This window comes from Bradyrhizobium sp. UFLA06-06 (assembly GCF_054820065.1).
In genome coordinates this window covers 1-54220 of record NZ_JADFUD010000028.1, presented here as the reverse complement: position 1 = coordinate 54220, position 54220 = coordinate 1, and the positions used below count along the sequence as shown (strand labels likewise).

At 59.0% G+C, this 54220-nt stretch carries 64 protein-coding genes, 1 tRNA gene and 3 pseudogenes (1 of these 68 cut by a window edge); 45 read left to right on the top strand and 23 right to left on the bottom strand.

Annotation, left to right across the window (positions count from 1 at the left end; genetic code table 11):
* Nucleotides 1-203: the end of a lytic transglycosylase domain-containing protein gene (locus IF803_RS23620; RefSeq protein ID WP_210262968.1), read on the top strand. 529 nt of this gene lie to the left of the window's left edge; 203 of the gene's 732 nt are visible here — the last part of the coding sequence; its start codon lies off the left edge, out of view; its stop codon occupies nt 201-203.
* A gap of 163 nt (nt 204-366) precedes the next feature.
* Here the strand turns inward: IF803_RS23620 and IF803_RS23615 are convergent, their stop codons facing one another.
* Together IF803_RS23615 and IF803_RS23610 are read right to left on the bottom strand one after the other, a co-directional pair.
* Nucleotides 367-621: a hypothetical protein gene (locus tag IF803_RS23615; protein WP_016845865.1), complete on the bottom strand. Its 255-nt coding sequence runs from the start codon at nt 619-621 to the stop codon at nt 367-369.
* A 43-nt stretch (nt 622-664) separates the two neighbouring features.
* Nucleotides 665-1393: pseudogene (locus IF803_RS23610) on the bottom strand (IS66 family transposase).
* Nucleotides 1394-1621: 228 nt separating this feature from the next.
* Here IF803_RS23610 and IF803_RS23605 point away from each other — a divergent pair.
* The 15 genes from IF803_RS23605 (at nt 1622) to IF803_RS23535 (ending at nt 17065) form a co-directional block, all read left to right on the top strand.
* On the top strand, nt 1622-3385 hold the full coding sequence (locus IF803_RS23605; RefSeq protein ID WP_028343870.1) for a relaxase/mobilization nuclease domain-containing protein: 1764 nt from the start codon (nt 1622-1624) through the stop codon (nt 3383-3385).
* Nucleotides 3386-3421: 36 nt separating this feature from the next.
* Complete coding sequence (locus IF803_RS23600; RefSeq protein WP_028343871.1) at nt 3422-5404, top strand: conjugal transfer protein TraG; 1983 nt, start codon at nt 3422-3424, stop codon at nt 5402-5404.
* Nucleotides 5405-5410: 6 nt separating this feature from the next.
* Nucleotides 5411-5827 carry a CopG family transcriptional regulator gene (locus IF803_RS23595; RefSeq protein ID WP_018270307.1) on the top strand — a complete coding sequence of 139 codons (417 nt, stop codon included), beginning with the start codon at nt 5411-5413 and terminating at the stop codon, nt 5825-5827.
* A gap of 141 nt (nt 5828-5968) precedes the next feature.
* Nucleotides 5969-7297 carry an MFS transporter gene (locus IF803_RS23590; RefSeq protein ID WP_026192414.1) on the top strand — a complete coding sequence of 443 codons (1329 nt, stop codon included), beginning with the start codon at nt 5969-5971 and terminating at the stop codon, nt 7295-7297.
* 232 nt (nt 7298-7529) lie between these two features.
* Nucleotides 7530-8444 carry a P-type conjugative transfer ATPase TrbB gene (gene trbB, locus IF803_RS23585; RefSeq protein WP_016845878.1) on the top strand — a complete coding sequence of 305 codons (915 nt, stop codon included), beginning with the start codon at nt 7530-7532 and terminating at the stop codon, nt 8442-8444.
* 55 nt (nt 8445-8499) lie between these two features.
* Nucleotides 8500-8772 (top strand): TrbC/VirB2 family type IV secretion system protein, encoded by a 273-nt coding sequence (locus tag IF803_RS23580; protein WP_240537001.1) that lies wholly within the window; start codon nt 8500-8502, stop codon nt 8770-8772.
* Nucleotides 8772-9035 carry a VirB3 family type IV secretion system protein gene (locus IF803_RS23575; protein WP_018270310.1) on the top strand — a complete coding sequence of 88 codons (264 nt, stop codon included), beginning with the start codon at nt 8772-8774 and terminating at the stop codon, nt 9033-9035. The genes IF803_RS23580 and IF803_RS23575 overlap by 1 nt, the downstream gene beginning before the upstream one ends.
* Before the next feature lie 10 nt (nt 9036-9045).
* A complete protein-coding gene (gene trbE, locus IF803_RS23570) occupies nt 9046-11487 on the top strand; it encodes a conjugal transfer protein TrbE (RefSeq protein WP_028343872.1) in 2442 nt (813 codons plus the stop codon).
* The gene (gene trbJ, locus IF803_RS23565) at nt 11484-12212 is read left to right on the top strand and encodes a P-type conjugative transfer protein TrbJ (RefSeq protein WP_026192416.1); all 729 of its coding nucleotides are present in this window, start codon (nt 11484-11486) and stop codon (nt 12210-12212) included. The genes trbE and trbJ overlap by 4 nt, the downstream gene beginning before the upstream one ends.
* On the top strand, nt 12212-12583 hold the full coding sequence (gene trbK-alt / locus IF803_RS23560) for a putative entry exclusion protein TrbK-alt (RefSeq protein WP_016845887.1): 372 nt from the start codon (nt 12212-12214) through the stop codon (nt 12581-12583). Before trbJ ends, trbK-alt begins: the two co-directional genes overlap by 1 nt.
* Nucleotides 12580-13803: a P-type conjugative transfer protein TrbL gene (trbL, locus tag IF803_RS23555; RefSeq protein WP_028343873.1), complete on the top strand. Its 1224-nt coding sequence runs from the start codon at nt 12580-12582 to the stop codon at nt 13801-13803. Before trbK-alt ends, trbL begins: the two co-directional genes overlap by 4 nt.
* A gap of 92 nt (nt 13804-13895) precedes the next feature.
* Nucleotides 13896-14579, top strand: coding sequence for a conjugal transfer protein TrbF (trbF, locus tag IF803_RS23550; RefSeq protein WP_038379344.1), 684 nt, complete (start codon nt 13896-13898; stop codon nt 14577-14579).
* Nucleotides 14576-15610 (top strand): P-type conjugative transfer protein TrbG, encoded by a 1035-nt coding sequence (gene trbG, locus IF803_RS23545; protein WP_028344502.1) that lies wholly within the window; start codon nt 14576-14578, stop codon nt 15608-15610. Before trbF ends, trbG begins: the two co-directional genes overlap by 4 nt.
* Nucleotides 15607-16818, top strand: coding sequence for a TraB/TrbI/VirB10 family type IV secretion system protein (locus IF803_RS23540; RefSeq protein WP_038379346.1), 1212 nt, complete (start codon nt 15607-15609; stop codon nt 16816-16818). Before trbG ends, IF803_RS23540 begins: the two co-directional genes overlap by 4 nt.
* Before the next feature lie 4 nt (nt 16819-16822).
* Nucleotides 16823-17065, top strand: a complete 243-nt coding sequence (locus IF803_RS23535) for a DUF2274 domain-containing protein (protein ID WP_075968962.1) — start codon at nt 16823-16825, stop codon at nt 17063-17065.
* Nucleotides 17066-17140: 75 nt separating this feature from the next.
* On the opposite strand, the gene IF803_RS23530 is transcribed toward IF803_RS23535, so the two are convergent.
* Together IF803_RS23530 and IF803_RS23525 are read right to left on the bottom strand one after the other, a co-directional pair.
* The gene (locus tag IF803_RS23530; protein WP_026192417.1) at nt 17141-18049 is read right to left on the bottom strand and encodes a TauD/TfdA dioxygenase family protein; all 909 of its coding nucleotides are present in this window, start codon (nt 18047-18049) and stop codon (nt 17141-17143) included.
* 283 nt (nt 18050-18332) lie between these two features.
* On the bottom strand, nt 18333-19013 hold the full coding sequence (locus tag IF803_RS23525) for an HAD family hydrolase (protein ID WP_016848237.1): 681 nt from the start codon (nt 19011-19013) through the stop codon (nt 18333-18335).
* An 847-nt stretch (nt 19014-19860) separates the two neighbouring features.
* Between IF803_RS23525 and IF803_RS23520 the strand changes: the two genes are divergently transcribed.
* Nucleotides 19861-19963 (top strand) — tRNA-Ser (locus tag IF803_RS23520).
* A 132-nt stretch (nt 19964-20095) separates the two neighbouring features.
* Here the strand turns inward: IF803_RS23520 and IF803_RS23515 are convergent.
* Nucleotides 20096-20530: pseudogene (locus tag IF803_RS23515) on the bottom strand (site-specific integrase); the annotation flags it as partial.
* Between the two features lie 195 nt (nt 20531-20725).
* Between IF803_RS23515 and IF803_RS23510 the strand changes: the two are divergent.
* From IF803_RS23510 to IF803_RS23490, 5 genes are all read left to right on the top strand, one after another.
* The gene (locus tag IF803_RS23510) at nt 20726-21007 is read left to right on the top strand and encodes a hypothetical protein (RefSeq protein ID WP_461193622.1); all 282 of its coding nucleotides are present in this window, start codon (nt 20726-20728) and stop codon (nt 21005-21007) included.
* Between the two features lie 1170 nt (nt 21008-22177).
* Entirely contained in the window at nt 22178-22501 is a 324-nt protein-coding gene (locus IF803_RS23505) for a DUF736 domain-containing protein (RefSeq protein ID WP_028344406.1), read from the top strand.
* A 573-nt stretch (nt 22502-23074) separates the two neighbouring features.
* Entirely contained in the window at nt 23075-23944 is an 870-nt protein-coding gene (locus tag IF803_RS23500; protein WP_461193620.1) for a class I SAM-dependent methyltransferase, read from the top strand.
* 1371 nt (nt 23945-25315) lie between these two features.
* Nucleotides 25316-25744 carry a serine hydrolase domain-containing protein gene (locus IF803_RS23495; protein ID WP_461193632.1) on the top strand — a complete coding sequence of 143 codons (429 nt, stop codon included), beginning with the start codon at nt 25316-25318 and terminating at the stop codon, nt 25742-25744.
* Nucleotides 25663-26316 (top strand): serine hydrolase, encoded by a 654-nt coding sequence (locus IF803_RS23490; RefSeq protein ID WP_461193631.1) that lies wholly within the window; start codon nt 25663-25665, stop codon nt 26314-26316. Before IF803_RS23495 ends, IF803_RS23490 begins: the two co-directional genes overlap by 82 nt.
* A 311-nt stretch (nt 26317-26627) precedes the next feature.
* On the opposite strand, the gene IF803_RS23485 is transcribed toward IF803_RS23490, so the two are convergent.
* Nucleotides 26628-27041 (bottom strand): hypothetical protein, encoded by a 414-nt coding sequence (locus IF803_RS23485; RefSeq protein WP_461193619.1) that lies wholly within the window; start codon nt 27039-27041, stop codon nt 26628-26630.
* Nucleotides 27042-27131: 90 nt separating this feature from the next.
* Here IF803_RS23485 and IF803_RS23480 point away from each other — a divergent pair, with 90 nt between their 5' ends.
* Nucleotides 27132-27362: a helix-turn-helix domain-containing protein gene (locus tag IF803_RS23480; protein ID WP_461193618.1), complete on the top strand. Its 231-nt coding sequence runs from the start codon at nt 27132-27134 to the stop codon at nt 27360-27362.
* Between the two features lie 506 nt (nt 27363-27868).
* On the opposite strand, the gene IF803_RS23475 is transcribed toward IF803_RS23480, so the two are convergent.
* Nucleotides 27869-28366, bottom strand: a complete 498-nt coding sequence (locus IF803_RS23475; protein ID WP_461193617.1) for a hypothetical protein — start codon at nt 28364-28366, stop codon at nt 27869-27871.
* A 453-nt stretch (nt 28367-28819) separates the two neighbouring features.
* Between IF803_RS23475 and IF803_RS23470 the strand changes: the two genes are divergently transcribed.
* Complete coding sequence (locus IF803_RS23470) at nt 28820-29008, top strand: hypothetical protein (protein WP_461193616.1); 189 nt, start codon at nt 28820-28822, stop codon at nt 29006-29008.
* 253 nt (nt 29009-29261) lie between these two features.
* On the opposite strand, the gene IF803_RS23465 is transcribed toward IF803_RS23470, so the two are convergent.
* Together IF803_RS23465 and IF803_RS23460 are read right to left on the bottom strand one after the other, a co-directional pair.
* Nucleotides 29262-29516: a hypothetical protein gene (locus tag IF803_RS23465; RefSeq protein ID WP_461193615.1), complete on the bottom strand. Its 255-nt coding sequence runs from the start codon at nt 29514-29516 to the stop codon at nt 29262-29264.
* 62 nt (nt 29517-29578) lie between these two features.
* Nucleotides 29579-29749 (bottom strand): annotated as a pseudogene (locus tag IF803_RS23460) (4-fold beta flower protein); the annotation flags it as partial.
* Between the two features lie 63 nt (nt 29750-29812).
* Between IF803_RS23460 and IF803_RS23455 the strand changes: the two are divergent.
* Together IF803_RS23455 and IF803_RS23450 are read left to right on the top strand one after the other, a co-directional pair.
* Nucleotides 29813-30154: a hypothetical protein gene (locus IF803_RS23455; protein ID WP_461193614.1), complete on the top strand. Its 342-nt coding sequence runs from the start codon at nt 29813-29815 to the stop codon at nt 30152-30154.
* Nucleotides 30155-30280: 126 nt separating this feature from the next.
* Nucleotides 30281-31147, top strand: a complete 867-nt coding sequence (locus IF803_RS23450) for a DUF7946 domain-containing protein (RefSeq protein WP_461193613.1) — start codon at nt 30281-30283, stop codon at nt 31145-31147.
* Between the two features lie 302 nt (nt 31148-31449).
* On the opposite strand, the gene IF803_RS23445 is transcribed toward IF803_RS23450, so the two are convergent.
* The 8 genes from IF803_RS23445 to IF803_RS23410 all read right to left on the bottom strand — a co-directional run bounded on the left by IF803_RS23445 (nt 31450) and on the right by IF803_RS23410 (nt 35765).
* Nucleotides 31450-32139, bottom strand: a complete 690-nt coding sequence (locus tag IF803_RS23445; protein WP_461193612.1) for a hypothetical protein — start codon at nt 32137-32139, stop codon at nt 31450-31452.
* Nucleotides 32140-32642: 503 nt separating this feature from the next.
* Entirely contained in the window at nt 32643-32957 is a 315-nt protein-coding gene (locus IF803_RS23440; protein ID WP_461193611.1) for a hypothetical protein, read from the bottom strand.
* On the bottom strand, nt 32941-33321 hold the full coding sequence (locus IF803_RS23435; protein WP_461193610.1) for a hypothetical protein: 381 nt from the start codon (nt 33319-33321) through the stop codon (nt 32941-32943). The genes IF803_RS23440 and IF803_RS23435 overlap by 17 nt, the downstream gene beginning before the upstream one ends.
* Before the next feature lie 14 nt (nt 33322-33335).
* Nucleotides 33336-33626 carry a hypothetical protein gene (locus IF803_RS23430; protein WP_461193609.1) on the bottom strand — a complete coding sequence of 97 codons (291 nt, stop codon included), beginning with the start codon at nt 33624-33626 and terminating at the stop codon, nt 33336-33338.
* Between the two features lie 463 nt (nt 33627-34089).
* Nucleotides 34090-34296 (bottom strand): hypothetical protein, encoded by a 207-nt coding sequence (locus IF803_RS23425; protein WP_461193608.1) that lies wholly within the window; start codon nt 34294-34296, stop codon nt 34090-34092.
* A 106-nt stretch (nt 34297-34402) separates the two neighbouring features.
* A complete protein-coding gene (locus IF803_RS23420) occupies nt 34403-34870 on the bottom strand; it encodes a hypothetical protein (protein WP_461193607.1) in 468 nt (155 codons plus the stop codon).
* A gap of 4 nt (nt 34871-34874) precedes the next feature.
* A complete protein-coding gene (locus IF803_RS23415; RefSeq protein WP_461193606.1) occupies nt 34875-35495 on the bottom strand; it encodes an OB-fold protein in 621 nt (206 codons plus the stop codon).
* 72 nt (nt 35496-35567) lie between these two features.
* Complete coding sequence (locus IF803_RS23410; RefSeq protein ID WP_461193605.1) at nt 35568-35765, bottom strand: hypothetical protein; 198 nt, start codon at nt 35763-35765, stop codon at nt 35568-35570.
* 418 nt (nt 35766-36183) lie between these two features.
* Here IF803_RS23410 and IF803_RS23405 point away from each other — a divergent pair, with 418 nt between their 5' ends.
* Both IF803_RS23405 and IF803_RS23400 read left to right on the top strand, forming a co-directional pair.
* Nucleotides 36184-36705, top strand: a complete 522-nt coding sequence (locus IF803_RS23405) for a hypothetical protein (RefSeq protein ID WP_461193604.1) — start codon at nt 36184-36186, stop codon at nt 36703-36705.
* On the top strand, nt 36665-36985 hold the full coding sequence (locus tag IF803_RS23400; protein ID WP_461193603.1) for a hypothetical protein: 321 nt from the start codon (nt 36665-36667) through the stop codon (nt 36983-36985). Before IF803_RS23405 ends, IF803_RS23400 begins: the two co-directional genes overlap by 41 nt.
* An 80-nt stretch (nt 36986-37065) precedes the next feature.
* Here IF803_RS23400 and IF803_RS23395 read toward each other — a convergent pair whose 3' ends face one another.
* The gene (locus IF803_RS23395) at nt 37066-37347 is read right to left on the bottom strand and encodes a hypothetical protein (RefSeq protein ID WP_461193602.1); all 282 of its coding nucleotides are present in this window, start codon (nt 37345-37347) and stop codon (nt 37066-37068) included.
* Between the two features lie 722 nt (nt 37348-38069).
* Here IF803_RS23395 and IF803_RS23390 point away from each other — a divergent pair.
* From IF803_RS23390 to IF803_RS23380, 3 genes are all read left to right on the top strand, one after another.
* On the top strand, nt 38070-39245 hold the full coding sequence (locus IF803_RS23390; RefSeq protein WP_461193601.1) for a hypothetical protein: 1176 nt from the start codon (nt 38070-38072) through the stop codon (nt 39243-39245).
* Nucleotides 39242-39538: a hypothetical protein gene (locus IF803_RS23385; protein ID WP_461193600.1), complete on the top strand. Its 297-nt coding sequence runs from the start codon at nt 39242-39244 to the stop codon at nt 39536-39538. The genes IF803_RS23390 and IF803_RS23385 overlap by 4 nt, the downstream gene beginning before the upstream one ends.
* 198 nt (nt 39539-39736) lie before the next feature.
* Complete coding sequence (locus tag IF803_RS23380) at nt 39737-40330, top strand: recombinase family protein (RefSeq protein ID WP_461193599.1); 594 nt, start codon at nt 39737-39739, stop codon at nt 40328-40330.
* Between the two features lie 273 nt (nt 40331-40603).
* Here IF803_RS23380 and IF803_RS23375 read toward each other — a convergent pair whose 3' ends face one another.
* Nucleotides 40604-41062 (bottom strand): hypothetical protein, encoded by a 459-nt coding sequence (locus tag IF803_RS23375; protein WP_461193598.1) that lies wholly within the window; start codon nt 41060-41062, stop codon nt 40604-40606.
* A 517-nt stretch (nt 41063-41579) separates the two neighbouring features.
* Here IF803_RS23375 and IF803_RS23370 point away from each other — a divergent pair.
* The 7 genes from IF803_RS23370 (at nt 41580) to IF803_RS23340 (ending at nt 46399) form a co-directional block, all read left to right on the top strand.
* Nucleotides 41580-42011, top strand: coding sequence for a hypothetical protein (locus tag IF803_RS23370; RefSeq protein WP_461193597.1), 432 nt, complete (start codon nt 41580-41582; stop codon nt 42009-42011).
* Complete coding sequence (locus IF803_RS23365) at nt 42008-43519, top strand: hypothetical protein (protein WP_461193596.1); 1512 nt, start codon at nt 42008-42010, stop codon at nt 43517-43519. Before IF803_RS23370 ends, IF803_RS23365 begins: the two co-directional genes overlap by 4 nt.
* Nucleotides 43520-43531: 12 nt before the next feature.
* The gene (locus IF803_RS23360) at nt 43532-44383 is read left to right on the top strand and encodes a hypothetical protein (protein WP_461193595.1); all 852 of its coding nucleotides are present in this window, start codon (nt 43532-43534) and stop codon (nt 44381-44383) included.
* Between the two features lie 16 nt (nt 44384-44399).
* Nucleotides 44400-44612, top strand: a complete 213-nt coding sequence (locus tag IF803_RS23355; protein ID WP_129965024.1) for a hypothetical protein — start codon at nt 44400-44402, stop codon at nt 44610-44612.
* Between the two features lie 17 nt (nt 44613-44629).
* Nucleotides 44630-44809 (top strand): hypothetical protein, encoded by a 180-nt coding sequence (locus IF803_RS23350; RefSeq protein WP_129965025.1) that lies wholly within the window; start codon nt 44630-44632, stop codon nt 44807-44809.
* 23 nt (nt 44810-44832) lie between these two features.
* Nucleotides 44833-45468, top strand: a complete 636-nt coding sequence (locus IF803_RS23345) for an SPRY domain-containing protein (RefSeq protein ID WP_129965090.1) — start codon at nt 44833-44835, stop codon at nt 45466-45468.
* Nucleotides 45469-45601: 133 nt separating this feature from the next.
* Nucleotides 45602-46399 carry a hypothetical protein gene (locus tag IF803_RS23340; RefSeq protein WP_129965089.1) on the top strand — a complete coding sequence of 266 codons (798 nt, stop codon included), beginning with the start codon at nt 45602-45604 and terminating at the stop codon, nt 46397-46399.
* Between the two features lie 207 nt (nt 46400-46606).
* On the opposite strand, the gene IF803_RS23335 is transcribed toward IF803_RS23340, so the two are convergent.
* Nucleotides 46607-46804 carry a hypothetical protein gene (locus IF803_RS23335; RefSeq protein WP_129965087.1) on the bottom strand — a complete coding sequence of 66 codons (198 nt, stop codon included), beginning with the start codon at nt 46802-46804 and terminating at the stop codon, nt 46607-46609.
* A gap of 670 nt (nt 46805-47474) precedes the next feature.
* Between IF803_RS23335 and IF803_RS23330 the strand changes: the two genes are divergently transcribed.
* The gene (locus tag IF803_RS23330; RefSeq protein WP_276469632.1) at nt 47475-47603 is read left to right on the top strand and encodes a hypothetical protein; all 129 of its coding nucleotides are present in this window, start codon (nt 47475-47477) and stop codon (nt 47601-47603) included.
* A gap of 573 nt (nt 47604-48176) precedes the next feature.
* Here the strand turns inward: IF803_RS23330 and IF803_RS23325 are convergent.
* Nucleotides 48177-48662: a hypothetical protein gene (locus IF803_RS23325; protein ID WP_129965085.1), complete on the bottom strand. Its 486-nt coding sequence runs from the start codon at nt 48660-48662 to the stop codon at nt 48177-48179.
* A gap of 174 nt (nt 48663-48836) precedes the next feature.
* On the opposite strand from IF803_RS23325, the gene IF803_RS23320 reads away from it, so the two are divergent.
* A complete protein-coding gene (locus tag IF803_RS23320) occupies nt 48837-49733 on the top strand; it encodes a hypothetical protein (RefSeq protein WP_461193594.1) in 897 nt (298 codons plus the stop codon).
* Nucleotides 49734-49757: 24 nt separating this feature from the next.
* Here the strand turns inward: IF803_RS23320 and IF803_RS23315 are convergent, their stop codons facing one another.
* The gene (locus tag IF803_RS23315) at nt 49758-49922 is read right to left on the bottom strand and encodes a type II toxin-antitoxin system antitoxin (RefSeq protein WP_179077652.1); all 165 of its coding nucleotides are present in this window, start codon (nt 49920-49922) and stop codon (nt 49758-49760) included.
* A 123-nt stretch (nt 49923-50045) separates the two neighbouring features.
* On the opposite strand from IF803_RS23315, the gene IF803_RS23310 reads away from it, so the two are divergent.
* From IF803_RS23310 to IF803_RS23300, 3 genes are read left to right on the top strand one after another with little or no spacing between them, the layout of a single operon-like run.
* A complete protein-coding gene (locus IF803_RS23310) occupies nt 50046-50228 on the top strand; it encodes a hypothetical protein (protein WP_129965083.1) in 183 nt (60 codons plus the stop codon).
* A gap of 11 nt (nt 50229-50239) precedes the next feature.
* Nucleotides 50240-50887 (top strand): hypothetical protein, encoded by a 648-nt coding sequence (locus tag IF803_RS23305; protein WP_129965082.1) that lies wholly within the window; start codon nt 50240-50242, stop codon nt 50885-50887.
* Nucleotides 50887-51084 carry a hypothetical protein gene (locus tag IF803_RS23300; RefSeq protein ID WP_129965081.1) on the top strand — a complete coding sequence of 66 codons (198 nt, stop codon included), beginning with the start codon at nt 50887-50889 and terminating at the stop codon, nt 51082-51084. The genes IF803_RS23305 and IF803_RS23300 overlap by 1 nt, the downstream gene beginning before the upstream one ends.
* Before the next feature lie 747 nt (nt 51085-51831).
* Here IF803_RS23300 and IF803_RS23295 read toward each other — a convergent pair.
* Nucleotides 51832-52014 (bottom strand): hypothetical protein, encoded by a 183-nt coding sequence (locus IF803_RS23295; RefSeq protein ID WP_304495460.1) that lies wholly within the window; start codon nt 52012-52014, stop codon nt 51832-51834.
* 337 nt (nt 52015-52351) lie between these two features.
* On the opposite strand from IF803_RS23295, the gene IF803_RS23290 reads away from it, so the two are divergent.
* Both IF803_RS23290 and IF803_RS23285 read left to right on the top strand, forming a co-directional pair.
* Entirely contained in the window at nt 52352-52516 is a 165-nt protein-coding gene (locus IF803_RS23290; RefSeq protein WP_264641566.1) for a DNA-binding protein, read from the top strand.
* A 181-nt stretch (nt 52517-52697) separates the two neighbouring features.
* A complete protein-coding gene (locus IF803_RS23285; protein WP_461193593.1) occupies nt 52698-53810 on the top strand; it encodes a tyrosine-type recombinase/integrase in 1113 nt (370 codons plus the stop codon).
* Nucleotides 53811-54220: the final 410 nt, after the last annotated feature.

Genomic DNA, 54220 nt, shown 5'->3' with positions numbered 1-54220 from the left:
CTTGGGCCGCGAGCCAGCAGCCGTCAGCAGCTGCGACGCTGTTCGTCGGGCGAATTGACCCAGTCAAGGCGGGCGATCGGAAGCCGGCGTTCCTGTCCTCGACCGGCGCAACGACTGCAATCTCGTCGCGAGATGTTTTGCAGATGGTCCCCACGGCCACTGACGTGTTTGTCGCCCGGTCGAACTCGGGAACAGCGCGATGATCAGCTGTGCAGCATGGGAGGCGATCGCGTGGTTCAGCGAGGAAAACAGTCTGAGAGCAGGGACTGGTTGCAACACGACGGTATGCGTCCAGGGGCCGCACATGACGTCGGGTCTTGACGTGCCTAACGGCCTTACGTGGCAACGCTCCGAGCCAGAGAACTCCTACTCTGTGCGGGACGCAGCCATGGCAGCTTCCGCCTTCGCGATCACTGCTTCAGCCCGATCTGTTGCGGCACGGAGTTCCTCGCTCTTCCAAATATCAACCGAATGGCCGTCGTCAAACGACTCGTCCGTCGCGTCTTGCGTGCGTGAAAGCAACTCACGAAGCGCCGCAATGGCCTCGCAGAGCAGCTTGATATCTTCCCCGTTTCGGGAAGACTGGGTCATCTCTATAACGCCATCATACCCCAGCGCCATCGCTCTCGCCGAAGAGATTGTTCTTGCCTCCGAACGCCACCGGTCAAATCGCGCGGTCGACGGGCTTCGTGTCAAGTTCGATGCAGTACTCATGGAGGAAGCGGGTCAATCCATCCCAGTGCGACAGTGCATAACCGATCGCTTCTCCGAGATTGCTGCGGCCGGGCAGTTGAGGAAGCTGCACCTCCAGCTAGAAGCGAAGGCTGTCAATGACCGGCTTGGCGAATGCGCGCCGCATCGCCAGCCGATGCGCCGGCGATTGACCACGCAGCTGCGCTTCGAGGGCATAGAGGCTAGCGATGCGCCGCAGGGCCTCGTGCGAGACGGGCATGTCCTCGGACTGCGCAACTTCGTAGAACTTGTGCCCGGTGTGCGCCCAACACGCGGCGAGGATGACGTTTCCGGCGTCAGTCAGCCGACCGAATCCCGCGTATCCGTCGATGTGCAGAAGGCCCTTGAAGTGCGCCAGATGCGTAGCCGGGCGCTCCGCCTTGCGGTCGGACGCGAACACATAAACTGCAGCCGGCGGCTCAGGTCCAGCCAAGCTCCGTTGATCGTGGGCATACATCCACAGCCGTCCAGGCTTGGTGCGCCCTCCGCTCGGGGACGAGAGCGTCGGACTGCTTGGATAGCCCTGTTTACCAACCTGATGGAGAGCATGCGACGGTCCAAGTGCTGAACGCGAAGGAACGCATGGACCTCGCCCGGTGAATGGGATCGCAAGCGCGGTGTAGTGACGTCTGTCCGTTGTCGATGCAGGGAGCCCTGTCATGGCTGAAGTGCGAAGAGTCGGAGAAAAGCGTAGGAATGAGTTGACTTTGAACGCCCGATTAGGAAGGCGAGATAAAAGGGGCTCGCCGGTCGAACCGCAAGCCATTGACATGGCTTGGGTTCTAGCGTGCCGGTCGGTCGCGGCGCGTGCCGCGCCTTGCATCTTTAACAATGCAATCAAGGACAATCTCGGCACTGTAGGCGCTTTCGCCCACCTGGAGGACCGCCTGTGACCGCAGCCGATAGCGACCTGCGTATTCGGCCTGGGCGCATTCGCAGCACGCGCGCGCCGAAGCCGAAGAGTTTCATCAACCAGGTGCTGCGGGCGGCGAAGAAAGCAGGGCACACCCCAGCGCAGGCTATGGCCGGCAGGCGTTCGGCGGCCTATGGGCGCTCGACGTTTGGCCGCGGGCGCCTCGCCTTCAGCCGCGCCAGATTGTTCAGCCCGACGCGGCGCGCTGTGGTGAAGGCACGCGTGGTTCGGCATAAAGGGCGCGCCTTCCGTTCAGCACCACTGACCGCCCACCTCTCATATCTGAAGCGCGACGGCGTGACTCGGGGTGGTGAGCGCGCCGAGATGTTCGATGCGGGCACCGACCGCGCCGATAGCGCGGCTTTCGCAGAGCGGTGCAAGGACGACCGGCATCATTTCAGATTCATCGTCTCACCGGAGGATGCCGGCGACATGAACGACCTGCGCGCCTTTACCCGCGATCTCGCCACGCAGATGGAGACCGATCTAGGCACGCGGCTCGATTGGGTGGCTGTCGATCATTGGAATACCGATAACCCTCACGTTCATATTCTCGTTCGGGGAGTAGATGAGGAAGGGGCGGATCTAGTGATCTCCCGCGACTACATCAGCAGGGGACTGCGTTCACGCGCCGAGGAACTGGTCGCCATCGAACTGGGGCCAAAACCGGAGCATGAGATCCGCAATTCGCTGGAGAGGGAAGTCACGGCGGAACGATGGACGCGGCTCGATCGGGAGATCCGGCTGACTGCAGACGAGACCGGCACTATCGATCTTCGCCCAGAGAAGCCCGGCAAGTCCGACCCCGAGATCCGGCGCCTGATGGTCGCTCGCCTTCAACACCTGGAGAAGATGGGCCTGGCCGCATCCGCCGCACCTGCGGAATGGATGGTAGGGCTCGAGGCCGAGCGTAGCTTGCGCGACCTCGGCCTGCGCGGCGATATCATCAAGACCATGCACCGTGCCTTTACCGAGCGCGGGGAAGCGCGCGGCGTTGCCGACTTCGTCATCGACGGTGGACAGCCGACATCCCAGATTATCGGACGACTGGTCGATCGTGGATTGCACGACGAACTGACCGGCGAGGCCTACGCCACGATCGATGGAACAGACGGACGCGCTCACCACGTGCGCTTTCGAGGGCTCGAGGCCTTCGAACATGCGCCACCGGTCGGCGGCATCGTCGAAGTCCGACGCTTCGGTCAAGCCGGCGATCCGCGTCCCACCCTGGTGCTCGCGCCCCGTTCCGATATCGATCTTGGGGCGCAGGTCACCGCCAAGGGCGCGACCTGGCTCGACCACCGGCTCGTCGAACGCGAGCCCATGCCGCTCGCCATGGGCGGATTCGGCCGCGAGACCCGTGACGCCATGGAAGCCCGAACCGAGCATCTGATCCAGGAGGGCCTGGCGCGGCGGCAGGGCCAACGCATCATTCTGCAGCGCGATCTCCTTAATACGTTGCGCCGGCGCGAGTTGGAGGACGTGGCCGCACGGGTCTCGGCCGACACCGGCTTGCCTCATGTGAACGCCGCTTCCGGGGAGCATGTGGCCGGCACGTATCGCCAGCGGCTGACACTTACCTCGGGACGATTCGCCATGATCGATAATGGGCTCGGCTTCGCGCTCGTGCCCTGGTCACGTGAACTCGAAAAGCGGCTCGGCCAGCACGTCACCGGCGTCGTGAAGGACGGCGGCGGCATCGAATGGGGCCTTGGCCGCAAGCGCGACCTCGGCCTCTAGCAATCTCTCCAATTCAGTTGCGGAAGGGCGTTCGGGATGTCCGGAACCAAAATCCTCTGGGGACAGGTAATCGTTGTCGGTCTGATCGTTTTGTTGGCCATCTGGGGAGCCACCGAGTGGACAGCCTGGCGGCTCGCTTGGCAACCGGAGCTTGGGCGACCCTGGTTCGAACTATTAGGCTTCAAGATCTATTACCCGCCGGTCTTCTTCTGGTGGTGGTTCGTCTACGACGCCTACGCGCCTCAAATCTTTGTCGAGGGAGCCTTCATCGCGGCGTCAGGAACCTTCGTTTCGATCGCGGTGGCGATCGGCATGTCGGTGTGGCGCGCGCGTGAAGCCAAGAACGTCGAAACCTATGGTTCGGCGCGCTGGGCTAATGGCGACGAGGTTCGAGCGGCCGGTCTTCTCGGTCCGGATGGCGTTGTGCTTGGCAAACTCGACCGCGACTACCTCCGCCATGACGGACCGGAGCACGTACTGTGTTTTGCACCGACCCGGTCGGGCAAAGGTGTCGGCCTCGTCGTTCCCTCATTGCTGGCATGGGCGGGCTCGGCTATCGTCCACGACATCAAGGGCGAGAACTGGCAACTGACCGCGGGCTTTCGCTCGCGGCATGGCCGCGTCCTGTTGTTCGATCCCACCAATCCAAGGTCCTCGACCTACAACCCGCTCCTCGAAGTCCGGCGCGGGGAATGGGAGGTTCGCGACGTCCAGAACGTCGCGGACGTCCTGGTCGACCCCGAAGGCTCGCTCGACAAGCGGAACCATTGGGAGAAGACCAGTCATTCGCTTCTGGTCGGCGCCATACTCCATGTCCTCTATGCCGAGGCAGACAAGACCTTGGCCGGCGTCGCAGCTTTTCTTTCCGACCCGAAGCGGCCGATCGAAGCCACTCTAAAGGCGATGATGACTGCTCGGCACCTCGGCGAGCAGGGCGCTCATCCCGTGGTCGCATCGACCGCGCGCGAACTCCTCAATAAGTCGGAAAATGAACGTTCTGGTGTCCTATCCACGGCGATGTCGTTCCTCGGGCTGTACCGTGATCCAGTGGTGGCCCAGGTGACCTGCCGTTGCGATTGGCGGATCGCCGATCTGATCGCGGATAGCCACCCTACAACGTTGTATCTCGTAGTGCCGCCATCCGATATCTCACGGACCAAGCCGTTGATTCGTCTGGTGCTGAACCAGATTGGTCGTCGCCTAACCGAGGACCTGCACGCCTGCGACCGCCGGCATCGAGTCCTGATGATGCTCGACGAGTTCCCAGCGCTGGGGCGGCTCGATTTTTTCGAGTCCGCGCTCGCCTTCATGGCGGGGTACGGCATCAAGAGCTTCTTGATCGCGCAGTCGCTCAATCAGATCGAGAAGGCCTATGGGCCTAACAACGCCATCCTAGACAACTGCCACGTCCGCGTCAGCTTCGCGACCAACGACGAGCGGACGGCCAAACGTGTGTCCGACGCCTTGGGTACGGCGACCGAGATGCGGGCCATGAAGAACTACGCCGGGCACAGGTTGAATCCTTGGCTCGGTCACCTCATGGTCTCGCGCCAGGAAACGGCAAGGCCGCTTTTGACCCCGGGCGAAGTCATGCAGCTTCCGTCGATGGACGAGATCGTCATGGTGGCGGGCACGCCGCCGATCCGGGCCAAGAAGGTCCGCTACTACGAGGATCGGCGATTCGCCGAGAGGGTTCTACTGCCGCCTGATCCGGCGAGGGCCAGCCGATCATCGCGAACGGACGGGTGGTCAGCGCTCCGAACGCTAAAGCCGGCGGGAGGTCCAACTGACAAGGCCGCGGAGACCGAGAAAGACACGGCGAACAGCGGGCTCCGTCGTGAGCCGGAACTCCCCGATCACGTCGCGATCGTCAAGGAAACGACCGAACTGACGCCGGCAGAGGAATTTGCTGCCGTTCTTGACGACGACGAGGATGCAGTCCGCCAGTCTCGACTTATGCAGATGCTTGGCGTCGCGCGTCAAGTCGCTATGGACCCGAATGACGGTATGGAGCTCTGAGGCGATATGCGCGACCGGATGAACGTCTATTTCCCGCCCGAGCTTCTGAAACAGATTTCTGATCTTGCCGATCGCAAAAAGCTTTCGCGGTCTGCAATCGTGGAAGCGGCCGTCGCTTCGTTTCTGTCACCGGATGGAGCGGACAGGCGGGAAGCAGCATTTACCCGCCGTTTGGATCGGCTTTCCCGTCAGATGCAGAGGCTGGAACGTGACGTTGGTCTGACGGCCGAGACCTTGGCCCTCTTCATTCGTTTTTGGCTGACGATCACGCCACCGTTGCCCAACGATGCGCAAGCGGCCGCTCAAGCAAAGGGAAGGGAGCGCTTTGAAGGATTTGTCGAGGCGCTCGGGCGTCGTATGCAAAAGGGGCAAAGCTTTCTGCGCGAGATTCCAGAAGATATCCGCCGTCAGGAATCGGCCTAAGAGCCTGATTGAACCTATGTCGATAGACCATTTCGCCGCTCCTTCTTTTTCTACGCCAGCCTACTACCACCGCGAGTTAGCCGAACTGACAAAAGCTGGACGCGCTATCGGCTCGGGTGAGCTGAGAGCAAAGGGGCCAGCATGCAAATTTCAACAGCATGGCGTCGAATCGCGCGCGTTTTTCTCCCTTTTGCAGCTGGGTACTACCTCTCGTATCTGTTTCGAACGATCAACGCCGTGATCGCCAGCCATCTCAGCTCGGACACCGGGCTTGGGACTGCCGACCTCGGGTTGCTTACGTCAATCTATTTTCTTGTTCTGGCGGCGGCCCAGATCCCCGTCGGTATATTGTTGGACCACTTTGGTCCGCGTCGCGTCCAGAGCGTTCTGCTCTTGCTCGCAGCCGTCGGCGGCGGACTGTTTGCGGTATCGACCGGCTTCCTGTCGCTTTTGATCGCGCGCGCAATGATCGGGCTTGGCGTGGCGGCGGCACTGACCGCAGGACTGAAGTCGATCATCCTTTGGTTCCCTAGGGAACAAGTTGCCTTACTGAACGGCTATATGATCATGCTGGGCTCGCTAGGAGCGGTGACCGCGACGGCTCCCGTCGAACACCTGCTGACGTCGATGGGCTGGCGGCAGCTCTTTGAGATTCTGGCAGTCGCGACCGGTACGACGGCCATTCTCATCTATCTTGTGGTGCCTGAACGAAGCGTAGCCCCATCAACAGCTTCCGCCACCCTGAGCTCCGTTTTCAGCGATCGGCGCTTTTGGCGAATGGCCCCGTTGTCGGCGACTTGCATTGGATCGGCTTGGTCTCTGCAGGGATTGTGGGCATCGCCATGGCTGACCGACGTAGAGGGGTTTGATCGCGCAAGTCTCATCAGACAGCTCTTCATTATGTCGATCGTACTTAGCGCTGGTGCCTGGTTGTTCGGTATGACAGTCCATTGCGTCAAACGAAGGGGAATCGGGGCGGAGACAATATTGGCGATAGCTGCGGTACTATTTATCGCAGCCGAGTGTGCCTTGATCCTGCGAGCGTCTCTGCCATCTATCTTGCTCTGGTCTGTTGTCGCAATTGTAGGAACGGCAACTGTGGTCAGCTTCGCCGTGGTGGCGGATTACTTTCCGCCAGAGCTTGCCGGTCGTGCCAACGGTGCCTTGAACGTCTTGCACTTTGGTTGGGCGTTTCTAGCACAATACGCAACAGGTCTTATCCTGGAGCAATGGTCTGCGAATGATGGCCATAGGCCCGTCCAAGCCTATCAAGCAGCGTTCGGTTTCAACGTAGCGCTGCAGATCGCGACGTTTCTCTGGTTCGCGCTGCCTTGGTTTCGGTCCTTTGCGTCATGGGTGGGTTCAATCTGTCTCGAGATGTCGGCTAGCACCTTCGAACCTGCCGAGTCAGTTGGCTTGTACCAGAATTCGGCCATCCTCCTGCCCCCGGATGACGATGCGGAGTGGTGAGCACAAACTCGCAGCGAACCGATACGATTGAGTAGGTGTCAAAAAAATCGCCTCTCAATCTTTCTTTTTCTACGCCAGTCTTCGATCACCGAAAGCGCTTGTTGCGCTAAGTCCGTTGGTGCCTTTTCTAATCGTCCCCATCTGGGCGCCCCTCTGTGGACGCCCTCATTCGGGGAGGGCAACGGTGGCAATCCATTCCTTTCAATCGGAGGCGAATTCGCGCGGTGCGCGAATGCTGCGTAGTGCTCTTGGCCCAGCGATCGCCGGATACCTCGAGGATCAATCGATCATCGAGGTAATGCTCAACCCAGATGGGCGGCTGTGGATCGACCGTTTGTCGCATGGCCTGACCGATACAGGCGAAACTCTGTCCGCAGCGGATGGCGAGCGCATTGTTCGTCTGGTTGCGCACCATGTAGGCGCCGAAGTGCATGCCGGCGCGCCACGGGTCTCGGCCGAATTGCCTGAGACCGGCGAACGCTTCGAAGGGCTCGTGCCCCCAGTCGTTGCAGCACCGGCCTTTGCTATCCGCAAGCCCGCCGTCGCCGTGTTTACGCTGGATGACTACGTCGTCAAAGAGATCATGACATCGGAACAGGCCAACATCCTGAAAAGCGCAGTCGCCTCACGCAAGAACATCCTCGTCGCCGGCGGGACATCGACCGGCAAGACAACATTGACGAATGCGCTCTTAGCCGAGGTGGCAAAGACTTCTGATCGGGTCGTGCTGATCGAAGATACCCGCGAACTTCAGTGCAAAGCGCCCAATCTCGTCGCTTTGCGTACCAAAGATGGCGTGGCCACGTTATCGGACCTCGTTCGCTCCTCGCTGCGACTGCGTCCTGACCGGATTCCAGTCGGCGAAGTTCGCGGTGCTGAAGCACTCGATCTGCTCAAGGCCTGGGGCACCGGCCACCCCGGCGGCATCGGCACTATTCATGCGGGCACTGCGCTCGGTGCCCTGCGGCGGCTCGAGCAACTCATCCAGGAAGCCGTCATCACGGTTCCGCGCGCCCTGATCGCTGAGACCATCAACCTCGTTGCTGTGCTTGCGGGGCGCGGCGCTGACCGTCGCCTCGCTGAGCTTGCTCTCGTCACCGGGCTAGGGCCCGCCGGCGACTACGACCTTTCATCAACAGGAGACTGACATGCGTCCGCAATTTCGCTTTCCTCGAGATGCCGCTTCACTGGCCATGTCCGGGATGCTTCTTTTGGCGTCGGCACCGGCCTGGGCTGCCGGATCGAACATGCCGTGGGAGCAGCCACTCAATCAGATCCTGCAGTCGGTCGAGGGGCCAGTCGCCAAGATCATTGCCGTCATCATCATCGTCGTAACCGGGCTCACGCTCGCGTTCGGAGACTCGTCGGGTGGTTTCCGCAGGCTGATCCAGATCGTGTTCGGTCTGTCGATCGCGTTTGCCGCCTCGAGTTTCTTCCTTTCGTTCTTCTCCTTCGGCGGCGGCGTGGTGATCTGATGGATGAACCAGTCACAGGCTTTGTCGTGCTCGTTCATCGCGCGCTCACTGAGCCAATCCTGATGGGCGGCGCGCCACGGTCGGTCGCGATCGTCAACGGTACGCTTGCTGCAGCCTTGGGGCTCGGGCTTCGGCTCTGGATCGCGGGCCTTGTCCTGTGGTTCATCGGCCACATGGCCGCCGTCTGGGCAGCCAAGCGCGATCCTGCGTTTGTCGACGTCGTGCGCCGACATCTTCGCATTCCCGGCCACCTCAACGCCTGAGCTCTCTACCATGATGAACCTTGCCGAATACCGCCATTCCAACGCGCGTCTTGCGGACTTCTTGCCGTGGGCCGCCATAGTCGACGAGGGAATCATCCTGAACAAGGACGGTTCGTTTCAACGGACGGCGAAATTCCGTGGCCCCGACCTCGACAGCGCGGTCCCGGCTGAGCTTGTCGCCGTCGCCGGTCGTCTGAACAACGCCCTGCGCCGCCTCGGATCAGGTTGGGCCGTATTCGTCGAGGCACAGCGCCATTTTGCCGGGGCCTATCCTCCGAGTACATTTCCGGATGTCGCATCCGCACTGGTCGACGCCGAGCGCAGAGCTCAGTTCGAAGAGGCGGGCGCCCACTATGAGTCCAGTTATTTCCTCACCTTTCTCTATCTGCCCCCCGAGGAAGGAGCCGCCAAGGCAGAACGACTGCTTTACGAGGGGCGTGATCGCACTGTTGGAGCCGACGCGCGCGAGGTGCTGCGCGGGTTTGTCGATCAAACCAACCGCGTGCTGCAACTCGTCGAAGGGTTCATGCCGGAGTGCACCTGGCTCGATGACCAGGATACTCTGACCTATCTGCACTCGACGATCTCTACCAAACGTCATCGGGTTCGAGTGCCCGAAATTCCCATGTACATCGATGCGCTCTTGGCCGACCAGCCGTTGACCGGCGGGCTAGAGCCGATGTTGGGCTCAGCCAATCTTCGGGTCCTAACAATTGTCGGCTTTCCGGGCGCCACGACGCCGGGAATCCTAGACGACCTGAATCGCCTGCCATTCTCTTATCGTTGGTCGACCCGGGCGATCATGCTCGACAAGACAGACGCCACCAAGCTGCTGACCAAGATTCGGCGGCAGTGGTTCGCCAAGCGAAAGTCGATTGGCGCCATTCTCAAGGAGGTCATGACCAACGAGGCGTCGACGCTGCTCGATACCGACGCCCACAACAAGGCGCTCGATGCTGACGCAGCGTTGCAGGAACTGGGGTCCGATCAGATCGGACAAGCCTTTGTCACCGCGACCATCACTGTCTGGGACCGCGATCCCAATGCCGCCGATGAAAAGCTGCGGCTGGTCGAGAAGGTAATCCAGGGGCGTGATTTCACCTGCATGATCGAGACGGTGAACGCCGTCGAAGCCTGGCTCGGCAGTCTGCCGGGGCATGTCTATGCGAACGTGCGTCAGCCGCCGGTTTCGACCCTCAACCTCGCCCATATGATTCCGATTTCCGCCATATGGGCCGGCGAGGCGAGGGATCTGCACTTCAAGGGGCCGCCCCTCCTGTTCGGCAAGACCGAGGGATCGACCCCGTTCCGATTTTCCCTCCACGTCGGCGACGTCGGCCATACCCTTGTGGTCGGACCGACGGGGGCCGGCAAGTCGGTACTGCTCGCTCTGATGGCACTGCAATTCCGCCGCTACCCGAACTCCCAGATCTTTGCGTTCGATTTCGGTGGTTCGATCAGGGCGGCCGCGCTCGGCATGGGCGGCGACTGGCATGATTTGGGCGGTGCTTTGTCTGACGGAAGTGATCGGCCCGTCGCGCTGCAGCCGCTGGCTTGGATCGATGATCCCTCAGAGCGCGGATGGGCCACCGAATGGATCTGCGCGATCCTGGCACGGGAAAAAATCGAGATCACCCCGGAGGTCAAGGATCATCTGTGGTCGGCGCTGACGTCTCTCGCCTCGGCGCCGATGCAGGAACGCACCCTGACCGGCCTGTCAGTCCTCCTCCAATCCAACTCCCTGAAACGTGCGCTGCAACCCTATTGCGTGGGTGGTCCCTCGGGGCGCCTGCTCGATGCCGAATTCGAGCGCCTTGGCGAAGCGTCGGTCCAGGCATTTGAGACCGAAGGCTTGATCGGAACGAGTGCTGCGCCGGCCGTGCTGGCTTACCTCTTCCATCGTATTGGGGACCGTCTCGATGGTCGGCCGACGCTCCTTATGGTCGATGAGGGTTGGCTTGCCCTCGATGATGAGGATTTCGCGGGGCAGCTCCGGGAGTGGCTGAAAACGCTTCGGAAAAAGAATGCCTCCGTCATCTTCGCTACCCAGTCGCTCTCGGATGTCGACGGCTCAGCGATCGCGCCGGCGATCATCGAAAGCTGCCCAACTCGCTTATTGCTGCCGAACGAACGGGCGATCGAACCGCAAATCACCGCCATCTACCGCCGCTTCGGCCTCAATGACCGCCAGATCGAGTTATTGAGTCGGGCAACGCCAAAACGCGACTATTACTGCCAGTCCCGTCGCGGCAACCGGATGTTCGAACTCGGGCTTGGTGAGGTTGCGCTCGCATTCACCGCGGCCTCTTCTAAGACAGACCAAGCTGCCATCGCGCAGCTCTTCGCCGAACATGGACCTGACGGCTTCGTGCCGGCCTGGCTCCAGCACCGTGGCGTCGCCTGGGCCATAGATCTAATTCCCAATCTCGTCAATCTGGAGAAATCGCCATGAGGCGTCTTGCCCTATTGGCCGCAGCCGGCGTCACTGCGCTGGCGCTTGGCGTTGCGATCCCCGCACGGGCGCTGATCGTTTTCGATCCCAACAACTACGTTCAGAATGTCCTGACCGCTGCGCGCGAGCTTCAGCAGATCAACAACCAGATCACCTCGTTGCAGAACGAGGCGCAGATGCTGATCAATCAGGCGAAGAATCTGGCGAACCTTCCGTATTCGTCGCTGCAGCAATTTCTATCCTCGATTCAGCGGACCCAACAGTTGCTGGCGCAGGCTCAGCGCATCGCCTACGACGTCCAGGAAATCGATCGCGCCTTCTCGACCAGCTACGCGCCAGCCACCAGCAACCAGTCGAACCAGCTGCTGGTCGCCAACGCTCAAGCGCGATGGCAAAATTCCTATGCCGCGACGCAAGACGCGCTTCGCGTCCAAGCCGGCATCGTTGGTAACCTCGACACCAATCGCATCCAGACATCCGCGCTCGTGACGTCAAGCCAGGGGGCCGCCGGCGCGCTGCAGGCAACGCAGGCTGGCAATCAGATCCTCGCGCTTCAAGCGCAACAACTTGCCGATCTCACGGCGGCCACGGCGGCGCAGGGCAGGGCGCAGAGCCTCGAAGCGGCGCAGCGCGCCGCGGCCCAGGATCAGGGTCGAGAGCAGCTCAAGCGCTTCCTAACACCAGGACAGGGCTATCAATCCTCCAATGTACAGATGTTCCACTGATGACCGACGTAAAGGCATTCAAGGCGCTTTCGCTGCTTACGACAATCGGCCTAGTGGCCGTCGCCGCCTGCACGATTCAGCTGCGCGGACTGGACGCGTCTCGGTCGGCACCGAAGGCGGAGCAAGGGACCGATGCAGCCAGCTCCGAGCTCGCACGCTGCCGCGGTGTCACTCCAGAGGACACAGTGGGTTATCGGCATTGCAAGCAGATTTGGGACGAAAACCGGCGTCGCTTCTTTGGCAAAAGAATCGGCCCAGCAGACCCTGGCCAGAATGATTCCTTCGCAGGGCTGGCGCCCGCCCCAAAGGATCAGAGCCGGATCCCGCAAGCATATCCGCAACCGGCGACACCCGAGGCGAGCAAGCCATGACGGGTACCGGGATCATCGACCAGTTCTTGGAAACGTTTACGCGTTATATCGATAACGGATTCGGGTTGCTGGGCAGTGACGTTGGATATCTCGCGACGACACTCGCCGCGATCGACATCACTCTCGCTGCGTTGTTCTGGAGTTGGGGAACTGACGAGGACATCATCGCGCGGCTCGTCAAGAAGACCCTCTTCGTGGGCGTCTTTGCCTACCTCATCGGCAACTGGAACAACCTGGCGCGCATCGTTTTCGAGAGCTTTGCCGGACTTGGGCTGAAAGCGTCGGGTGCAAGCCTATCCGCATCCGATTTCCTGAGGCCGGGAAAGATCGCCCAAGTCGGACTCGATGCCGGCCGACCACTGCTCGATTCGATCTCGAACCTGATGGGTTACATCAGCTTTTTCGAGAATTTCGTTCAGATCGTCGTTCTCTTATTCGCATGGGTCGTGGTGCTGCTCGCCTTCTTCATTTTGGCGATCCAACTTTTCGTCACTCTGATCGAGTTCAAGCTTACGACGCTGGCCGGCTTCGTGCTCATTCCATTTGGTCTGTTTGGCAAGACCGCCTTTGCCGCTGAGCGGGTCCTGGGCAATGTAATATCTTCGGGGATAAAGGTTCTGGTCCTAGCTGTCATCGTGGGCATCGGTTCGACCCTGTTCTCGCAGTTCACCTCTGGTTTCCGAGGTGCTCAGCCGACCATTGAAGACGCAATGACGCTAGTGCTCGCGGCGCTCTCCCTGCTGGGCCTCGGCATCTTCGGTCCGGGTATTGCAAACGGCCTGGTATCTGGCGGACCGCAGCTCGGCGCCGGTGCGGCGATTGGATCGGGTTTGGCTGCTGGCGGGCTTGTTGCGGCAGGTGCTGGTGTAGCGGCCGGTGCTGGTCTCGCTAGTGGCGCGATTGCAGGCGCCGCGCGCGGTGGCGGCGCTGTCCTAAGCGGAGCGTCAGCCGCCTATCGAAACGGCGGCCTTGCCGGCGTCGCGGAGGCTGGCGCTTCGGCTGCCATGAGTCCTTTGCGTCGCGCAGCGGCTGCCGTCGGAGGTGAGCAAGCGGGCGAACGGGCGGCGAGCACCTCGGCCGAGGGGCGGCCTGATTGGGCGCGCCGGATGAAGCGTGCCGAGACTATTCGGCATGGTGCTTCGGCTGCCGGCCACGCGGTCCGCTCGGGCGATCACGGTGGCAGCGGCTCCTCCGTCGATTTGTCCGAAGGAGAGCGCTGAGACGCACCACTGTACCTACGCCGCACAGCAGCACCTCAACCCTTCCATCGCCCGACTTGAAACCGATCACTCGATACCAGGGGCAACCATCGATGTTCAAACGAACTTCCGTTCATTACGGGCGCATGCCCGCACCGGTCACGCCGTATCAGAAAGCAGCTCAAGTTTGGGACGAACGCATTGGATCAGCGCGCGTGCAAGCCAAGAACTGGCGCCTGATGGCATTCGGCTGCTTGATGTTGTCAGCCGGTCTCGCAGGTAGCCTTGTCCGGCAGTCGAATCAAGGCTCGATCACGCCCTGGGTGGTCGAAGTCGACCATCTTGGCCAGGCCCAAAGGGTCGCGCCGGCCAACATCGACTATCAACCCACTGATGCACAGATCGCCTACCATCTGGCGCGCTTTATCGAGGATGTCAGGGGCCTTCCGGCCGACGGCATCGTTCTGCGCCAAAACTGGCTCCGGGCATACGATTTTGCAACCGATCGCGGCGCCGCTGCGCTCAACGACTACGCGCGCAACAATGACCCTTTTGCCAAACTGGGTAAGGCGCAAATCTCCGTCGACGTGTCGAGCGTCATTCGCGCGTCTTCAGAAAGCTTTCGGGTCGCATGGATCCAGCGCACCTACGATAATGGCTCGCTGAGTTCGACCGAGCGTTGGACCGCAATTCTCACCGTCGTGATCGAGATGCCGCGCGATGCCGAACGCCTGCGCAAGAATCCCCTTGGCGTCTATGTCCGCGCCATCAACTGGTCAAAGGAGTTGAGTCAGTGACCAAGACCCCGTCTTACGTTTATTCGAAGCGTCCTATCGTGTACAGTAGGTGCAATTCGACTTGGTCCGAGCTCGTGACATCGAAGCGAGCATTTCTATCCGCTCTTCTGGTTTGTTCGTCGGCGCTCGGTGGGTGCGCGACCTACATCCCGCCACAGATCAGCTATGACGCGGAAATCCCGCCGCCGCCGGCGCCGCCAGCGCCTCTGGATGACAAGTCGCGACCGCTTCACGTTCCACCGCTCTGGAAACCGGCTCTCGGCGGCAAGTCAGGAGGGAAGGAAGAGCCCGACCCTGTGAGCCGGGTTGAGACGGCAAACAGCGCAGCCCGGGTCGAACCGCGGAAGCGGGGATATTTCAACGCAGCGCAGATCTACGCCTACAGTCCCGGGGCGCTCTATCAGATCTATGCCGCGCCGGGGCAGATCACGGACGTCGCGCTCGAGGAGGGAGAGCAACTGACGGGATCAGGGCCCATCGCGGCCGGAGATACCGTACGCTGGGTCGTAGGCGATACTGAGAGCGGGAGCGGCGATACGCGACGCGTCCATATCCTGGTCAAGCCGACCCGCGCATCGATCGAGACTAACCTCGTTGTCAATACCGACCGGCGCACCTACCTCATTGAGCTCCGCTCCCGCGAGCGGCCATATATGCCGTCTGTTGCCTGGTACTATCCTGAAACAGCGCGCGAACGATCCCGTTCAGTCGCTCTGAGACCCCCTCTTCCGGATCCAGGGCAGCGTATCTCCCGCTATGCCATTGAAGGGGACAGTCCACCCTGGCGGCCGCTCGCCGCATACGACGATGGCCGCAAGGTCTACGTCGAATTCCCTAAAGGTATCGTCCAGGGAGAGATGCCACCGCTCTTTGTCATCGGCCCTGACGGGAAGACCGAGCTCGTCAACTATCGCGCCTACGGTAACGTGTTAATCGTCGATCGGCTGTTTGGAGCAGCTGAACTGAGGCTCGGCAGTGAGCGCCAGCAAAAGGTCAGGATTGTCAGGACCGACGGGAGGCCGTCGTCATGATCAGCCAGAGTGGAAACGATCACGAGCAAGCAGATCCGCCGGAGACACAAGAGGAGCAGTCCAAAAGCTTCCGACTGAGAGCGGAGCATCCGCGCGTGACACGGTTGTCGCGAAAAGTCCTGGCCGGAGGGAGTGCGCTTGCCCTCTTTGTCATTGGTGGAGCAGTCCTGTGGTCGCTGCAGAACAATCGTCCCCGAAACCAGGCGGCCGATGAACTCTACAGCACTGACCATCACAATGTTGCCGATGGCCTTACGACGCTGCCGAAGGATTATGCTGGCGTTCCGCGCCAGCCAATACCGCAGCTTGGTCCGCCACTCCCTGGCGACCTCGGTCGGCCAATCCTTGCTGCCCAAGGCCACTCGCCGGCGATCGGGGCTGATGCGGAACAGCAGCGCCGAGACCAGGAGACGGAGGCAGCCCGCATTAGCCATTTGTTCGCTCCGACCAAGGGAGGAGAAGGACGTCCGCCTGCCGCTGCGGCTGTTGAAGGCGACCGCGTCGCGTCGCCGAACTTATCGAGCACTGGCGACGACGGATTGGCGCAGAACGGTCAAGACCGAAAGCTTGCCTTCGTGAATGCTTCTGTGGACCGTCGCACGGTCAGCCCCGACCGCATCACCAAGCCGGCTTCACCATATGTCGTGCAGGCTGGGACGGTCATTCCGGCAGCCCTGATTACCGGGATCCGATCGGACCTGCCGGGCCAAATTACCGCGCAGGTCACCGAGAATGTTTTTGACACGCCGACCGGCCGCTTTCTGCTTGTGCCTCAGGGAGCGCGTCTGATCGGCACATACGATAGTCAGGTTACTTTCGGCCAGTCCCGTGTCCTACTGGTCTGGACGCGGCTGATTATGCCGAATGGACATTCTATCGTTCTCGAGCGGCAGCCTGGCGCTGATAGCGCTGGGTATGCGGGTCTGGAAGACCAAGTCGACAATCACTGGGCAGAGCTATTCAAGGCTGCGGCACTATCGACGTTTCTGGCGGTCGGGACCGAACTAGGGGCTGGTTCGGACACCAATAGCAACGACAGCGCCATCATCCAGGCGTTGCGACACGGCGCCTCCGACTCACTAAACCAAACCGGACAGCAGGTGGTTCGACGCAGTCTCAATATCCAGCCCACTTTGACCGTGCGGCCTGGTTTCCCGGTTCGTGTTCTTGTCAATCGTGACCTCATAGTTACGCCGTATAGAGGGTGACAACATGCCAAAACTCAAAATAGGAGAGCTTCCAGACGACAAGCCGGTCAAAGTGAGTACGGAGCTGCCGGCGGCCGTGCATCGTGATCTCATTGCATATGCAGAGGCCCTTTCGCTTCAAGGTGGTCAAGTCGTCGAACCGACTAAGCTTATCGCCCCCATGTTAGCGCGCTTTATGGCCACCGATCGAGGGTTTTCTAAACTGAAACGTCGAGGCGACGCACCGGTCGCCGGCGCAGGACAGTGATGCCTAAGGTTTCTCAAAGCTGTCGCGCGACGCTTAATGCGATGCATAAACCTAGGCGCCGCCGAGTTTGGGCCGCTATTCCGTTACCTTCAGGCGCGTTACACTGCTCCGGCCATCTACGCTGATGGGCACGTCACCATCGATCGTGGCCCGACGTACGACGCGATGCTGGTCACCGTAATCGTTGACTGCGTAATGCTGTGTTGCGCGATTGTCCCATATCGCGATATCGCCCTCTAGCCAGTTCCAGCGCACAGTGTTTTCGGGCGCGGTGACGTGAGACTGGAACAGATCGAACAGCTTTTGTCCGTCGTACTTAGGGACCCCAATAAAGTGCTTCACCAAGGCGCCGAGCACCAGCGCCCGCTCGCCTGTTTCGGGGTGGACGCGCACGACGGGATGCTCGGTCTCAAAAACCGTTCTGGTGAACACCTCGTCAAAGTGTCTCTTGTCGACCTCGCGGACGCGCGCGATTCCGGCGTAATCGAAAACGTTGCTGTGAACGGCCCATAGTTCCTCTGCAAGCCGCTGTAGCGGTGCCGGTAGATCAAGATAAGCAGCCGCTGTGTTCGACCACACGGTGTCGCCTCCGAACGTTGGCATTACAACGGCTCGTAGGACCAAAGTTTTGGGATAGGCTTCGGCGAAGGTCCCATCCGCATGCCAAACATCGGCGCGACCGCCGCCGCGACTGGAGTCCAGTTCGAGGAGCGACGCCATCCCCTTGGTAGGACCGAGCATCGGATGGGGAACTAGCTTTCCAAGGCGAGCGGCAAAGCGCTCATGCTCGGCGTCATTGAGATGTCCTTGATTGCGGAAGAAGATCACCTTGTGCTCGAGCAACAAGCTGTTAATAGCGTCGATCGTGTGGTCCGGTAGATCGCCCGATAGCTTGATATTTTTGACTTCGGCACCGATGCGCGCTGCACGCTTCACAACATCGGTGCCTGAAATGACGTCACCGATCACAGCCGTTCTGCTCATGTTGTTTTTCCAAGCCCCTCGCAGTGTCTTCCTCGCCTCTCGGTAGCGAATGATTCCAGCAAGCATCGTGCCATGTGACGGACTCAGACCGACCGCGTAGACTCACATGGGCGCCGAACGGATCGCGATATTTGGCGCAAGCTTTCGGACTGAACTGACTGATAGTTCGCCCGTGTGACGAAAGAACTTGATCGCCGACCACTCTCGTCGAATGGTGTGAAGACCAAGCGGACAGCAATAGCGCGCCAACCGGCAGCTTCTTCTGTTATGCTCTTGTGGTGACTCATCCGATCGGAAGAATGCAATGCTTCTGCAAAATGGGTAATAATTCGTGATGGTCATGAATCATGTAATCAGGCCCCGCGGCGCGCAAGCGTGCTTCGGAAACGAATCCCCCCATTATTGATACGTTGATAAGACCGAGATTGCGGGCAATCTCCGTCTCAACTGGCATGTCACCCACGATGACGGTTCTTTGTGGAGGTATATCATTGGCCTGCATATACAAGCGCAGACGTTCTTCCTTGTTCACGCTCTTAAACTGGGTTGCGCGGTTCTCAAATGCCAAAATGTCCGTGACGTGAGTCTTGATTCCAAGTCTTCGCACTTGTGCGCGAATTGGTTCAACAATGTGATTGCTGACAATAATGGTGTGAACGGCTCTGTGATCAGCGGCGAGCAAAACATTTCGTGCCCCTTTGCGTAAGGCAGCGTTGCGCGCCAAGAATTCGTAAGTGTCATGAAAAATGGCGCTGTCATTTCTCTCCACGACGTCGATTTCATCTTTCGACATGTCTAGGTTGCGGAAGAGAACCGAAAGAGGGAGTTCGAATTCCTCTCGAAGCCTGCGCATATCTACGGTTGCGCGACCGAATCGGCTCAAAATTGCATTGATGGTTTGAAGCACCGCATTGGCATCATCGAGCAGCGTGCCATTCCAGTCGAACACAATCGCGGATTTCATGGGCGAATGAACCTAAGGCAAGTACCGCGGCGGTAAATGCATTTGCGATCGGACAATTGCGGGTCCGTATGTCTAGTATTGCGCCCGGTCAAGTAAACGCGCGGATCGCTGTTCTGTGTAGGACGCGCGAACTAGGGAAGAAGAGCATGACCGTTTTCCTCTGTATCTTTGAAGCTGATCTTTGCTGGAGCAATGGTCGTGCCAACGCCGCAAGCGCGCAGTAAGCGGCAAACTGTGCTTTGAAAAATCTGAACCCGACGCGCAGTGTGGCGATCCTGACATGACCTTACGTCGCTGTCAGAAACGGACCAAGATTTTTACGGTGGACCAGCCACAGCATAGAGCTGGCGACGCCGACGTATCTTGTTTTCGTCATTCGGCGGTCGGATCCCTCCCGCGCCAGCAATGAAATGCATGAGTAGTGAAAAGACTTGGCTTACTGTTTTAGCTGGCTACCCAGACAAGCCCGAGGGTGGCGCTTTGGAGCAGTCGTGGAGTAACTCGTCACCGACGCAGTCAAGGAAGTTGGCGAGCGGCAGGTCCGGTCGATGGCCGGGTGCAATCGGTGCCGATCGTGGGCGCCGCCAGATCACTTTTTCCGAAGACGTCATCAGAGTCGGTCTTCTGAAAGAACTGAGCTTGTTACGTAAAAACCAGTGTTCATGCGGCAGAGTTTAGGGGCGCTCGGAAATCGCTAGGATTGCTTCTCCTTGCGATCAGATGCTGATTTTGAACTTAGTCAGGTCACATTGCAGCTCGCCGGCTCGACATCTCAGCGAGCGCCGTTCTCGTCAGGAAATGCCGCAACGAAATCGCAATGAATTGGGTGAAACGACCGTGAACAAAACGGGACGGGAGTGGCCACCACACAAGAAAAATCAATAAGTTAGAAGATGCTCACTGCGTTCGGGACGCAGGGGTCGCAGGTTCGAATCCTGCCACTCCGACCAGATTTCCTTAGGTTTTTTGTTCTCATCGGTGGCTGTTCCCGAGTCAACCACCGATTTGACCACCGAAACATACCTCGCTTTTTGGCCAATGGCTGCTGCCGCCCCGTGCAAATGATCGGGATGGTGATGGCCATAGGTATCCTGCAGGACCTCCGACGACATGCCGAGGAACCCGGCTGCCTCCCAGATCGGCACGCCGCGCTGCATCAGCCAGGTCGCCGCCGTGTGGCGCAACGTGTGCGGAGTGACTTTCCCGGGTAGCTTGGCCAGATCCACGGCAGATTTGAAGCCTTTCTTCACGGAAGCCACCGGCTTGCCGTTGAACTCGACGAAGCAGGTGCTGATCAGCTTCCGGTCTTTCCAACGACGCATATGAGCCAGTAGCCGGGGCGGAAGTGGAGCTGGCGTCTGACGCTTCTTGGTGGCTCGCTTCCCGATCGGCCTGCGGTAGAAGATACCACGCTCCAGATCAACGTACGAGTGCCCAAGCTCCTGGTATGGCGATGCCGCCGCGATCGCGCCGGCTCTGGTGCCGGTGTAGAGGCCGATCAGGATAAATCTGGCCACGTGTCGCAGTGGTCGGCGGTCTGTCCGTACCGGGGCGCCCTTTGAACTGCCGGCGTGGATCGTCTGCTTCTCGCGATAGCGCCAACATTGCCAAACCAGGGCTGACGCCTCAGTGCGTGTCAGCCACCGATCGCGCGCCTCGCCTTTCGGCGGGAGAGACACGCGAACCGTGCCCCGGTGAAAGCCCTCTTTTGCATGATGGTTGATCGCAGCGCGGAAAGTCTCGAGGTCACGGCGCGCGCCGCCCTTGCTACCGCGATGTTTGACGTAAGCTGCGCAGGATTGCGCGTTCACTGCCGACAGCTTCTTGCCGCCCCAAAAATCGTTGAGCCGGTCGATCCTCGCTTCGATTTCAAACTGGTCACCTGGCTCGCCGATATCGGTCAAATAGATCGACAGGACGTCAGCGCAATCGATGTCGTCGATATCTCTTCGGCTGCGCTCCGGTTGATATTTTTGAGCGATGTAGTCTGCTAGCGCTTGCTCTGCTTTCTGCGGTGGCTTTGTTTCAGACGCGCTCGCAATGCATCCTGTGGCGATATGCCGGTCTCCGTCCTTGATGATCCAAACGGACTGGGCGACGAGATTGCCTTCGCGATAACGGGCTTTGCGTCTGTAGAGCCGGGCTCCTTTGCTTGGACGCGGCATAATTCCCTCATTCTCTCTATATGAAAGAGTGTCGTGTAATCCTTGCCCGCAATGCGCTCGATGACGAGCCTTCCGCGAGCACTCTCTCTGCGCAACCCGGAGGCGGTCATCGAACCGTCGGGAAATGCCGCGGCCGCTGCCACGGAAAGCCGAAGTGGATCGTGCAGGCCAACAGCTTCGCGCTGCTTTGATGTGTCGATCATGTCAGTGAAATCGCGATCGGCGAAAGCACTAACGTGCGGCGTCTGCTAACGCGCCCCTTTGCGCTGGACGTCTCAAGGTCGTCAGTGCCCATCGGCACATACAATCAACCCATGGACGGCAACTCAATTGCGACGAGCCGCAGTTTGAGCCGACATGAGCGGACAGGAGCAATGCCTGAAACGGGAGCGCCAGCGTTATCCTAGGTGCGGATACTGATCACTTTTGCGAGGCCTCATTTTCGTTCTTCGTTCCGGCTGGCTTCTTGACTGGCCAATGTCCGCTGCCGTCGTTCGCGCGGGCGAAACACGCTCGGCTAAGCTGAACCCTTTGATTGGCCGTTGGTTGACTGCGATCCACACGCCAACCAATAAGCCTTGCCCATCCGGCTCAACAATATTCGGCGGTTGTCGGACGTGGCTTGTGCGATTCTATCGGGTCGGATGTTCTGCGGGTACTGGCAGATTTGACAGGTCGTGCATTGGCCCGACGCGCCGCCTGGGACGATCGGTTCGGCGTCTCCGATTGCAGTCAATGTCTGTCCTGTGGCTGCCTCGATGGACGATTTCCCTGCTTGTGGACGTGATGACCTATGGGAAGCGCCCCGCTATCTGAAACCCTCGCCAGCTCCTTTTTTCCCCGCCGGCAAGCCGGCTCCTCGCGGCCGCTCCGCTGCAAAAAAGAGCTCTCTCGGGTGCGCCGCTGCGCTTCGCCCCGATGGGTTCAATCGCGTTTCGCTCCCCATGAGGGTCTCGCCATCGCAGGGGATCGGCCCTGCGGCAGCGAAGGAGACAGACCATGACTGCAATCGGATTCGTCACCCGTACGGACAACGGCGGCTACAGGGGCGAACTCAAGACCTTGTCGATCCGTGCCCATATCGACATCGTTCCCAATAGCGGCAAGTCGACTGAGGCTCAGCCAGATTTCCGCATCATCGCCCAGGGAGTTGAGATCGGCGCCGGCTGGATCCGCCGCGGCGAGAGCAGCGGCAAGGACTACGTCAGCCTGTCACTCGCGGCACCTGAACTTGGGTCTCGCAAGCTCTATGCCAACCTTGGCCGGGCCGTCGGCTTGGGCGATGACAACGGCTTCTTTCTCATCTGGAATCCCGGAGACTAGCCCGAGTTATTGGGCTCCCGCGCTTCACGCGGGAGCCTCTTTCTTGTCTCCAGGTGTCCGGCTCTCGATTGCCATTGCCTGTAGCCTGGACGAATTTTTTTGCTTGACGAGCTTTCCGGGCGTGAGCAATCGGACGCCGAGCCGCACTCGATCTGTCTGCCTTTCAGCGGTCTACGGCCACGACAGCAAGCGCAAACTCGAGAATTTTTCTCTGGGGCATTTTGCTCAAGGAGGGGGACTTGAGGGGCGCTGCCCCTCACCCCCTGCAAGAACTTCTGTCGTCCTCCGGTGCAGCAAGTCGGTCGCACGTCGCGGCTCCGCTGCTCGGTGCAACCGCGTTGCGCACCATCGGATTCGCGCCGCTCTGCCGGCGCCGAAACAAGCTCTTGCCCCCGAAACCCCGGTCTCGCCGACGGGCAGGCGGCATGGCGAAAGCCATGCGCGCTGCGCGGTTTTCAAGCGGCCCTTCAGGGCTCCAGGAGCGAGATTTGACGATGGCTAAACTGACGAAAGTCGAGGCCAAGGCGCATGCCGAGGCCGTCGAGCTGCTCGAGAAGGAAGTCCTCACCTACGATGAACGCGCGTTCGTGCTGGACAACTGGCACGAGGGGGCAAACCACATCAACGGGGTCGGCGGGCGCATTCTTTACCCCTTCAGGCCTTGCCGGCGACTTCGCCATCGATGCCTGTGGCGGTCGGACAATCGACCTTTGTGCCGGGATTGGCGTGCTCGCATTCCATGTCTTCTGGCGAGGATATTACGCGCGCGGCCAGGGCGCCCCCGAGAGGGAAATCTTCTGTATCGAGCGCAATCCGGCCTATGTCGAGGTCGGTCGCAAGGTGCTGCCGGAGGCGAAATGGATCTGTGCCGACGTGTTCGATTTCGATCTCAGGGGGCTCGGCCATTTCGGTTGCGCGATTGCGAATCCGCCGTTTGGAGCCACTCCGAGGAGCGGAAGCGGACCGCGCTACACCGGGCGTTCGTTTGAATTTCACCTGATCGATATCGCGTCCGACATAGCCGATTATGGCGCATTTATCATCCCGCAGATGTCCGCGCCGTTCGAGTATAGCGGCGTGCAGTGCTACCGCGAGCGCAAGAGCGAGGACTATCTGAAGTTCGCAGAACAGACCGGAATCCATCTGGAAGCTGGCTGCGGCGTCGATTGCTCCTACCACCGCGACGTGTGGAAAGGCGTGGCTCCCAACGTGGAAATCGTCTGCGCCAACTTTGAAGAGTTGCCACGCAACAAGGCTCGATCGCCGACCGATCCGGAGGCCGAGCTGCGCGCTTTGTGGACCGAAAAGCGCGCGCCGCTCGATCGACAGGACGCAATCATCGCCGAGGTTGCGGCCAAGGCAAAGGCTGGAATTCGGTTCGTTGAACCGCCGGTCCAGGCGGATTTGTTCGCGGAGATTGAGCGCTCCAGCTCCAAGCGCTGACGGTTTTCTCCGCCAATCTGGGAGTATTTCTTACATCCGATCCGGGGCGGCTGCCGAGCCTGTTCTGCTCGGCGGTCGCTGATGCATCCCGAGACAAGCGCATAGGGGAAGCTGGCCGAGAGGGTACTCTCGCCCGGTACTCGCCGTTCAAATGGCTGGCACCACGGCAGCTCGCCACCGGACGTCTCCGCGGCTTGTGCCCCCCAACCCAAATCGACGCTTCGCCGGCCGAAGGAATACCACTGGCTGGATCGTGCTGGGACGCCGCGAGCCCGGCAGACCAGGCGACGTAACACGCGCTATTTCGACGCAAGAATTGCGTTCGTGGACTGCATTTTTGCCGCCGACGTGAAAGCCGCTGGACCGATTTTCGTCTGATCCAGGCGCCAATAATCAATTCATCGCCAGCAGAGTTTGCGCTGGTTGGTAGGCGCTGGAGGGCTCCATTTGGTGACTTCCGCGCACGTTGAGCGGCCGGATTTCTTTGCTTCCGTTGGGCGGCTGCGCTCCGAAAAAGCGTCGGCAAACATGGGTCTCCCATGTGCGTTTGCCTCGAATTTTTCAGCGCTGGGATTGCCTTTCACTCTGGCTAAACGGCTGCGCACGGAACGCTGGGGCGTGGATTAGCGGATCCTGTCGCGGCAAAGAGAAGCAGCGTGAAGAGGTGGGAGAGTGCAGAGGGCGGATGGCAAGATAAAAGCACTGTCGCCTAAGGGCGGCCAAGTGGTTGTCTGCACATCCAAGAATTGTCACCATTGGCGTGCGGCGTGTCACCACAACGCATTCAAGTGACTCAGTCACCGTGTGAAATTCGTCTGCATGCTCCGTTTGGATATGTCGTGGGAAGAATTCTGGAATCTCGCCGGCACGAGCGCATGCGAATTCTCGAAATGGACCTTCATGCTGAGAGCCGCCCGCGGCGGTCGTCGCCAATCCACGTCCAACTGTTCTCAGGGCTACTTCTATCGGCAGCCACCGTGCGGTACCTATCGAAGTTCCTCGGAGTTAGGATGCGCGCCTCTTCGAAAAGACGAGCGAAGTAGGACGGTAAGACGCGGACTTAAATCGATGGGTTGACCGCGCGTCCGATTCAGCCTGCAATATGCTGCTGAACGGTCCAGTTTCACTCTGATAGGTTTCGCGCATCCATGTCAGACTGGCTCTCTTCCGCGCTCAGCGGGAACTATTCGATCAACCCGGTGTTTCGCTGGCGATCGCTCACAAAGGTCAGGTGCTGCTCGAACACGCGAGCGGCATGGCCGATCTCGCAACCCGCGAACCACTCACCCCCCCCGTCATCGCTTCCGCGTCGCCTCGCACTCGAAGACGTTCACGGCGGCTGGGATCTTGTTGTAGCGCGAGCGCAATAGGATCCGGCTTGACGACCACCTGGGTGAGTATCTGCCAGATCTTACGCCGGATGTTTCCAACGCCATCATTTCGCAACTGCTTTCGCATTCGGCCGGCCTGACCCGCGACTGGCCTGACAGCGGTCAGTTCTCGGACCGCCGGCCCTTCCTCAGTGAGGCGGAGTTTCGCGCCGATCTCTCAGCGCCACAGTCTCTCGCGCCCGGCGTCACGTTCAAATACTCCAATCACGGTTTCGCGTTGCTCGGCAAAGTGATCGAGAAGGTGGCCGGTGAGCCGTATGGCCGGTGGATCCATGATCACGTTGTCGCCCCCGCCGACCTCGCAGAGACGACGCCCGATTCGATCCGATTGTTTGTCGTCCATTCGCCCGCGGCCACTCGACCCGCCAACCCTATGGTCGGCGCTTCGTCATCCCCGGGGATAACATGACGAACGATATGGCCTCGGCGACAGGCTTTACGGCAACCGCCGGCGACCTCGCGCGACTTGTCGGTCAGCTTTCTCCCGGCGCCCAATCGAGCATGTTGACCGCAGCAAGTCGCCGCGAGATGACGCGGCGCCATTGGCGCGATGGTTACTCGCAACTGGAGCGCTACTACGGCTTAGGCACGATTTCCGGTCCGCCAGGGCCGTGGAGTTGGGTCGGTCATGCCGGCGGCTTCCAGGGAACGCTGACGCGCACGGTGGTTCTGCCAGAACGAGATATAGCGATCAGCATCCTCACCAATGCCATAGACGGTCTCGCGAACGTCTGGTTCGAAAGCGTGATCCACATACTAAAGACCATCCACAATCTCGGTGCCCCGGGACTCGAGACGGCTCACTGGCGCGGCCGCTGGTGGACCCTGTGGGGTCCATTGGATTTGGTGCCCGGCAAAAAACAAGGTGTTAGTTACGACGCCGGGCCAATTGTCCCCATTCTTGGATGCGACCGAACTAAGCCCGTCCGGAATCGACGAGGCGATCGTTGTATCAGCAGAGGCATTCGGCGATCTCGGTGAGGCCTGCCGCCTCGTCCACGGGCCTGCGGGCAACATCGAGGGAGTCAGGATCGGCAGTAAGCACCTGGTAACTGAAGACGCGATCAAGTCCGAAGTACAGCATCGGTACCAACCGAGCTCGCGCGCAACTTAGACAGCGCTCTGCTGTCGTTCCAACGCCTGTAAGACCTCCTGAAGGGCGACTTGGGTCAATAGCTTGATGCCCGATCTATGGCGGGTTCTTACAATGAGAAAGTCGGCGCAAGTAAAAAGCCATTTGGTCGGGCAGGTCATCCCGCTTGACAGACTGGCCGATGGACCAGACACCCGTGTTAGTTCGTCCCAGCGAGCTTGGCCAAAGCTGTCCGCACGGCAGATACTGATCGTTCAAGGAGAGCGAGGAGCTCGTGCAATTCGGAAGCCTGAGCTTCTTCGACGCGGAGGCTATCCGATGCTGTTCCTCTAATTACCAACTGATCAATGGGAGTCGGAGCGACATGTATGTGGGCGTTACTTGTTAGATCATTCTGTATTGAAACGTCCGCAGTGACCATCCCATCGAGGGTGATCCTCGGTACGATAAGCAGATCATCTAAAACGGCGCGTTCCAAGGTTTGCGCCGGTATATCAATGTGGGCAAGAATCGCCTGTGTGGTCGAACGGCGATAGCCGACTCGGTAGTTGTCCGAGCAAATAGCAGTTCCGGGCGTCAGTAGCTTTTCGGCGAAGGGCTCGAGATCGGACATAACCTGGAAATCTCAATGAAGATCGGATCAGTATGCGTGTTGCATTATAGTACGTCGCAATAAAGTACAACAATATGGCGCAGTATCAGCATGTCGGAAGACGTGCGGCGCATGTTGGGTGAAAATGTCCGAAGGCTGAGGCTGGTGTCCGGCATCTCTCAGGCAAAATTGGCTGAGAGAATGGGCGTCGATAGGGCCTACATCAGCGGACTTGAAAAAGGGGAACGAAATCCAACGGTTGTAACCGTGTGGCACCTTTCCAAAGCGCTCGGTGTTGCGATGCGCGAGTTCTTCGACGACAAAAGTAGAAAGGAAAAATAGTTTTGCGGCGCATCATGCCGACACAAGCACGTTGTCTGTAAGGCCCGTAAAGCCCACGACGAGATGATAGAGAGTGAGCTGCGCCGCTTCGGTGCGCTTGAGCGGAAAGCCGCCGGTGTCATAAAGACCAGGGCGAAGGCGGCCGCGAAGTATCGCAGCAAGAAGGACAAGGCCCTTACGTGGTCCGGAAGGGCTTCACGCCGCGGTGGCTGCGAGCGGAAATGAAAGCAATGAAGTTGAAGCAAGACAGCTTCTTGATCGTCAGGCGAACGGGTTAGGGCCGACCAACTCATTCATTCGAGTGCAGTCAAATCCAAAGCGCTGGAACGTCACCATTCCAGGACCTTTGAAAACGAAACGAGCCATCAAAAGCGGGATCTCCCATTTTGCTTCCGTGATGAATTCTCCGCGCTGCTTTGCCAGTCCAACACCTTCACCTCGGAATATCCACGTGCTGTAATGACCGCCATGCGCGGTTTGGCAAAGGCCTGAGTAAATCCCATAGGTCACCGCTGTTGTATTTCTTCCAGCATCCCAGGAATGGGCGGCAGTCCTTGCTTCGGCGGGTGGCCTCGCTCCTCCAATAGCTTCGACACCCCCTCACAGAAGTCAGCGATCCCAGCTCGCCGCTCTTCGATGTCGGCCATGTCCAAACCCATGGCTGTTCCCTCTTTAATCTCCTTCTCCAAGTAAGCTACTTCACCGCGCAGGTGAGCTGCCCAGCGTGCCTCTTGTTCGAAGAGATCATCGGGGCGCAACATCCAGGCAGAACGCACCGACGCTTCATAGGCTGCCCTTGCAGCGACCTCGGCAGGCGGAAGCAAATGAAATCCAGCGCGGGCTAGCGCAACAACACCAGTTACGTGCCGTGCCGCCAGTTTCATCAAGTTCAGTGCCTCTTCGGGCGCCTCATATCCAAACTCTGGAAGTTCACCAATAAGAGCTTCGAACTCGGCAACCATGGCGTCCAACAATTCGCATTTGATCGCCATTTCCTCGTTCACTCGAATGCCTCCGTATGCGCCTGAGTGCTTGTTGGCCGGATTCGGCGCCAAACATAGCGTAGCTTGCAAATTAGCGGGAGGTTGTATGCCCGGAATTGTTGCTGCGTTCAAAGCTCTGACCCTGGATGAGATGATCCGGGCCTATCCAGACATCACCGCTGCCCTGGTGGCCGCTAAGGAAGAGCGGCGCTCACAGCTCGAAGCGGAGATTCGCCAGCTCGGGTTCGAGCCGGGCGAAGGCAAGCGCCACCCTCGGCCGCCATCAAGTATCGCAACCTCCGCGACCCGACCAAGACGTGGGCGGGCCGCGGTGCTGAACCAACCTAGCTGGAGGCCGAGGTGGCCGAGAGCGGCAAGGCTCTTGATGCTTATCGGGTCGTTTAGTCTCCCTTCCACAGCTTGACGATGGAGACTCCCGCGAGCGTGAACGCGGCAGCCTGCGGCGATAAGAGCATGCGTATCAGCGATGATACGCGGCAGAAATGGTCGAAGGCTTTCGGTGCCGAACTGCCGGAGGTCATGAAGCCCTTCGCCGAGACCGAACGGGACGAGCATGTCACCAATGGCGGTGTGCTCGCTCACCCTGGCGATACGGTTAGTGACATTCCGTTTCAACCAGGCTTTGGCGCTTCAGAACGCTGAATTGCCCACCCGCGTTGTTGCCGCGGTAATGGACGCCAAACCAACACGCTGCGTTTGCGGATATGCCTGAGCGCCACAGGCGACGGATTGAGGTGCTTCGCAACTATTGGCACGACGAATCGTTGAAGCGGACCGATGAAAAGGCTGCTGGTCTCGCAAAAAACGAACAGGGGACCGCGACGGAGCAGAAGACTGCCGAGCGCGTACTCAAAGAGATTTTGAAGTGAAATGGTATGCCAAGTTTGCCTTGATGTTACGACTCGACGCCGCGTGAGCGCATGTTGCGCCAGTAGTCGCGAATTTCTGCTTCGAGCCAGCCCTCAGCTTCATATCGAGGGTCGACACGCGACCGAAATCTTAAATAATGGCTGACGTGCTTGGCTTCTAGCCACGTCGTGAAAGCTCCGAAGCTCGGATAGTGGCCAGGTTGCTGCTGGTAGCCGGTTTCGTGCATCCACTCCAAGGAGAGATGCCGGATCATCCGTTCAGCATCGGCGTTTTTGTGCATTGGTTTTCCAAAAACATCTAACAAAACGTTGAACTCGCTGGAATGGCCCCGCGCGGAGTTTATCAGCCGAACAAATCTTCAATTCTTAGCCTGCTCCACGAAAGTGTCGGGAGCGCCGGCAGGGGCGGCAGTGACGGCAGCGGTCGAAGCGGAGCTAGCGAAGGAAGCGATTTGAGGGGAGGCAGGCTCGGCAAAGGTGGTAGAGGGCCGCCGCTGGCGTTGTCAGAAAATGCGACGGCGTTTAAGTAACGGCAACAGTGAACTCTCCGCTGGTCCGCTAGAGAGCTTCTGGATGGATGTTCAAAACTCGTCCGCCGGCTCCGTTCTTACGGCGACAGTCGAACTGGTTTTCTTCCTCCAGCCTCAACAACACCGATATCAAGCTTCAGCTAGAGTATCAGGGGACGTCAGGCGGCTCTTCGGTCGCGACAATCGTTGAGAGGAATGCCAATGTGCTGACAGCGTCCGCTGCGCTGACATCCTCCTCGGTGACCTGGAGTAACCCGCCCAGCACGCCGGTTTATCAGAAACTCCAGATATCGTTCACGCCTCAGAAAGCTGGCCGGCTGCGCGGTCGAGTGATGCTTGGCAAGGCTTCGATGACTGTCTGGGTCAATCCGCAGATCGGGATCACATGATCTCGCAGACGCGCCGCGCGGATGGGATCATGGCACGGGCAGGGGGTTGTACCAAGCGGCTCTCCTAAAGGTGGGCTCGTACATCCAGCGGTTGCGTAGTAGTATCCTCCATTTTAGGGGGGCACTATGTACGAATTTGAAGAGATAATATTGCGGTACGACGGCCTGGATGCTGACAGTCATGTCATTGAACTTGGCACTCTCGGCCAGTCAATCCAAGGGGCGTCCCGCCTTCTCGGCAGCGCGGGGTCCATCGTCTTAACTGGCCAGTTCGCGAAACATACGAGTGCATTGTCGGTGCGGGTGCTGGCAGGGCAACCGAGGGCGCATTGTTGGGAGTTGCCGGCGATACTCGTCAGCGTAGCACCCGTGGTGACGCCGCTGCTTCCAACTATCAAAGAGGCCGCAAAGGTCGCAGCGACCAAAGCGGTGACGGGTATAGTAAACTTCGCAATCTCGACCGTCGGGCACAAACCGAAGGAGGCGGAAATGGCTAAGGAGGTCGCAGTAAAAGCACTCGAAGAAATGGGGCACACCTCTCGCACCGCCATTGAGGCGATGGAGCGCCTTGCCATGTCGCAGCGGCCTGCTGTCCGTCTCTTCGTATCTCCAGTCGGGGAAAGCTGCAGCATCGCAAGGATCGGTGATCCGAACTTCGGAGCCATCGCGGTGGACCAGGAGATGCGCCGATCCATTGAGTCGTCGGAGCCCATTGAAATCTCTGCCTCTGCAGAATATGACGTCCTCATCTCCGAGTTCGATCTCAAAAACCGATCGTGCAAGTTCTCTCTGCGCGACCAAGACGACCCGAACGATCGGTTCAACGGGGAGATTACCGACCCAGTCGCGCAGCTACCTCAGAATCCGTACTCCGACGCGCTGAACAGCCAGCGCTGGATCAGGGTAAGGGCAAAGGCTCAATTGAAGAACGGTGAGCTGGAAAAGCTCTTCATCTCAGACCTGGTGGCGCGCCCAGCGCCCGTGCAATCATGAACACGAGCGACGAAGCCCCGATCCGCTGCCTGAGCTGCGGCTCAACCCAGGTCCACGCCGAGAAGCGGGGCTGGAATATCGCGACCGGCTGGCTCGGCTCCAGTAACATTAAGGTCACTTGCTTGAAGTGCGGAAAAAGCCAGCGGCCGGGGCAAACGATCAGCCCCGCTTCTCAGCGCGTGTTCTTCCTATTTGTAATGGGGGTGGCATTTTTTGTCTGGCTAGTGACCCACCACTGAGACTCTCTCTAGGCCCCCAGAAGTGTTGGGGGCTTTTCGCTCCAACTGTGGCGGCGCGCGCCTTCACCCACGGCAGAACTTGCTTGAAAATTGCCGGTACGTAATTTCCTTCCCGGTACCGCAGATGTTGTCGCACGCTTCGTTGAAAGCGTTTCTCGAAAAACTGGGATGGTCATTTTCAATAGAAAGCATCATGCGGTTGCCGCTGGCGGACGAGTTGTATGGATTGAAACAAGGTCGTTTTTCACTTGACGCGCATGCTTTTATGGTCTCATGCAAATCGCTACATGTTTTGGCGTCGATTTTCGAAGGGATCTTCGAGCGATGAACTGACAGAGTGCCTCTTCGAAAACTCCCAGTTAGCCGATAACCCTGCTTATTGCCGATCCTGAAGGTCGCCGTTTCGGTTCGAGCATTTGTATGGAGAACCATTAGCTCGCACCAATAGCAATTATCTACAACATGTTTGACCGTTATTTTTGAACCCCGTTCGATAACGAGCCGAACGTCCCGCGAAGGGCATCCGTTACCGCCGCAGGAATCAGAAATGGGCAAGAGAGTGTAGCTTCTAGTTTTGACCGGCTCGCCGAAATAGAGAACGCCCCCTGCAGTCGAACAGAAGAGACGCTCGCCGTTGCGAAACAGGCACTGCGTGTATTTTTGTTCGGGTGTTTCTGAAATTGTGTAGGTCGAATGTGCTGTGCGCAGCGTATTGTTGGCTTCATTCTCAGCGGATTTCGCAGACTGCGGCATCGGAAGGAGCCATATAACGGCTCCGATCATCAAACACAGTGCTGGTTCGGTTCTTCGCATGTACCCAAGCGCTCATGGCTAAAAGCTGGCTGACACCTTACCCCCGTATCTTCTCGACCTCTTGGCGAGTGTAAAGGGCCGGGTTCTTACGGGACCGAAGTGTGAACTAGTTCACAAACAGTCAGTTAGAGGACTGCTAGTTCGCACAACGCTGGGGGATTTCAGGGCTCAGTGCATAGGCGCCGCCGGGACACGATATTTCGAGCCCGACGGCGTAGCTTTTTATGGGGAGGGAGATTCCATATCGCAGCAGCTCATTCGGGAGGTGATCAGCCGGACGCGGTCTCCGTCGCGCTCGATGCGCAGGCGGTAGGATTTGCGAATCAACTGACGCGGGTCCCGGTACCAGCGACGTACTTATCTGTCATTTCGTCAAAGTCGCGCTTGCGCATCCCGATCCGGATCGTTCGATCCACCTTCCACAGCATTGGTTGAGCGAAGCGTCAGCGTAGCTGCATCTCCAGCGAGTTTTCAGGGGCGATATTGTCGTGGCCATTCGGCTTGATCACCCGCAGATAGGTCTCTGCATTTGGGCCTAGGGAAATGACTGTTTCACCCGGCAGGACGCTCCGCGCAATGCTCAGGGTTGAGTCGTCTTTCGCTAGACGCAGGTGGTTCGCCTCGTGTTGCCAGGAAATGATTATGGGCCTCTCGCTGTAGTTCTTGAGCAAGAGGAAGTGCGTTATGTTGACGCTGCCCTCGATGAGTGGCCGGGCCACCATAATTGCTGCCGGGTAGTGCTTAGTATACCGGTCCACGATTAGGAAAACCGCCGAGCATATTCCCGAAATAGAACCAACGATTTTTAGCAGTTCGATTAGATCGGGCATTCCTTACCCCAGATGAGCCAGAGGCGCCCTTCGTTCGGGCGAACAGGTCTTTGCCCGGCTGCAGCATTCTCACGAAGGTTCCGCTTTCGTGGTACTCAAGCCAGCCTTGATTTTTCGCGTACTCCAAGCCAGCCCAATACTCAGCCGGAGTCGCCTTGTCCCGGTAGAGCATCGGATAGTTGATCTTCTCGATGTAGATCCGGCCGTCCTGGATCGGCTCAAAGGCGCGGGCGTGCTCCATGATCCGGCGCGCAGCTTTCTCCGGGGCCGCCCAGCGGCGGTCTTCCTTCATCTTAGTCATCGCGCCTACATTGCAGGCGATTGGTGTCTTTGCAAGAGAGCCAACAATCTTCGATTGAACTCGGGCGTAACAATTGATCCGGAGAAAATCTTCACCGATTCAATCAGTGGCGCGTATTCTCTCACGGTCGCATCGATATCATTGGTTTCCATGGCCCTCTTAATCGCGCATCGGGTAAAGGCCGTGTCCAAGTGCATGAAGTTCACGCCAGTTGCTCTTGCGAAAGCGTTCGTCAGCTCACGTTGAGCGGACGCCGCCTTTCGATAGGTGTTCCATAGATCTTTGAGTTTGCCCATGAGCACCTCCGAGGTTCTATGGAGGCGGGCTTACAGGCCGCGGCTCGCCCTGAGCGGAATTGCCCATGGAGCGCATCGCGTTATCTGTCATTTGCTTTTGATAGGCCGCGCGCGCGCTGAAAACGGGCGGCAATGATCAGGGCGATCGGAATGCCCACAAGTACTAGAAAAGCCACGGTGCCGATGGTTGCCATCGTCGTTCAGCTCCGGTGAAAACCTTCGGGAATCCTGAATCAATCGGGAATCGAGCGCAAGAGCTATCTTTGATGGTCGCGCTTGCTGAACATGCTTCGAAATCCTCGCGGCAACCGCGGAAGGTCATCCTCCGGCTTCGGTCTGTTGCATTTAGGACAAGGGGCGCCAGCACCGCCGCACCGGCACGCGTGATTTCCAGTCCACGGCTGATCGGGATGGTTTTCGCAGACCCAGCCAGTATCGTCACACTGAATGCATGCCGGCTCAGTCATCGCATCAGCTCGAACAGTTCGAGGACGGCAGCAAGCCGCAGCTTAGCACCTTTTGGCATGTGCTGGAGCAGGAGGTGCCTGGTGTCCGCGGCGATCTCGTCCCGCTTGAGCGGGCTGTACTCGGCGTGGAACGCCTCCATCTTGGCGGCGAACTGCCGGGCCACCTCGGGCGGGATTTCGAGCGGCTTTCGGGTTACCGGCATGCCCGGAAGATAGGGATAGAGGGTGGGATTTGCGAATCTGCCTTTACGAAGTCGATCATCTCGCTAAGCCCCAACCACGTCCGTTACGCTAATGATTGGTCAATCCTCAATAGCTGATGCAGACGCCGCCCGGCCCCCGTGCGCGAGCCGATTGACAGTCAGAGATATCCCAATAAATGCGATCTTGCTCGCCAACTTGCTGAAGGCGCCAATAACCGTCAACAGAGCCGCGTGGCATTGCCAGGACGGCGCGATCGATGCAATCGCTAACATGTTGATAGTTAGATCCACCAATCGCCGAGCATCGATCGTACAGATCTTTCGGCACATATTGGCGTTTGAATGCAATGGCCGCCGCTAATACATTGCGGCGTTGCAGCCCGACACACGTATCCACCACCAACGGGCGAAGTTGCTGATTTAGTTCCTTGGTGGAATCGGCTGCCTTCTCGCATGTGGTTCGGGCTGCTCGCTCATCAAACTCATATGATTCGGCTCGAGCCGGAGAGCCCGCGCAGAAAACGCTGGCGAGCAGCGAGAGCATGCAGATCGAGGGGCCGCCGATGCAGCTCATTGTCTCACCAACTGTACAGCAGGCAGTCCTCTCCCATGGGCGACCCCACCCAGCGGTGTATGCTCTGGCAGCGGAACACAACCTGTTGTCCTCGCCTTAGCTGAGCAATTTTTGACTCGTCTTGCTTGATCGGCTTCACTTTGGTCGGCATGAACTGGTTGCTAGTTTCGAGGCTGACATACATGCTGTCGAAAACGCTTTTGTCTATCGATTGAATACGGCCAGAGATCTGGATGATTTTGCCCTTGAGGCGAAGATCAGTGGCAACCTCATTGCTCTGATAGGCATCAAAGAGGTCTTGCGCCGAGGCCGCTACCACTTCTTTTTGTGGCGCGGGCGCAGAAGACTGCGGCGCACTTCTTGGCTGCTCTGTTTGGCCGCCAATCTTTCCTGCAATAACGATGATGGCGAAAGCGCCAAAAACTCCGAACATTGCTTTCCGGCCGAAGCCAGCGTCACGGTTGGTCTTAGCAAGTGCCACAGCCGCCGCGGTCGGTTGTTGAGGTGGTGGTGAGTGAGGTGACGCGGGCGCTGAGGCTACTGTTCGAGGATTGCCGCAATGCGGGCAGGCGGGTGCCCGGTCGCTAATCGATTTCAGGCACTCTTCGCAGGTAATTAATGCCATGCAATAAACTCGCTCGGAAAGCGGTTATCTTTCCGCAACCCCCGAGCGAGTGCAACCGTGCTTTCTACGGGGTCATTTGCCCCGCATCTTTAGTCCTAGCTCAACAAGCCGGCGGATGGCCTCGGGGCGGCCGGGGAGGTCTTCCTGCTGCCGGCGAAAATCGTCAATCTTTTTGGCCATTTCCGGCTGAAGGCGCACCAAAACAGGCTCGCCGGTTGCCTCGGCGCGTTTCTTTTGCGATTTCGTGATTTCACGACTTGCTTTGCTCATGAGTCTATGATATCACGAAATCAAGCCGGGGCAAGGCGGCAACCTCGCTCCCGGCTCTAGCCCAGGCCGAAAGGGAGTTAGCCAATGGCCCGAGCTGCCTACAAAACCGCTTTCTTCGCTCTTCCGTGACCCTGTGCTGCGCGCCGCCTTCAAGGCCGCCGAGGACGATGGCCTGACGGGTGAGTTGGTCGAAGCCGACGGGCCGCGTCGCCTGGATGGTGGCGCCGCTGTGTCTGTCCGCATCCTCGAGACGGCGTGACGGAGGGCGCAACCATGAAGGCACTGAGCAACAGCGCCGCGGGCGCTAAACAATTGTCGTCGGCACTTTTGATTCCCGATAGCCGGCCAATCGCAGGGCAGGCCTTCTGGCGCGTCGCAGATTCCCTCCCGCGGGGCTGCAATCAGCAGGAGGTCAATCATGAATATGTTCGTCTCGTCCGCTGCGGTCGCCGCGGCTTCGCCGGCTGCTGCCGAAATGCGATTTGCAACCAAGGACGAAGCTGCTTTGGCTCGCATCGAGCAAGTCGTCGATTATTTGCGCACTCGGTACGTCCGGGAAGGATGGAAAATCGATGAAAGCGAGGCGGCCTTAGCACTGGATTACTATCGTCGACGCGCCCACGGACCCGCGTTTAAAGATGAGGATGCGGACACAACTGCATTCTATCGGGCGATAGAGTTCTTCAGGTCGCATGGGCAGAGCCTCGATTGGGTCCATGATGGGAATCCGGTAGGATTGATCTGCGATGCCGCGCGCCACTCCAAGCGTGGAAACGGGCTCGCGGAGCTGGCGAGGGTGGGCAAGCCTGAGCCGATCCTCGAGTTGATCGAGCGTCACAAAGCGATGATCGGCACGCTCGAGCAGCTCTGTCGCGAAGATGGCGCGCTGCGCAAAGAAATTGGACATCACGCGGCGGCAGACGGAGATCGACGGGGATGAGTTATACGTCGTCGAAAATGATGATCCGCGCTGGATCAAAACCCAGAAGGAGCTCTATGCGACCTTCGCAGCGGTGGACGACATAGCATGCGAATTAGTTGACGCTGATTTGAACTCGATCACCGGCGTCACTGCGCTGCTGAAGTATGGGCTGGAGCACGTCGAAGCCGGCCATGTCTGGCCCGACATTTCCGACGGCGAGGGCAAGGATGCGAAGCACGGAGCCTGGCTTCACTTCGCAGTCCGGAACGCTCTGGAGGCTCTCGAGAAGCAAAAATAGCGCGATGGCGCAAAACTACGCCGCCGGTCTCACAAATACACGCCCGGCGGCGTTCATTCCTGCCCTTGTGATTTCGGGACTTAAGCGTGGACCACAGCCCAATCGACGACAACGGTTACATCGAACTTTCCGCCCTGAATGTCATAAACAAGGACGTCGAAGCCTCCGTCCTTTTTTTCGTCGATGAATGCGCAATACAAGGGTCCCTTCCGGTCTGGGCCGGAAATCCCATCTGGGCTTATGTAAGGCGTAAGCAAGACTTGGTCGGCCGCTTTCATTCCGGAGACGGGAACACTTTCTAGTCCGTACTCCTTGCCCGCTGTCTTGACCCTAACAGTACCTGTGGAAATTACGGAGGGCATGCAATTCCTCCTAGGGTTTGAGGTGGCTAAATTGCCACCAGAGCGGGAGGTTAGTTCTTCAATCAGCGGTTGAGTATGAGGCCAAATGGCGCAGCTTGGTCAAGCTGCCCCCCTGAACAAAACACGAAGCGCCGTGTTGCGTCCGTGTTGCGCGGAATGGTTTGCAGCGCTTGGTAACGCGTTGATATTGCTAGTATCAGCTCGCGATAACTTGCAACACGAAACTAGCAGTTAGAACGAAGCCGAAACTGCAAGAAACCCTTATTTTATCGGCATAAGTCGTGGCGATCCCGGCAGGACGGGCATGCCCAACTGGATCAAATACTTAAGCAGGCTCACCGGCTTAACCGTCCAAATTGCGATGTAACGGCATTTTTCGGACTTGGCCCACCATCCTGGGCAATCGTCCAGCGCGATGACGGGCGCTTCCAACTTGGCATCGACGACGACGCGCCCGGACCGTTTGAGAGCCGAAGCCTAGCAGCGGCTGTAGCCCTGCAACGGACCAATGCCCTCCTGCGAACGGAGGCCGCATAGTTCATGGTCGAAAATGAAAAGGGCCGCCAAGAGGGCGACCCGATTCCTAGAGGTGTCTGGCGAGACATCGGGGAATCTGAAGCATCTCTTCACAACCGTCAAGCCCGACGACTGATACGGCTACTTCCGGTCAGTTTCGAAATGGCGTCGGCCATCGCTCCAATCGTTTTTGGTGAGGTGGCGCAATGACAGCCGTGAACGTCGAAGCTCGGCACGCCGAGATCAAACGTCGTTATGCTTGGCAGGCCGAGCAGCGGCGCGAGAAGCCAGATCAGGCGCGGCTTATCACGCTGATCCGCCTGCGCGAGCTCGAGCGCATCTTTCAGAGCCGGTACGGCCGCTTTCTGCCAGACGATGACGCCGGCATGGATGACCTAACCGTTGCGGCTCACCATGTCGCCTTTCTACGCGGCGATGTCGTTACGCATATCCTCGCCTGGGCTAGATCCTGGGCGCCGTGGCTCCCCCAGGATAAGGCAAAGCAACTGGCTGAACGGGTGGCGGCAGAGCCCCGCAAGTTCACCGCCGACGCTCTCGCGTGGCGCCTTCGCCTTTCTATGGCTGAGCGTACCGCCCTCAAGGTCACCACGATCGGCGCCTTCGACCTGTCCAAGGCCGAACGAGAGGAAGAGCGGAAGCGGAAACGCCGCGAGGCCGAACGGGCCCGCCGAGCCAAGGCTAGATCCGGAGCGTCCCGAGGACGGCCCCGAAAAATGCGTGGCCAGCAGGTAGAGAAGATATTGCTGGCCACGGATTTTCCGCTGACCAGTGACACGGCGCGGGAAGTGTCCGAGGGCGCCGCAGCTGTCGACCATCCGACCAGAGAAAACAAATCAAACTCTGTCCAAGCGGCGCGATCTTCATTGTCTGATTTGGAAGCCCAACCAGCAATGCCACCATCCAACAGCACCCGCGCCGGGTCACCGGACATTGTTCAGCCGCCTTTTGATGCAATAAATCAAGCGGTTGAGTTGGCCAGAAAACATCCATCTATGCGACTGCCGAAGGATCGGCCGGCGGTCCAACGTATGTTCGAGCGCTTCTGGCCCCGCTACGCGCGAGCCGCAGTGCAGATTGCTGTTCGCTTCTACGGGAGATTCCAACCGGAGCGGGATACGAGGGACTGGGGAATCGTGTTCCGGATGTTCCTGGACCGTGAGGTCCAGGCAATCGAGCTCCACCGAGAACGGCGTCGAGAGTGGGACCGGAAGCGAGAGGCCAGATCTACTCTCGATCGGTACACTTCCCCGGCTCGCGAACTGACCAGAGATGATATCTGGGCGCGTGAGACCGAACGCGAGGCACGCAGAGCGCGGCGGGCTGAAATTCTGGGCAGAGGCAGACTGAGGGCGGCGTCTTGACCGACACAACCCCCAGCATCGTCCCGGACATCAACGAAAGTGCGACGGCATCCAGCCGCAGGCAGCCACCACTTCCAGCAGACCAATGCCCAGTGCTCTTCAATTGGCACCAGGTCGGTCTCTACATGGGCTGTTCAGCGGACTCCGCACGTAGCCGATATAACCGCAAACAGCTCGGCGACCTGAAGGTCAGCAAACCAACCGGGTGGAATTGCATCATGGTCGTCAAGGCCGAACTCGATGCAGTCCTGCTCGATATAGCCGGCCGCTCACGAACACGTCCGCGTGATTAAAAAGATGCATCTGCATCTACTTTGGACGCTCGCCTTCTTCAGTTGAGGAGGGCATACGGAAATCCCGACTGAAATTGATCCGGTCGCGAGTCCTAAATCATTGGGGTTTTTGAAGCGCCATCACATATACGTTAGACAGTTGATTTCCGTATAGGCTAGCCGTATGATTCCGCCTGTTATTGAGCAGGGGAAACCAACATGAAGCGCGTCGGCATCTATCTTCGTGTTTCGACTGACAGCCAGACCACCGAGAACCAGCGGCGCGAGCTCGAGGCTGTTGCTGCGCGGTCGGGCTGGGAGATCGTCGGGGTCTATGAGGACGCCGGCATCAGTGGCGCCAAGGGCAGGGACAAGCGTCCTGGCTTCGATCGACTGCTGAAGGATGCAACCGCCCGCAAGGTGGACATGATCGCCGCCTGGTCGGTCGACCGGCTCGGCCGCAGCCTGCAGGATCTGGTTGGCTTCCTGAGTGAGCTGCAGGCGCTGCACTGTGACCTGTACCTGCACCAGCAAGCCCTCGACACCAGCACGCCGTCCGGCCGAGCCATGTTCCAGATGCTGGGCGTCTTCGCCGAGTTCGAGCGCGGCATGATCCGTGAGCGCGTCAACGCGGGCCTGGCGAGGGCAAGGGCGCGCGGTGTGAAGCTGGGCCGTCGTCCGGTTAAGCCGGCTGTGGAGGCCCGCATTCGGGCTCTAAAGGCCGAGGGAATGGGCATTCTGAAGATTGGCAAGACAGTCGGCGTCGGTACATCTGTGGTCCAGAGGGTGGTCTCCGCTGCGGTTGGCGGTTAATTCCGCCTCTTGGACCTCAAGTAATCCAGCGCCGCATCAACTGACTGCCCGTGTGCAATTTGGAGTGCGCGTCGATGAACCGGATTAGTACATCGGATAATGGTCCAACCGTGCCCGTGATCTACTTGCTCAATCCTAAGCAAGCGGCAGTACGTCGCCAGACGTTCCCCGACGTCGTTGGTTCTGATGTACCAATCATACATGCAGCAATCCTTGCGTGGTGCCAACTTCGGGATGTCCGGAAAGCTCCCGACGAGATCCGCCGATCCTTGGTCAACTAGTCACGTTGAGATCGCGCAGCCGCTGTCTGGCCTCCCGCGCAGCAGCGATGATCGGCGCCTTCTGGTCTCGCAACAGCTTCGGTACCTCGCACATCGGCTCTACGCCAGAATAGTCCACCTGGTAGAGGACGCCCTTCTCAACCAGCTTGTAGGCTTGGCTCAGAATATGCACTTTTAATCGTACCGAGTTCCGCTCAAGCAGGTCGGCAAGCAACAGAAATTCACCGGGAGTGAGTGAGCTCATGTTGGCTTCTATCTCCTCCCACTGTTCCTTCGCATGGCGTGTTTTGGCCTGGGAGCCGCGAACTGCGCGCTGAATAGCTGACACGATGCCAGCAACCATCGACATCGCGGTTATACTGGCGCCCGCTATGAACGAGAGCGTCGCCCAGCCGACGTAGGAAGCGAGAACACCCGGCTCCGGTAACCCAAAACGATGGGCGATGATCACTAACCCGCCACCTAGTGCGAGAGGTACACCGAGGCGCCATCCGCCCTCGGCGAGAAGCTTGATTAGAGAAGTAACGCTTTCCACGGGAGCGCCTCGGATTGACGGGTTAGTTACTTAAAGCGGCCGTAGACCGTGGCCCCTGGCTGGCTTCCTACCAGGGCGGGCATGGGTCGATGCAGTACGTACAAAACGATCATTTCCTCCTGCCCAGACCCCTTGTACGCCAACACCCGATCTCCGGGAGCTGGTAACTGGAGGAAGTTGTGAGATCCCCAAGATTGAGTGTTGCCAGCTTCGTCAACCACTTCCTCGATCATTGCAGCAATCATTGTCTGTGACTCCCCAGGACATCATTTTTGTCTCTCAGACAGACTACACACCAAACTTAAGCGTGAAAATATTCTTCAACGCTACTTACCCACCATTGCACGCCAATAACCGACAGTCGCGGCTCTGCGTCACCCTCTGAGACTGGCGCGCCGTTGCGCGCGCGGGAGAGTGCGTTCATTTCTAACGGATGCACGATGTTCGCACCGCATTCACCAGCACGTCACAGCCGGCACCGCACAAGCGGGCGCCGGGATCGATCACCAATCGGTCTGTGATCTCAAATCGACCGTGGTGCCTGCCTGGCGTCGATAATCGACTGCCACAGGCGAGGCGTTTCCGCGACCTGTGTAAGCAGTTTGCGCAGGATGCCGGCGGCACCGAGCACCTGACTGAAGCCGAGAGGGCGCATGTTCGCCAAGCGGCCATGCTCACCCTTCGCGCCGAGGCCTTACAGAACGCTCAAGTGCGTGGCGAGCTGGTCGACGGTGACGAGGCTATCCGGCTTTCCAGTGAGATCAGGCGCATTCTTGCACCCATCATTGCCAAGGGCGCCGATCACAAACCGGCAACTCCGGATTTACAGAGCTACATCGCGCAGCGTGAGGGTCGCGCCGCGTGAACATAATCGAGGCCCTGGACGACCCAAATCTGTTTGAACCGTGGTTCCGTGGACCCACGTGGAATCCTTGGCGCGTCGTGCTGAAGGCCATATTCGCGCTGGAAATGACCGACGAGGAGAAGAAGTTCTTCCGCAGCATTGCCGATCGCGAGCCACCGACCGAACCCGTGAAGGAAGCGTGGTTCATCGTTGGCCGACGTGGCGGCAAAGACTCGGTGGCCTCCCTGTTGGCAGCTCACATGGCCGCGATGTTTAACGGCACCAGCCACCTACGGCCCGGTGAGCGTGGCGTAGTCATGTGTCTGGCCTGCGACCGTGATCAGGCCCGCATCGTTCTCAACTACACACGCAGCTATTTCGTCGAAATTGATCTCTTCTCGGGCATGATCTCGAAGGAGACTCAGTTCGGCTTCGAGCTGACCAACAATATCGATATCTCGGTAGCGACGAACAGCTTCCGGGCTGTCCGCGGCCGGCCCGTGCTGTGCGCCATCTTGGATGAAACCGCCTTTTGGCGGGACGAGAACAGCGCTAATCCGGATCAAGAAACCTACAACGCAATCAAGCCGGGCTTAGCCAGCCTGCCGGGCTCGTTGGTGATTGGCATCAGCTCGCCATATCGCAAATCAGGCCTGCTCTACCAGAAATATCGCGATCATTACGGCAAGGACAGCAAGATCCTCGTCATCAAGGCCCCGACGCGGCTGCTAAATCCTCTCATCGATCAGTCGATCATTGACGAGGCGATGGCGGAAGATCCCGCCGCTGCATCAGCTGAGTGGCTCGCAGAATTCAGAGACGATATCAGCGCATTCGTGACGCGCGAGGCCATCGACGCCTGCACGACGCCTGATGTGCTTGAACGTCCGCGCGTCGACGGTGTGAAGTACTCCGGTTTCATCGATCCGTCCGGCGGCTCGAGCGACAGTATGACGCTCGCGATCGGCCACAGCCAACTCTCAGAAGACAAGAAACGTTCAATCGCGGTGCTGGACGCTGTGCGCGAAATCCGCGCACCCTTCAGCCCGGAAGATGCCGTCGCGGAGTTTGCCGCGCTGCTCAAGAGCTATGGCATCCGCATTGCCAGAGGGGACCGCTATGCCGCGGAGTGGTGCCGAGAGTCGTTCAAGAAAGCCGGCATCGAATATCGCCCGGCAGATTTGAGCAAAAGCGAGATCTATCGCGATCTTTTGCCGAGGTTGAATTCCGGCGAGGTGGATCTGCTCGATAACCAGCGGCTCGCCACTCAGTTACTCGGCCTGGAGCGACGCACAGCGCGCGGTGGGCGCGATAGCATCGACCATGCTCCCGGCGCGAAAGACGACCTCGCGAACGCCACTGCGGGCTGCCTGGTTTATTTGACCAGTGCCCGCCATCAGCCAGTTTACCCCTCCATGTACTCATGGAGCGGTCAACGAATGGGCGCGCCACGATCTGGAAAATACGACGGACTAATTACCGAAGGCGAATTGGCCGGCGGTTTCGCGACAACGATTGGACGACATTAGGAGACCAAGGCGATGACTACAGCTGGAGAAAGACACGGCATTAAAGGAAGGCGCAAGATTTTGCAGGCGGACGTTTCCGGACGGCCGAACCATGCCATCCATTTTTGGGAAATCAAATCGAAGCCGGGATCGACGGTCGAGCGGCTCGAGAAGGCGTACCTGAACACGTTGGCCGCCATTGATCTTGCCGAGAGCATCGGCCGCCAGCTCCGGGCTGATGCCAGGTACACTGAGCAAGGGCAGCAGGATCAGCACCGCAATCACATTCTGCGCGAGGGTGTGCCTGTGTTTCACCAGGGCCGCCGCGCGATCTCAAAGGCCAAGCAGGAATTGGAAGAGATGCGCAATCGTCTTCAGCTGCCCAAGGCCGATCCGACCGACGCAGCCGGAGCAATTGCCCGGATGGAAATCCGGACGTGGCTTCGCAGTCTGCCGCAAGGTGAGCGCGACAAAGTCACGAGAGCGGAGAAGGTTGATCCGCAGATCCGTGCAGCGATCCTCGAGGCGCCCGCCGTCATGACCGGCGTCGCCGAAAGTCATATGAACTTGCTCAAAGAGACTGCGCTGCGGGAGGCGCACGGCTCCCTGATCGACGATATCGCCGAACTGGAGACTGCGATTAACGTCGCGACTTCTGCGGTGGAAGCCGGCCGCGACAGCGCGCGTATCGACACCGGCATGACACCCGAGCAGTTCAACGAAGCCGCCGCACCGATCGAAGCAAGGGAGACCGTGCCCTGGCTGCGCAAGGGCAAGGTGATTGATCTCGAGCGCGGCGTGATGCGGGAGCCGACCGAAGACGAACTCGCCAACGGCATCGAGGCGCCAAACCTCGAAGAATTTAACCGCCTCAAAGCCGCCTGACCGCGAAGGACCAAGGATGAACGAAGATACCAGCGCGACTGGGCCCGGCACGAGGCTGGATTTCCCTGGGGGCGATAGCTGGACTGGCTATCGATTGCTCGGCTTCAGAAGGAAGGGCGCGCGCACCGCGCCGCCCGGCAACCAGGCATCAGAGCCCAACCTACTCAGCGCCGTGGCTGCCGGCGCGTTTAGCGATCTCTCCAGCCGCATTCTGCGCAAATCAACATAATCACGAAAGGACATGAAATGACGACGATTCCTAAAGCACTCCCGCCTGGAGTTGACCACCTCGCTGCCACCGAAGCGGTCGCCAACGCAACGGAAGGCCATGTGAAGGCGGCGACTGCGCAACAGACCGCGCCGCGACCGGCCGGCACGAAGGTGGGCGTCACGGTCGAGTTGCCCGCCAAGACCTACTCTCGTTGAACGGCGAGCGAGCGGAGATATGAATGTTTATTAGTCCGCAGATCGTGGCGACGCGACCGCCGGCCATTGTGTCGGCTGGCGGCTTTACGCCGACCACCTTCGACGCAGCTTCGCTTAGCAACGTCACACTCTCCAATGGTAACCTGACCGCGACGCGCAGCAACACTTCTGTAGGCGGCGCGCAGTCCATCGCGGCTAAAGGCACAGGAAAATTCTATTGGGAAGTTTTGGTTGGCGCCTCTCACGCCAACACCGATTTCATCGGTATCGCCTCACCCACGGCGGGGTATTTCGTGTGCGTCAACGGTAACGACGGAACCGGAATTTGGCTTGGAGATGGCCGTACCCCAAACAACGGTAGTCCTACGGGAGTCCTGGGCGCGGCTAACGCGCCAGGAACCGTTATTCGTAATGCATATGACGCCGGTAATAAGAAGTTTTGGCAGGCAGTGAACGGCGGCTTGTGGGAGGGCAGCGGGACTGCTGACCCAACCACGAATACCGGTGGTCGCACGCAAACGAACGCGACCATGCAGCCACTTGTGGCCTTTGCTACGAACGGCGCTCCACAGATCGGCGATAACTATACCGCCAATTTCGGCGCAACCGCTTTTGCCTATGCAGTGCCGTTTGGATTTACCGCGGGGTGGCCGCCATGAAGAAGACGGTGAGGCGGTGATGGGTAAGCGGGTCAATTACAGGACTTTGATCAGCAGGTTCGGTGCCTAAAAGGGGTATTTCCTGCTCGTTGCAACTGTGATGACATGGGGCTGGGCAAGAGAGGGGACCACCATGGCGGGTGAAGTGGATTTGGGCGGCGAAGTGCTGTTGACGGTCAAGATTTCAAACACTAGGCCAGTTGACCTGGTCGACCTGACCACGAGCCTTATGGCTCTGGCTGAAGAGTTTCGCGACTTTGCAAGCCGGGAGAACGAGCCCGCGGAGATTAAGCTCTACGTCAGGGAGCTTAGGTCTGGGAGTGTCATTGCTGATCTCATCCCGATCGCTCAGCAGGCCGATTGGGTGCTCGATCACAAGGACATTCTCGGAGCGTTCGTCGGAAATCTGAGTGACCTGGTCGAGTTTTTCTTGCGCGGCAAGGGAAACGAATCGGGTGCAACAAAGATGCCTTCTCACGAAGAGGCGAAGCGTCTTTCGCAAATTTTGGACCCCGTCGCAAAAGACGGCGGCGCGCAGTTCAATATTCAGTTGAGCGATCACGCCAAGATCGAATTCCATACGCATATTCACGTTGACTCAATCGACGCAAATGCCATCCAGAATGGCGTGCGTCGCTTCTTAGGACCGGATCTTCCGGCTCAGTTGGTTCGGCGCGACCAACTGATGGTCCTCGAGCAAGTCAAAAACTCAACGTCGTCCAAAACAGGTGATCGAGCTATCATTGAAGCTGTATGGCCGAAGCCGGTCAGACTTCAATTTTTGAGTGACGAGGCGAAGGCCAAGGTCCTCACTCTGGAGGAAAATCCGTTCCAGAAAGTTTTCGTGGTGGACGTCGAGGTTCATTCGGTAGGCGGAAAGCCTGTTCTATACCGAGTCATCGACGTGAAGGACGCGCTCGAGCGGCCTTAGAGCCGTGCTAGCGATCGCGCCTGCTGAACATGCTTCGAAAGCCCCTCGGCAACCGCGGAAATTCGTCATTAGGCTTCGGCCTGTTGCACTTCGGGCAGGGTGCGCCAGCGCCGCCGCACCTGCAGGCGTGATTGCCAGTCCACGGCTGATCTGGGTGATTTTCACAGACCCATCCAGTATCATCGCAAAGGATGCATGCCGGCTCAGTCATCGCATCAACTCGAACAACTCGAGGACGTCCGCAAGCCGCAGCTTAGCACCTTTGGGCATATGCTGGATGAGCAGATGCCGAGCGTCCGCGGCGATCTCGTCCCGCTTGAGCGGGCTATATTCGGCGTGGAACGCCTGCATCTTGGCGGCGAATTGCCGGGCCACCTCGGGCGGGATTTCGATCGGCTTCGGCATGGGGCCTAAAGGTTAACGCACAACAACGCCGCCAAGCTACCTGGCTAGAAATTGGCTCCTGCCACTAGCAAAACTGCGCCGATCGCCATCAGAAGCATGCCCGGCCAATTTGCTCCGACCCCAAGGAATCCCAAGCCGCGATGTGACGGCTCGAGAGTATCACCATCCGGCCGGCTAAGTGATCCCCGCCAGATTGCGGCGTGTGCCATGTACAATATTCCACCGAGAACGAGCAGGGCGCCAAGTCCCAATAGGAACATTCTCCGCCTCCTCAATTCACAGCTAACGATTCAAGCGCCGGCAGTCTCGCTCAGATTTTCTGTGCAGCACCGGCCCGGTCAAATACTGGCGTTTTTTCGATATCGCTGGAGCCTCTTCCGGAAGGCCTATCTTCGGTGGCGTGCCGCAACGACTCTGTGGTGGAGTCCAGTCCGTCAACGGTTTCATTTGCCTGACTGCCGGAGTCGTGCGGGTGAGCAGCAACATGCCCGGCTCCGGAACCAGTAACGGCATCCCGTGTGCTCGAACGAGGTGTCCGATTTTTTCGTGTCATAGGAATCTCCCTTAACGAGTCAATTTTTTCGCTCGCTGCAGGTTCCGTCAGCACAGAACAGTGGGAACGCCCGCCTGATCTGTCCGTTGATAATTCGACTTGTTGGAGAACCCGTCCATGCAAGACGATTACGAGGTCTTTCGCGAACCGGAGCTTTGGTTAGCTGCTTTGGTCAGCTGTGCGCCCGCGTTTCTGATTGCGGCGTTGATGATCGCGTCGCTTATTCAGCCGCAGTTCCCGGGCTGACAAGCTATGAACCGATCCGCGAAGCCGGGCAGCGTGCTTAAGATGGTAGCTGGAGCAACTGTTCTGCTGGCGCTGTTGCTCATGGGTTTCGTTTTTAGTGCGATATAGCTAGACCGATGGATGGTGGATAGACCATAGCGGCCCCGCTAGGCTTCGTGGGATTGCCGTTGGTGCGAGAAGCGGCTGTAGTCGACGCCATGAACGACTACCCCACGAAGATCACATTCGGCGAAATGCGCGAAACCGGCGCAACGCGCATCATTGTCTTCTGCAAGGACTACAGGTGCGCACAACGTCCAGATGGATGCCTCGCGGTGGCCTGACGAGGTGCGCATTTCCGATGTCGAACCGCGGTTCGTCTGCACGGTTTGCGGCAAGCGAGGCTCGAACATTCGGTCGGTAGACGCGCCTGCCAGGATGGGTACGCGCGGCTGACAGGGGACGCTACCCAAGTTTGGCCGAAATGGCCCGCATGCTGGTGCGTGCCATTCAAGGGGCTTATCCGTTGTGTGGTGAGCCTTGGTGGTGTCGTCCGGCAACGTCGTCGCCAAGGCTCTCACGCGGCAATGCAACTTACCCGTTCGGCATAAATTTGGCCGAAACGATGGTCTTGCCATCACTTGTAGGCTCGACCGAGTACTCCGATGAAAATTCGAAGGTGCGGCTTCCGCCAAGCATGACGTAGAGCACTGCTGCGCAGGTCACACCTTTTCCGATGGTGCCGCGCTCTCGAAACGAATCTGCGTCAAGATTGAGTGGGGTGCGCGCCAATTGCATTTTGTGAACTGTCTCCATGTCAGCGGATGACCCGCCGCTTCGAAGCAGGAAATCGCGCGCGTAGACCGAGACCGAGTTGAGTTTGTCGTTAGCGAGTTCTTTGACAGTTCGGATCGTGCTCGGGTCGTCGCATTTTGGCCCGCCCGACCAAAGTGCTATGCCGGGAGCGCCTGTCTTGGAGTGTAACGGCGCGAGTCCGACAAACAGCATGAGCGCAATCACTGCAGACAGAATGCCGGCCACGTAGGAAAGCGCCACGATCGCCTTTGTAGAGCCGTCCATAAAATATCCCCTTAAAGAATGCGCTCATCGTACCGCAACCTAGACGAGCGGGAAAGTCGGTGCTCCGTCCGGGTTTTTACGGTGGAGAAGCGGCGCGAGCGTCACCCTTGCTGCCCAAATTTCTCGAGCGACTCAGTCTCGTTTGCCGTCCGGCGCATCAGACGGGAGCCGCGGATGAACTACACTCCAACACCAAAGGTCGTCACCCAACCGAAGGGACTCACTGACGAGAAGGCGCAGCGCATTATGCTGGGGCTTCGTGAGGGCAAGACACCCAGAGAGCTCTGGGTAAGGCCAGGCCAGCTCGAGGCGTATTTTTCAGGCCATCCAGAATTTGCCCGGGAAGCTCGCCCACTGATCGAGGCGAACGGCAAGGCCGCACGAGCGCGCAAAGGCGACTATTTTCGATCGAAGACGCACTGCAAGCGTGGTCATCCGCTAACACCGGACAACGTCTATCTATTTCCTTATCGGAATGCGCTTGGACGGAAGTGTAAATTGTGCACTAAGCTTCATTCGGAGGCGCCGCCGCTTCCGACCGAAGACCAAGTCAAGCGCGTCACGGCAGCCTTAAATTCTGGCCAGACCCTCAATCTCATTTGCACCGGAAAAGTGGCCGGCAAGATAGTTGCGAGCCGGATCATGGGCTTCAACAAACTCAAGGTTTATCGGGCGCGAAATCCAGACTTCGACAAATTCATTCGAGCGGCGACCGAAGATCACAACAGCAACGGACAGCTTCGACGGTGGAATTCGCAGCCAACGCGAACGGACCAGGTAAGGGCTCAGAACAATGACTACTACAAGATCCGCGAGTTGGTGCCGCGTCATCTGCCCGACGACGTCCGCGACGACATCGCTCAGTCCGTTTTTCTGGCGCTCTTCGAGGGAACGCTTCAGCGCGATCAAGTGGATAGCCGCGTTCGACAGTTCGTCCAAGATCACAATCGGATGTTCCCGACGAAGTTCGCTAAGTTCGGCGATAGCCCGTTGCTTTCGCTCGACGAAGTCATGTTTGAGGATGGGGCGGCGACACGGGGCGACAGTGTCAGCCGGGGGCTCTGGGATTGAGATCGGGGCGGTGACGCCGGTGCGTCACTTCTTGAGGAAGCCCTGCTTCTTTAGGTAATCGGTCAGAAGCTTCTCGATAAGCGAGGTGAGCGAACGCTGGTCGGCCTCGGCGGCCTTGTCCGCTAACGCCTTGAGATCTGGGTCAATTCTTAGGTTGACCTGGGCGGTTTTCAGTCGTTTCACAGTCATGTGTAGAAAATGTCTTTACATTGCGATTTAGACATTGTATAGACATTGGCTACTGAAAGCAAGCGGCCCGCTCCGGTGCTTCCAACACCGAAACGGGCCTCACTCAAGCCGATGAGGTAAGTCATGGCCCAAGCTACCAACCAGTTTAGCACGAAACCCCTGTCTTCGCTCTTCCGCGACCCTGTGCTGCGCGCCGCCTTCAAGGCCGCCGAGGACGAGGGGCTGAGCCCCTCGCCGGTCGTCGTCGACCTGCCGCGCACGCTCGACGGCGGCGCCGCTGCCCGCCCTGAACTCGAGATGGTCTGAGGGAGGTGAGCATGACAGACCGCAACGAAGCCGCTACGGAACTCCACAGGCGCGCCGTTCTGGCCGGCCTTGCCGCAGCGGCCCCGGCCGCCGCACTCGCATCGGTGCCCGCCTTATCGGCACAGGCGTCCGTGATGTCGCCGGATGATCCTGTATTCGGCCTCATCGAGGCTCATCGCGCGGTAGCCCGCGCAGCTGCCGCGGCATCGGAAGAACGATCCCGGTGCCAGCAGATCCTGCTGGATGAGGGCATCGGACTTCGTCCGCACGTCACAGCCATCGATGATAGCGGCTCACCGGTCGTCGTCTACAGTCACCGACACATCGACGGGTGCCCGACACTGTCCGGCCAGCAGCGGGACCGGGCACATGCGGGGCTCGAGGCTGCGCTTGGTCGCCATTCCGCCGTTCTCGGCGATATCGACAATGTCGTCAGCGATGCCTGCGACGCTGCCGACGAGCATCTCGACGCGTTGCTCTCGACCGCGCCCACGTCAGTAGCCGGCCTTCGCGCATTGCTCCACTACATCCTGGCGGACGACGACGGCCCGACTTGCGATGAAGACCTGTCCTGGAACGGCCGACTGGAGACGCTCCTATTCTCAATCGTCGGCGCGCTCGACAATATCGACGCAGCCCATGCTGGGGAGGCGGTCTAATGGCAGCAGCACGGGAAACCTCTGATCACCGGCGCCACGCGCTTCAGATGGTCTGTCAGCTTCCGGAGAACACGGAGGATGCGTTGGCCGTCCTCCGCGCCGCCGAGCGGCTCGTGACGGGCTTCCTCGCCGGCGACGAGCCGGAGAGAAAGTCTGCGTCCGTTGTCACCTTGATCGGGGGCAATGACTGCGCCTGACCGCGCTCCGCTGTCCCAGGAAAAGACGCCGCCGGTCTCAGAAAAACATGCCCGGCGGCGTTCATTCCAAAACCTGGGCCCTGAAAATTCCCAAGCGCGAGCAAACGTCAATGCCTGCGCCCGGGTTGCTATTTTTTCAGCGGGCTTCCCGGTTCAAGGCCGGCCGCGAGACGGTAGGAACCTTTCGTGTTTTTCCTGCCTAAAGCGATTCGGGGCGGCTTTTCGTTTGTGGAGGTGAAAGATGATAAGGCCTGTCCGTCGCTGGTCCGCTGAAGAAATCGAAAAGCTAAAAGCTATGGCGGGCAAACTACCCGCCGGCAAAATTGCCGAGCAATTAGGCCGCGGCCCTATGTCGGTTGCACTGAAGGCGCACCAGCTCAAAGTCTCCTTGCGAACGCGCGGCGACAGTTCTTCGACCAAACCCCGGTAGCGGTGGCCGCCGCGGGAACAAGTGGCGATGTCGGGGAGTCGTCATATGCTCCCGGATCAGGTGGCGCCCTCGACCGGGAGCTTAGTGGTGGCCCCGGCGCGCCCGCGCTGGGGTCGCTTTTGATTGGGCCCAATTTCAGAACAAACGCTAAGCCGCCGTGTTGCGCCCATGTTACGCGAACGAAGTGGAGGACGAGGGCGACGAGTGGCCCGATACTGACGCCACCGGCTCGGATGGCTGGCACTATCAACTGCGACAAGCGATGGCCATTGCGGCGGCCAACTTGGCGGCGGCATGAAGAAGCGAAGCCCGCCGGTTCATGCCGGCGGGTTTTCCTTTGGCGCAATTTCCATTTTTTCGGGAGGTCGGCCGCGGCGCGCGCTATGTTCGGCCATGGCTTTCACCGCCTCATCTTCGTCGGCGCAAAAAGCGATGCTTCGCCGATCGGCAAACACGAGCCACTGGCGAAGGCCAACTTCCCTGATGACGTACTCGGTCATTTTCGAGCGTCCTACAGCGAGTAGACTGCATCTTAGGCAAGCGACCTTGCTGTTCCATTAATCAGAATCCGCCGCCCTCACAAATACACGCCCGGCGGAGTTTTCTCGAAGATCGTGGATAACCCGTGCGCCTATGAAGGCGGCGAACAAAACTGGAACTACTATTACCGCGATGCTAGATCGATATCGCGAGCGATGCTGTCGGGATGAACCACCAAACTTTCTGGCGGTGGTTACACATGCTGACACTTCGGGCAGGCACCCCATCGATGCTATCATTTTCGTATGAGAGCTGATTTGACCTCTCCTTAGGTTGTATAACTGGAGTTGTTCGCTCATGGATTCCAAGGTTGAGTTTGCGGCCCGGCTTCCTCGTGATGTGAAGAGCTTTCTCGAGCGTGAAGCGACGCGGAATTGTAGCAGTCAGAACAGCGAAATCGTGCGGAGCATTCGGCTTCGAATGGATCGTGAGCTGCTGCCAGACCGGGTGGTGGTGGACTGATGTCCCGCGGCGCCCAATCTTACAAGCAGGGTGACTTGACCAAGGCTGTAAAGGCCCTGGTGAAGGCCGGCATTACTGTTGGGCGCATCGAGATCCAAGGCGACAAAATCATCGTGATACCTGGCGCCCCGGTAACGACAATGCCGGCCTCAGATGACGTGAATGAGTGGGATTCCGTTAGATGAAGCGGAGGAACCCGCCGAACGTTCACTCGTACGAAAACCGTCACGGCAAGATCGTCTTCTATTTCCGTCGACCCGGTCAAAAGAAGATCCGGTTACGGATCGATGATGGTGTGCTGCCGTGGTCGCCAGCCTTCATGGCGGCGTACGAACTAGCGAAACATGGCACATCGCCATCGGAGCTTGGTGCGGCGCGCACCGTCCCTGGAACGGTCAATGCGTCGATCGTAAGCTATTATCAATCCAGTGCATTCAGGGATGGCCTCGCCAAGAGCACGCAGGGTAGCCGACGCGCTATCCTCGAGAGCTTCCGCAATGACCATGGCTGCAAGCGCGTCGCGCTGATGCACTCAGCCGCGCTCCAGAATATCTTCAACAGTAAATCGCCTGCCGCACAGCGCAACTGGATGAAGGCGCTCCGCGGTTGGGTCGATCACTGCCTCGCCTTGAAGATGATTAGGAAGGATTCTCTCGCCGACGTGAAGCTTGTAAAGCTGCCACGGACGGGCGGTCACCATCCGTGGGAAACGGGCGAGTGCGAACAATTCGAACAGCATCACGCCATCGGCACTAGAGCGCGGCTGGCCTACGAGCTGCTATTGCAGGCCGGCCAATCCCGCTGTGACGTCGTCCGGATGGGAAGACAGCACATCCGCAATGGTATGATGACAATGGGGCGCCAAAAGACGGGGGTTCCGTTCAACGTTGAGGTCATGCCGCGTTTGCAAGCCGCGGTCGATGCGATGCCTGCGAGTGATCATCTGACTTTCTTGGTTACGGCACAGGGTAAGCCGTTTACTGCCGCCGGCTTTGGAAATTACTTCCGCGATTGCTGCCGCGACGCAGGATTGCCGGATCGGTGCACATCGCATGGCCTGCGAAAGGCCGCGGCTACCTATCTGGCCGAGCTCGGCTTCACTGACCATCAGCTGATGGCGTGGTTCGGCTGGACGTCGATCTCGCAGGCGCAGGTGTACACGAGGGCAGCGAACCGGAAGCGGATGGCTCGCGAGGGCGCGAAGCTCATTTCAGGAACAGGCATTGGCTCACCTTCTGACCCGGTGAGCCAAAATCAATCGCAACCTATTGAGAAGACTGGAGTAGGAAAATGAGATGGCGATCCCGGCAGGATTCGAACCTGCAACCCGCGGAGTAGAAATCCGCTACTAAAATGTTAGGCCTATGACGCGTTGAGCGGTCCGTCCAAAAGGTACCCAAACGCCGGAAATGTTCCCTACCATTTCGCCGCTTTCGGTAAATCGTTGAAGTCGCGGCAAAATGCGAACCATAAACCCAAAACGCTAATGCTCTTCGCAATGGGCTTCACACTGGGCGAGCATGCATTGTCCGGTTTCGGGTGGGAAGCAGACCGACGTCAAGCGGGCCGCCGTGGTCGGCTCGTGACCCATAGCCGGCGTTGCACGACGACTGGGCCGGTATCGGCTTTTGACCCTGGCTGTGTGAAAACATAGTGCCGCTGTTATGATTCTCCCGTGATTCTGAGGGGGAATCGATGAGGCGC

Coding starts and splice junctions, on each gene's coding strand:
- IF803_RS23320 (WP_461193594.1), top strand. CDS start 48,837: ATGAACTACACTCCAACACCAAAGGTCGTCACCCAACCGAAGGGACTC.
- IF803_RS23370 (WP_461193597.1), top strand. CDS start 41,580: ATGCACGATGTTCGCACCGCATTCACCAGCACGTCACAGCCGGCACCG.
- IF803_RS23355 (WP_129965024.1), top strand. CDS start 44,400: ATGAACGAAGATACCAGCGCGACTGGGCCCGGCACGAGGCTGGATTTC.
- IF803_RS23285 (WP_461193593.1), top strand. CDS start 52,698: ATGAAGCGGAGGAACCCGCCGAACGTTCACTCGTACGAAAACCGTCAC.
- IF803_RS23580 (WP_240537001.1), top strand. CDS start 8,500: ATGCTTCTTTTGGCGTCGGCACCGGCCTGGGCTGCCGGATCGAACATG.
- IF803_RS23395 (WP_461193602.1), bottom strand. CDS start 37,347: ATGCCCTCCGTAATTTCCACAGGTACTGTTAGGGTCAAGACAGCGGGC.
- IF803_RS23425 (WP_461193608.1), bottom strand. CDS start 34,296: ATGCCGGTAACCCGAAAGCCGCTCGAAATCCCGCCCGAGGTGGCCCGG.
- IF803_RS23455 (WP_461193614.1), top strand. CDS start 29,813: ATGTTCAAAACTCGTCCGCCGGCTCCGTTCTTACGGCGACAGTCGAAC.
- IF803_RS23445 (WP_461193612.1), bottom strand. CDS start 32,139: ATGCCGCAGTCTGCGAAATCCGCTGAGAATGAAGCCAACAATACGCTG.
- IF803_RS23465 (WP_461193615.1), bottom strand. CDS start 29,516: ATGCACAAAAACGCCGATGCTGAACGGATGATCCGGCATCTCTCCTTG.
- IF803_RS23540 (WP_038379346.1), top strand. CDS start 15,607: ATGATCAGCCAGAGTGGAAACGATCACGAGCAAGCAGATCCGCCGGAG.
- IF803_RS23470 (WP_461193616.1), top strand. CDS start 28,820: ATGCGTATCAGCGATGATACGCGGCAGAAATGGTCGAAGGCTTTCGGT.
- IF803_RS23415 (WP_461193606.1), bottom strand. CDS start 35,495: ATGGCATTAATTACCTGCGAAGAGTGCCTGAAATCGATTAGCGACCGG.
- IF803_RS23590 (WP_026192414.1), top strand. CDS start 5,969: ATGCAAATTTCAACAGCATGGCGTCGAATCGCGCGCGTTTTTCTCCCT.
- IF803_RS23450 (WP_461193613.1), top strand. CDS start 30,281: ATGTACGAATTTGAAGAGATAATATTGCGGTACGACGGCCTGGATGCT.
- IF803_RS23420 (WP_461193607.1), bottom strand. CDS start 34,870: ATGAGCTGCATCGGCGGCCCCTCGATCTGCATGCTCTCGCTGCTCGCC.
- IF803_RS23510 (WP_461193622.1), top strand. CDS start 20,726: ATGATGGTTGATCGCAGCGCGGAAAGTCTCGAGGTCACGGCGCGCGCC.
- IF803_RS23390 (WP_461193601.1), top strand. CDS start 38,070: ATGACAGCCGTGAACGTCGAAGCTCGGCACGCCGAGATCAAACGTCGT.
- IF803_RS23360 (WP_461193595.1), top strand. CDS start 43,532: ATGACTACAGCTGGAGAAAGACACGGCATTAAAGGAAGGCGCAAGATT.
- IF803_RS23500 (WP_461193620.1), top strand. CDS start 23,075: ATGAACGCGCGTTCGTGCTGGACAACTGGCACGAGGGGGCAAACCACA.
- IF803_RS23480 (WP_461193618.1), top strand. CDS start 27,132: ATGTCGGAAGACGTGCGGCGCATGTTGGGTGAAAATGTCCGAAGGCTG.
- IF803_RS23575 (WP_018270310.1), top strand. CDS start 8,772: ATGGATGAACCAGTCACAGGCTTTGTCGTGCTCGTTCATCGCGCGCTC.
- IF803_RS23485 (WP_461193619.1), bottom strand. CDS start 27,041: ATGTCCGATCTCGAGCCCTTCGCCGAAAAGCTACTGACGCCCGGAACT.
- IF803_RS23525 (WP_016848237.1), bottom strand. CDS start 19,013: ATGAAATCCGCGATTGTGTTCGACTGGAATGGCACGCTGCTCGATGAT.
- IF803_RS23325 (WP_129965085.1), bottom strand. CDS start 48,662: ATGGACGGCTCTACAAAGGCGATCGTGGCGCTTTCCTACGTGGCCGGC.
- IF803_RS23350 (WP_129965025.1), top strand. CDS start 44,630: ATGACGACGATTCCTAAAGCACTCCCGCCTGGAGTTGACCACCTCGCT.
- trbE (WP_028343872.1), top strand. CDS start 9,046: ATGATGAACCTTGCCGAATACCGCCATTCCAACGCGCGTCTTGCGGAC.
- IF803_RS23305 (WP_129965082.1), top strand. CDS start 50,240: ATGACAGACCGCAACGAAGCCGCTACGGAACTCCACAGGCGCGCCGTT.
- IF803_RS23530 (WP_026192417.1), bottom strand. CDS start 18,049: ATGAGCAGAACGGCTGTGATCGGTGACGTCATTTCAGGCACCGATGTT.
- IF803_RS23300 (WP_129965081.1), top strand. CDS start 50,887: ATGGCAGCAGCACGGGAAACCTCTGATCACCGGCGCCACGCGCTTCAG.
- IF803_RS23505 (WP_028344406.1), top strand. CDS start 22,178: ATGACTGCAATCGGATTCGTCACCCGTACGGACAACGGCGGCTACAGG.
- trbF (WP_038379344.1), top strand. CDS start 13,896: ATGTTCAAACGAACTTCCGTTCATTACGGGCGCATGCCCGCACCGGTC.
- IF803_RS23335 (WP_129965087.1), bottom strand. CDS start 46,804: ATGCCGAAGCCGATCGAAATCCCGCCCGAGGTGGCCCGGCAATTCGCC.
- IF803_RS23405 (WP_461193604.1), top strand. CDS start 36,184: ATGAATATGTTCGTCTCGTCCGCTGCGGTCGCCGCGGCTTCGCCGGCT.
- IF803_RS23295 (WP_304495460.1), bottom strand. CDS start 52,014: ATGACCGAGTACGTCATCAGGGAAGTTGGCCTTCGCCAGTGGCTCGTG.
- trbK-alt (WP_016845887.1), top strand. CDS start 12,212: ATGACCGACGTAAAGGCATTCAAGGCGCTTTCGCTGCTTACGACAATC.
- IF803_RS23535 (WP_075968962.1), top strand. CDS start 16,823: ATGCCAAAACTCAAAATAGGAGAGCTTCCAGACGACAAGCCGGTCAAA.
- IF803_RS23600 (WP_028343871.1), top strand. CDS start 3,422: ATGTCCGGAACCAAAATCCTCTGGGGACAGGTAATCGTTGTCGGTCTG.
- IF803_RS23315 (WP_179077652.1), bottom strand. CDS start 49,922: ATGACTGTGAAACGACTGAAAACCGCCCAGGTCAACCTAAGAATTGAC.
- trbL (WP_028343873.1), top strand. CDS start 12,580: ATGACGGGTACCGGGATCATCGACCAGTTCTTGGAAACGTTTACGCGT.
- IF803_RS23330 (WP_276469632.1), top strand. CDS start 47,475: ATGCAAGACGATTACGAGGTCTTTCGCGAACCGGAGCTTTGGTTAGCT.
- IF803_RS23435 (WP_461193610.1), bottom strand. CDS start 33,321: ATGAAGGAAGACCGCCGCTGGGCGGCCCCGGAGAAAGCTGCGCGCCGG.
- IF803_RS23290 (WP_264641566.1), top strand. CDS start 52,352: ATGGATTCCAAGGTTGAGTTTGCGGCCCGGCTTCCTCGTGATGTGAAG.
- IF803_RS23410 (WP_461193605.1), bottom strand. CDS start 35,765: ATGAGCAAAGCAAGTCGTGAAATCACGAAATCGCAAAAGAAACGCGCC.
- IF803_RS23430 (WP_461193609.1), bottom strand. CDS start 33,626: ATGGGCAAACTCAAAGATCTATGGAACACCTATCGAAAGGCGGCGTCC.
- IF803_RS23345 (WP_129965090.1), top strand. CDS start 44,833: ATGTTTATTAGTCCGCAGATCGTGGCGACGCGACCGCCGGCCATTGTG.
- trbB (WP_016845878.1), top strand. CDS start 7,530: ATGCTGCGTAGTGCTCTTGGCCCAGCGATCGCCGGATACCTCGAGGAT.
- IF803_RS23595 (WP_018270307.1), top strand. CDS start 5,411: ATGCGCGACCGGATGAACGTCTATTTCCCGCCCGAGCTTCTGAAACAG.
- IF803_RS23615 (WP_016845865.1), bottom strand. CDS start 621: ATGGCGCTGGGGTATGATGGCGTTATAGAGATGACCCAGTCTTCCCGA.
- IF803_RS23380 (WP_461193599.1), top strand. CDS start 39,737: ATGAAGCGCGTCGGCATCTATCTTCGTGTTTCGACTGACAGCCAGACC.
- trbJ (WP_026192416.1), top strand. CDS start 11,484: ATGAGGCGTCTTGCCCTATTGGCCGCAGCCGGCGTCACTGCGCTGGCG.
- IF803_RS23310 (WP_129965083.1), top strand. CDS start 50,046: ATGGCCCAAGCTACCAACCAGTTTAGCACGAAACCCCTGTCTTCGCTC.
- IF803_RS23340 (WP_129965089.1), top strand. CDS start 45,602: ATGGCGGGTGAAGTGGATTTGGGCGGCGAAGTGCTGTTGACGGTCAAG.